Below are 41801 nucleotides of genomic sequence, written 5' to 3'. Positions count from 1 at the left end.
TATACATTTGTATACAGAAAGGGAGAGGTAAGATGAGAGACCAATATGGCAAAAGATATCGCCGGGATGAAAGACCTTTCGCCCATGAACACCACCGGGAAGAACATTATCATAGAGGCGGTGGCCACAAGCGGAAAGACCATCCGCGCGGCGCTAAAACATTCCGTCGGGGAAGAGCGATTGAATTTTTAGACAGACTAAATGTAAAACGTGCCACCTTAAAACAACAATTAGAAACACCCGAGCTGCAAACCATTAACCCGATTTTGGTTGGAGAACTAAAAGCAATTGAAACGATTATGAATGAGTTTACTCAGTTGTTTGAAATCCACGAAGATGAAATTAAGCGGCATAATGCTCCAGTAAACGGGAAGGAAGCATTCGAAAAAGACCCGGCTGAAGAGGAATAACGGGAATGGCGGATCTTTTACGTTCTAAAGGTGTAGCTAATCCAACATAAGAGTAGGTAAAAAAGAGAGTGGGGGATAAAACGATGTTCGTTCAATTAAGAAAAATGACGGTAACAGAAGACAATGCTGAGCAGGTGGTGAATCGGTTCAGTAAACCAGGGATTCTTGAACAGCAGGAAGGATTTGTGGACCTTAAGGTGCTGGTGAAACAGGTAAGACGCGGTGAAGAAGAAGTGATCGTCTTAGTGACCTGGGAATCAGAAGCCCACTGGAAACAATGGGAGAAAAGTGATGCACATATTGCCGGCCATAAAGCAAAGCTGAATCAGCCAAAACCGGAATATATCATTCATACAGAAGTTGGAAAATATGAAGTAAAAGCCGTTAAAAGGGCAGAAGCTTCTGTATAAGCTCAAAGCAAGTCATTGCATCATGACGGGAAAGGAGTAAAATTCCATGAATCAAGTAAACAGCTATATCGATTCTGTATTTTATACGGCGGACGCTCTTTTAGAAGAAGTCGTTTCGTCCATAAAAGAAAACGGAATGCCTTCTATATCAGTATCTCCTTCTTCTGGAAAACTGCTGACCATGCTTGTATCGATCTCGGGTGCTAAAAAAGTGCTGGAAATAGGCGCACTTGGCGGCTACAGCGGTATTTGCCTGGCGAGAGGATTTGGGAAAGAAGGAGCGCTAACGTCTCTTGAATTAGAAGAGAGATACGCAGAGTTAGCACACAGTAATGTAGTCAAAGCAGGCTTTGGTAACCAGGTTTCCTACATGACGGGAGCAGCTCTGCAAAGTCTTGAAGAACTGGCTGACGAAAACAAGCAATTTGATTTTTTCTTTATTGATGCAGATAAAGCAAATTATGAACATTACTTGGAATACTGTATTCGACTGGCAAAACCGGGTGCCTTAATCATCGCGGATAACGTACTTGCGAAAGGCAGTGTAGTGGAACTGGATGTAACCCCTAAACGTTATACGGAAGCCATGAAGAAATTTAATGAATTGGCAGCGAATCATCCGCAATTGGAATCCGTGCTTATGCCAATCGGTGACGGCATGACACTTTCGAGAGTCAAGAAATAAGGAAGTATGAGCCTGACGCTAATGAGCATTGATCATATACCCGTTTTATTTCATAAAAAATTCGCCTAAAAACACAAATACAGCGAGTATTTGTGTTTTTTTATATGTATCGTTGTGGCTCGATGAATGTAGATTATATAGATATTTGCTGTAAGAAGATTTTCAGAAAGAATAATATTTTTTTAAAAGTTTTTGCTTGTTTTTTGTTTTCACTAAACTTTCACTCTGGAAGAGTAAAGTAGCATTTGTACCAGGGAGGTACATACAAATCGAAACGAAACTATTCAGGAGGAATTTAATCATGAAAACAAAAAACAAATTATTTGGACTAGCAATGGCAGGTATTATTGGATTGGGCTCTTTAGGTACGGCTTCTGCTTATGCGGCTACAGATACAACAACGGGCACAGCAGCTGTTCAAGAAGAAAAAGCGCAAAATGTAAAAGCAACATTAGATGCGGCTTCTCAAGAAAAAGTGCAGGCGATCATAGATAAGTTGACAACCGGGTTACAGGATCTTGGTGTTACTTTGCCGGAAAAAGGGAACAAAGCAGACTTGTTTGCGGATCTAGATGCGGATACAAAAGCGAAAGCAGAAGCCATTATGGATAAAATGAAAGCCGGCACGATCACGTTTGAAGAAGCACAGAGTGGACTGAAAGAGCTTGGCGTGACGCTTCCAGACAGGGCGGACAAAGGCAATAGAGGCGGCAAGGGCGAACTGTTTGCGAATCTAGATGCGGATACAAAAGCGAAAGCAGAAGCGATTATGGAAAAAGCAAAAGCGGGTACGATTACCTTTGAAGAAGCACAGACTCAATTAAAAGAACTGGGAGTAACACTTCCAGACAAAGGCGATAAAGCTGGTATGTTCGCAGACCTAGATGCCGACACGAAAGCAAAAGCAGAAGCGATTATGGATAAAGTGAAAGCCGGCACACTTACATTTGAAGAAGCGCAAACTCAGCTGAAAGAGCTTGGCGTGACACTTCCAGAAAAAGACGGTGACAAAGCAGCAGACTTGTTAGCAAGCCTGGATGCCGATACAAAAGCGAAAGCACAGAAGCTGATTGACCAGGCAGAAGAACAGCTGGCGGAGTATGGCATTGATCATCTTCCTCTGCATGGGCTAAATAAACCAGCAAAAGCAGAATAATTCACTATTTTTGATTCACTTTACTGTCACCATACAGATACAAAAGACGCCGTAACGTCACGGCGTCTTTTATTATGAAAAAACGAGTGTGGGGAAACAATATCCTCTACATTTTTATTTTAGCCATAATTGTTCCTTTTACGTCTAATAACAAAGCTTTCATAAACATTCTTTTCTCCAAAATGTAGATTGTTTGAATAGGAATACAAAAACACGTTATGTATTATTAGCAGCCACTAACGATGGACTTGCAGTATAGAATAACTTTCAAGGTGAGAAACTGATTCTACGTTTAGTCAAAAAGAGAGGAAGAAAACAATGAATGAAATTTTTTGGCCTGAGGGCTACCTGCCAGGAATGACTGACAACTTTGTTTCTAATGAAATCATCATAGCTGATCTACCCGCTGCCCAGGTTTGGAAATACCTCCATGATACATCAAAATGGGAGTCATACTACAGCAATGTTGCGGATATCCGTTTTCACAATGCTACAGGACCTGAATTAAGTGAAGGTGCGCACTTTCGATTCACCACCCTTGGCTTTCCTATAGAGGCAGAGGTCGTAGAGTACGAGCCGCCTGCTGATGGCATGCCGGCACGACTAGCCTGGCGCGGCTGGGAGGAAGGCTCAGAAGAAGACGATGCTTTGCACATTTATCACGCATGGCTGCTAGAAGATCTGCCAGGAGGACGTGTACGCATTCTCACTCAGGAAACACAAAATGGGAAAGCAGCGAAAGAGATGGCCCTAACAAAGCCAGACCCCATGCTTAACGGCCACCAGGAATGGATTGACGGTTTAGCCGAAGCCGCTTCACAGCAGAAACGTTTTTAAAACTTTAACTAGGTTTCCGAAAAGAATTCTCCCACTTCAATTATGAAAAGGGCAAAGTCCGGTGATAAGTGGGAGATGAGTGTTCGGTTGGCGAAAGCCAAAACAATTTAAGTTATCTGAAAATTCAGTTAGAAACTAGACAGCAACAAGCATTCAGTTTTTCTGTTGCACTACCATCTTGTATTGGTAGTCAAATATCGCAAGCAAGTATTTGATGATGACGTATCCGATTATGCCAAAGATATTTTTGAGAGAATCGGACGGTCATACAACATTACGATTGAAGAATGGAATCACGACAAAGACCATGTACATGTCATGTTCAAAACACACCCTAAAAGTGAATTGTCGAAATTTCTAAATGCGTATAAAAGCGTCAGTTCCCGACTGATAAAACGAGACTTTTCCCTTGTCCGAAAAAAGCTTTGGAAGGAAATGTTCTGGGCAAGAAGTTTCTGCTTGATGACAACAGGCGGCGCTTCCATAGAAACAATCAAGCAGTATATTGAAAAGCAAGGCAGAAAGCAGGTGTAAGAGATGTTAAAAGCATATAAATACCGCCTCTATCCGAACAAGGAACAGCGTATATTCTTTGCGAAACTTATTATTTGCGGACCAATCAGGGTTAGATAGGGAAAAAGTGTTGGATATGATCTCCTTTTCAGCAATGAATACGGCTTTGTTCCAAGCAAAAAAAGAGATGTACCGTAAAGAGGAATTTCCTTCTGCTTTTATGTTAGAACTGATGGCGAAAGATTTGGGCTTAATAAAAGCAGAGGTAGACCGTCTGGAAACCACATTGCCGCTTACTGAAATAACAAACACGGCCTACCGTTCCGCAAAAGAAAATGGAAAAGCAAAGTTTGATATGGCAGCCGTTTATTTAGAGTTGAAAGATAAAAATAAGAAATAAAGCAGTATAGCATGAAGGCATTGCCCCGGTCGAAGTAATAGACCTGAATCAAGGTATATGGCGTGATCATGTAACACAGCTTGGCAAGCTGCCTGGACGTGAAAGCGAAGCAGGACACCTTTATTCAGAAATATGATCAAAAGGCACAGCAACGGCAATCCGTATTAACACTAAAGAATGCGTGTTTTTACAACGGCGGCTCGCCCACCTACGACCGATTTTGTTTGATGACCTTGGCTTAATGCCTGCTAGAGGAATTATTAAACCTGATCTGAATGGACCATGAAGTTATTTCTCAGGAAGTGCTGCCGGACTGCGAAGCAGATATAATGCTTGTCGTTATGGCTGCAGAAGATGACGCCCACCAATCATTTAAAGGCATTCAAAAAGTGCCATCTAGAAGGGACTAAAAGGAGCAGATTTTTGTGATTAGGGAACAGCCATGACTGGATCGCTCTGCGGCCAGGGTTAAAATGGCATTGGATAAAGCGAAATTTCTTTTATCAAAGAACAAAAAACGGAAACCTGCTGTTTAGCGGGTTTCCGTTTTTTGTTACCAGTCCTTCTACAGTAGTCTAATGTCTGGCTTGAGTATGCTTATTCAGGATCACATAAGATACAGGGGTGTAGAGGAGAAGTAGGGATTGTCCGCCTATAAAAAAACTATTGGCATCTTAAAATCAGTAGTAGATTGTTTGCTTTTTTACAATTTAACTATCTCATCATCTGTTATAAAAAATTCGTGGCACTGCATAAGAGCGTGCTTAAAGCTTCGGTTATTCTGTCTGTATTATACGCACATACTGATGTAATATCATTTAAAATAATTAATTTATCTACATTTTGTTCATATTTTTCGATTTCGCGAAACGCATCTTGAAGGTCTCTCTATTCCATATATACCCATGTTCGAACAGAATTCTGTCTCTCCAGGTGAGGCTGTAAAGGTTTCATAAAATGATCCAATACAACGGCAGGATTAAATGTTCCTTTCGAAAAATAAAAATCAAAATTATTGGCGCGATGAATACGGGACAGTTACTCTGCAGGCAAGATCGGTTTCAGCTTTTGCAGAAGAAGGGAAAGAAATTTTTAATTTTCTACCATTATGTTCGTTATGTATGATTGAATGCAGGCATACCATTCATTATGTTGTATTGAGAATTCTTCTTAATGAATATAGAAAACGCTATCATCATTAAAATACGCCAAAATTACCAGTTGAGCTGTATGCGAACCGAACTTAACAGTCGGCCGGATCTATATGAAAGCTACACATCAAACTAAGACATGAATATGCTGAGTAATAAGGTACTTGAAGTCTCGAATGTGGAAAGAGGGATAGAATGATTCAATTATCAGGAGCACGCTTTCAACAAAGCGATCGGTGGCCGTCTGGCAGCATAGAAAAAAAGATTATTCAGCGGATGATGGAAGGGGCAGCTGTGTACACCTTTCAATCCATGGATGAACTGTTGTTCGAGCTAGCACTGCGAAAACATATTATCTTAAGTGCAAAAGCCATGAATGAAAGTGATGCAGCGTTTGCTGTGTTCGCCGACTCCCGCTGTAATCCCCGGTATTGGGAATTGACCAGTGTCGGTGGATTTTCCTTGCGGCAAGGCGTAAGCCCATCAGATGCCATTGAAGATATTTACTTGAACAGCTCACGCTACGCATTTGAATGCGCCACAGCTATGGTCATTATTTATTACCATGCGGTTTTAAAGCTTATGGGTGAATCGGTCTTTAATCAATTTTTTCGAAACATCCTTTTATACAGTTGGCATGCTGATTCCGATCTCAGCATCAAACCGTATTACACGGATCATTTTCTGCCTGGAGATATTGTGTATTTCGACAATCCGGACTTTAACCCGCAAACTCCTCAATGGAGAGGAGAAAACGCTGTCGTTCTAGAAAATAAAACGTATTTTGGGCATGGATTGGGGATACAAACAGCTCAACAAATCATCCGTCATCTGAATCGGAGCAGAATACCGGAGGCAAATGAATCAGCTTATCTGGCTAATTTAGTTGTACGGCCATCTTTTAAACAATTAGCGCGGCTTTCAAGGCTGCGTCCGGCATATTCGGTTTATAAATATCATCCGGTCATTCGACAGGCGAAAAATTCTGTGTCGATTGATCAATATATATTCCGTGTATAAGGAAGATAGGAGTGTGCCTCACCCGTATTGTTGTGTGCAGTTACATTTGTTATAGTGTTGCAAAGCTTAAACTGTTTTAGCAAATCTGCAGGCCTGGTGCCTGCTTTTTTCATTGGAGAAGGGGCATAACTTCTTTGAAGGCCGTTTTAAACCTCTTATTAACAGAAGCAGACGGGCTGTCTGAACAAGATTCAAAAATGAGAATGTAAAAAATGTATAGAGCTGCTAGGAAAAGGAGCAGCTTTTTCACGCGCTAGAAAAATCGTAATATATTTCCAAGGGAGGGAAGGTAGCTAGAGTAAAATCAAGTACTGTACAGTAGTAAAAGAGGAGTAAAATGTAGTCTATAGGAGCTTTCAGTTCCATAGTGATACGGAGAACCAGGACGAAAAAAACAAGCAGTATGGCTAAAGATGTTTAAAAAAACCATTTGATATACGGCTGCCATTGCTCATGGTACTATGAATAGGTTATTTTTAATGTACAAGCAGTAAAATAATAAAAATACAGTAATTACTTACTTAAACGGGCAGATGTGGTTTGACAGCACGTTGAAAGGGTGGACAGATGAATAAAGAGTTAGACGATGGTTTTGTGGCTGCTTTGATGACGGCTCTTCAAAACGAAAGAGTGATGAATAAAATAAAAGAAATAGCAGCAGCTGATCTGCTTAGTCAAATGAGGGAACCCCGGGAGCTGCTGAAAGAAAAAGAAAAAGAAATTGCCAGGCTCCAACAAGAGATTGAGGCTCAAAAAGAAAAAATCAATGAATACCAAATTAAGATTCACTACCTCAGCCAGGAAGTGGACGTCTATTATAGTGAACTGCAAAAGAGAAGAGCAGACTACCGGGAAGCAGAAGAGCTGTATTCGGCTATACAAAAGTTGTCAGAAAACACCCGAAACACCTTGAAAGGAATTTTTAAAGGTAACACTGTACAGGAATTTATCGTTTGTGGTGTACAGTATGAAAACATTTTATCTCTGTGGGAGTTTATTAAAAACGAGGTAATACAAGGGAGGGAGCAGGAAAGAGAAACGCTGGCTGCGCTGTTTCAGTTCTTTTTTCATGAATACAGTAAAATATATGATACTCCTTTATATAAACTACAGGAAGTAAAAGTGAATGAGGTCTTTAGAGAAGACCTGTACATAAGAACCCTTGATAGCAATATATCCGGTAGCATTACTGAAATCCTACTGCCAGGATATATAAGCATTAATGGTAAAATTGTTAAAAAATCAATTGTGAGAGTATAACAGGCAAAAAAAGAGATAAATAGCAAAGGAGAAAAGCATATGACATCGATTACGATTCCAGAGCTTGGAGAAGATATTGAAAAAATTCTGCTGGTAGAGTGGTATAAACAGCCGGGAGACTACGTTACAGTAGGTGATGCCCTGGCTAAATTCAGCAGTGAGGACATTGAATTTGATCTTTTTTCTGAAACAGAAGGCACGCTTAAAGAACGACTTGTAGCGGAAAATACGTGGGTGAAGATTGGGGAGCTGATTTGTGATATGGAGTCTGGCGATGCATACCCAGCCGAATCCGTCGCAGAAGCGGAAAAACAAGAACCCGTTGAAGAAGAAGAACCTGCTGAAAGCGTAACGAAGGTGGATCCAAAACAGGTTGAAGATCGTTCTATTCATTTAATACAAGAAAATAACAAACAGGATTTGCTTTCACCTGATGTGCAAACGATTCCGGTCACATCTATTTCCATGACATACAATGAAGTAAAATCTTTAATTAGCCATTTATATCAGAAGGCAGAGGCCGACTTTTTTAAAGAAGACGCCGACTTTTTTCAAGAGATGAAAAGAATGCTCCGCTCCAAATGGGTTTATATGAACAATACAAACGTATTGTATGATCACAGCATTGCTGCTTTATTGCCTTATCGAAAACACTACAAATTAGCAGATGAAGATTTTGATTATAAGAAGCACCTGGACGTGTCAGGCTTTAAAGGGGATGCCATGACTAGGGAAGAAGCGGCTGCCAGCTTTAGCACAACCGATCATCCAGTCTTTAAAAAAATACTTGCGTTAGAAGATACATCAACCAGCAAAAACCCGCCTGTTTCAAGGATATTTGCCAATACACAGGCCCATTCTTCTAAACTAATCGCGTTTAAACTAACTGAATACGATCTGCAAGGTTTTGATGTTCTCAACCAAAAAATTGATTTACAGGGGAAAGGTTTCTTCGTCCCTATTTTCCGTTTAAATGGAGAGAACTCGCTTGAAACCAGCGACCATACGGCGATTCATTTGTGGCTGGAAAACGGATTGGTGCCAAGTGGGTTAAGTGTGGAACGCGAAAAAGAATACGAGTATCTGCTGGCATTGTATCAATTAAAGAATTTAGATCATGAAAATTTTCAAAACGAATTGCCGGCCATCGCGATCGACTCCGAATCGTTTTTCGAGAAACTTTTAAACTCTGAAAAAGTAAGGGCAGACATCGATACATACGATGAAAAGATGTTAACGGACCCTAACCGAGGTCACTGGGATTTATGGCCGGTTCTCAATGAAGAAAAACCGTTAACGATTAAGCTGAGAGATGAAATCATGGCCAGAAACCCTAAAATGGACATTCGAGAAGACGGCATAGTAGGCATTGATTTTGGCACGAAAAGCACAGTGGTTGTACACCAGGAAAAAAGTGATTTCACGCTTCCGATGCGGGTAGGCGTAGGCTACTTTAACACGGAGGTACAGGACTGGCATTATGAAAATCCCACGGTCATTGAATTTATTGATTTAAAACAGTTCATCGAGCTTTATCAAGAAAAAGAAGGAAGACCGGATACAAAGTGGCAGGATGTAACAGTTTCACACACAGCTTTTAATAGCTTGATGAATGGAAAAAGTGATCATTATTATTCGATCTTAAATAATTTAAAGGCATGGGCTGGAGAAAAGAAAAACCACCTTCGTATAAAAGATAAAAGGGGCTATGACATCGTTCTTCGTTCCTTTTTAGATTTAACAGAGCAGGAAATTAACCCAATTGAATTGTATGCCTACTATCTGGGTTTATATATAAACAATCAGCATAACGGTATTTACCTGGACTACACCTTATCCTTCCCGGTTACTTACGAAAAAGCGGTAAGAGAAAAAATCCTTCAGAGCTTTGAGCGCGGGCTCAAAAAGACGCTTCCTGTTTCAATTCAGCAGGATGCAGAACTGATGAGAAAATTCCGCGTCACAGGCGGTGCAAGTGAACCAGCTGCTTATGCTATTTGTGCCCTGCAGGAATATGGCTTTGAGCCGGAGGGAGAGGAAAAAACATATTATGGCGTATTTGATTTTGGTGGAGGAACGACAGATTTTGACTATGGCATTTGGCGTGAAGCAGGTCCGAAAGAAAGCCGGTATGACTATGTGATTGAACATTTTTCAGCAGGGGGAGACCGCTATTTAGGCGGAGAGAACCTGCTGGAGTTTCTGGCGTTCCAGGTGTTTAAAAACAACCAGAAAACCATGCGCGAATTAAATATTTCTTTTACGCTTCCAGCAGAAGGGATGAAATTTCCCGGCAGTGAGACACTGATTAATGAGTCACAAGAATCCTACTTAAACACAAAACAATTAGTGGAAAAATTAAGACCTCTCTGGGAAAAGCATGAACAGTATGAAGAACAGTTTGAAAAAGGAATGATCCGCGCAGACCTGTTTGACAAAACAGGTCAGGCCAAGCTCAATGTTGAACTGTTGATTGATCAAAATGAGCTGGAGCAACTGATTGAAGAAAGAATTGAAAAGGGTATTAAAAACTTCTTTGAGTCTTTACGGCGTGCTTTTGGCCGGTCAGAAACCAGCAGCATGAACAAAGTGAACATCCTGCTTGCAGGTAATTCGTGCAAATCTCCAGTTGTGATAAAGCTCTTTAATAAATGGATTGAAAAAGAAGGACAGCATATTCAAAACGGAGAAGAAGGATCCGGTCGCCTCTTTGAGATTTTTCCGCCCCTAGGGACAGAGGCAGCTTATGTAAAACAAGAAGAACGAAATAGAGCGGTTGATCGAAATGTATTAACAGCACCTACAGGCAAAACGGGCGTTGCTTTTGGATTGGTACAAAGCAGAAAAGGCGGAAGTATCAAAGTGATTAACCGTAATATGATCAATGATGAGTCGAAGTTTAAATACTTTTTGGGCAGAGGAAAAAAAGGAAAATTCAAAACCATCATTGATCAAGAAGAACCGTATAATACATGGCACTTATTCATTGATGCCTCGGAAGAAGATTTTGAAATTTATTACACAAGCCTGCCGGAAGCCAGCACCAACCAGCTTGATATTAAGCAGGTTCAGCGGAAAAAATTTCGCATCGACCATGTAGATGATGGAGCATTCGTGTACATTCGAACAATAAGCCCGACTATTCTTGAATATGTGGTCGCCCATGAAGAATCAATTGGAAATGACGTTTATCTAAGTGATATTACCAAAATGGAGTTAAGCTGATCGCTTCATCGGTATTGGACATAAGTCAGAAGAAAGAGTTCAGCGACGTTTTTATGACTTCACCGCACCGTCCAGCCAATATGTATATCCGGATCGGCTGAATGGGCAAATTTGGGGGATCATGGGGGTGCAAAGCGTTTTCTCGCTTTTTTAGAAAAAGAACTGATGCCGTATGTACAAGAGCATTATTCAGCCGACCATACAAAAAGTATTCTTTTTGGCCATTCACTGGGGGGGTATTTTGTTCCCTGGACACTTTGCATAAAGCCATCGGCATTTAGATATTACATCGCGTCCAGTCCGTCTATCTGGTGGAATAATCATGAGCTGTTTCGTTATGTGGCTGCTTTTTTAAAGCAGAATACAGGGGGAGCGATACCGAGCCTGTTTATGAGCGTCGGCGAAAAAGAAACGTTTATGGTGGATGACGCTTTAAAATTAAAAAACCAACTAGAATAAAAGAATGTTTCCTTTTATGTTGCGCCCGAGGAAAATCATGCTTCAGTCGTTCCTTCTGCTATGAGCCGTGCATTTCGATTTTTGCATATTGAAAAGTAACAAAGCAGGAGATCCAAAAGCTAAAAAATACGCGGTCGTAAAAAAGCGGTAAAGCCCAACATGCTTGATTGGAATTTTGAAAAAAAGCATCCAGCGTATGGATGCTTTTTTTAATGATTAAATTCTCTTTTGTATATTGACTGTAACGCTCGCTCCATCTGCAGATTGAGTTTCATAACGGCCGGTATAGTATGAAATCGATTTTGCCGACACAGATCTGGGCAAAAGGTTCGAAAATAGATTAAAACATTCATTAACAGCGTCCTTATTAACAAAGTTTACCGGTGCGGCTGTTGTAGATATCTTTTGCTCTGCGTCTTTCAATGAGTTACATTCTACATTTAAAAAGGAATAAACACACAAGGTAAGGAAGAGGGAAATTGCTTAACAAGTATGTATACAAAATATCTCTTTTTGCAGAAAAAGGATTATTTTGTATGCCGGTTGGCTACCCCATATGCAGCAATTGAATCCGGCTTGATTTTTGGCTCGAGCCCCGCAGACTGCATTCTAGAAACCATTTCTTTTATAAAAATTCTCGTTTTATTTTGCTGTTCTGATCCAATATCAATATGCCCTTCTATCGTGAAAGACGAACCTTTATAAATGTAAGGCAGGACCATATCAATCATCTGCATTTTATGTTCCTCAGTAAATAAGCTGGCGATTTCTTCTGTAAGCGATGTTTCCGTAGAGATTTTTTCATATAGATTTTCATATCTTCTTGGATAGCGGATTTTTCGCAAAAAAGCCCATGCTCCTTTTCCTTTTCGATGAATGATAATGACCGTGGCAAAAACAGTTTCGCTTCCATGAACCTGTGAATCAGAACCGATCATAAGCCGATATTTTCCGGTAGGGTCCTGGCTCATAAACCAGAGAATTTGATGAAATACATCTTCAAAGGTAAGTCCTTTTTGATTGATCGTCCTGAATCGTACATCTGGTTCATGGAAAGAAGGAAGAGAATGATTCATATCATAACAGCTCCTCTTTATATATAGTATATGCGAATGCAGTAGGGACCGGTTCATAATGGTTGTCCTGTTTTTAATGATTGAAGCTTGGGTTTTATAAAAGGCTTTTGTAATGCTTATGCAGGAAACGGGTAAAAAATTATTTTTAATAAAGAGAATCAAACCAAGAAGGCCCTTTTTTCTTAAAAGAAGAAAAAAGGGGAATGCAAGCAGTTTTTTACTTTGTGTGAAAGTATTCACTTAAATTTAATTTTTTTAAAAAACACAATGTACATAACCTTGCGTCTTCTTTGTTTAAAAATGATAATCATTATCAAATAGCAAAACATCATACATATTAGCAACAGAGAGGAAGTTATTTGCCATGTTGAAGTGGATGAAAACAGGTTCTGTAAAAGGAGCCGGCCTGCTTTTAGCCATTGCTTTTCTATTAGCCTTGGGGGGCTGCAGCAGTACCCAAAAAGCAGCAGATTCCGAAAACGTCCAAGGTGCTGGCCAAACAGAAAGCGGGAATACTAAAACGATCACCCATGAGATGGGGGAAACGGAAATCGAGGGTACACCTAAGAAAGTTGTAGCGCTTGAATTATCGTTTGTAGATTCATTGAATGCACTTGGCATAGAGGCCGCTGGGATCGCAGACGATGAAAAGAAAGAAATGATTGCAAAGCTTGTTGGGAAAGAGACAGACTATACATCTGTAGGAACACGTGAGCAGCCGAACCTGGAAGTGATCAGCTCTCTTCAGCCGGATTTGATTATTGCAGATGCAGAACGTCATAAAAATGTATATGAAGACTTGCAGAAAATTGCTCCAACGATTGTCCTGAAAAGCCGTGAATCCACATACCAGGAAAACCTGGGTGCCTTTAATACGATTGCCCAGGCGGTCGGAAAAGAAGAGGAAGCCAAAACAAGACTGGCTGAACATGAAAAAACGATTGAAGAAACAAAAGCAAAGCTGAAAGCAGATCCAAACGTGACGATTTTGCCTGCTGTTGTTCGTGATACATCATTCCAGGCACATACCTCTTCTTCTTATGACGGTGAACTTCTTGAACACCTTGGGTTCAAAAATGCGATCCAGCAGGAAGAACCTTATGCTGAAATGAATTTAGAGCAGCTTGTAGAAATTGATCCGGATATTTTACTTTTAGCGAATAATGATGGCAAGCTCATTACGGATGAATGGAAAAACAATCCGCTCTGGAAAAACTTAAAAGCAGTTAAAAACGGACAAGTGTATGACGTGGACCGTGACTTGTGGACAAGGTTCCGCGGAGTTGTCTCTGCTGAAGCGATTGGTGCGAATATGCTGGAAATGCTTGGTGAAAACAAATAAAACAAAAAAGGAAGTAAGGAAACGTCTCCTTGCTTCCTTTTCTGTTTAAATCTTGTCAGGAAGTGTTGGAAAAGAAATGAACAGAGCATCAAAACAAAAAGTAACGATTTATCTTACTGCTTTCATTGGAATCATTTTATTATTAATAGGCGTCGTTCTTAGCATTTCAGTAGGCGCTGCCGATATAAAAGCGCAGACTGTTCTTCATTCTTTTATCGATTGGGATGAATCAAAAGAACAGGTGATTATTCGGACGCTGCGCCTGCCGCGGGCGGTAATCGGCGTACTCGTGGGAGCCAGTCTCGCTGTTGCTGGAGCCCTTATGCAGGCGATTACGAAAAATGCACTGGCTTCTCCGCAAGTGTTTGGTGTAAATGCCGGAGCATCCTTGTTTGTTGTTTCGTCACTTGTTCTTTTTCCAGGTCTTTCTTCTGCTTCTCTCGTATATGCGGCGTTTTTAGGAGCAGCCCTGGGAGGCGTAATTGTATACTCTTTCGCTTCAGGCGGCGGAATGACACCGGTCAAACTCGCACTAGCCGGAATGGCCGTTCACTTTTTTCTGTCTTCTTTAACACAGGGAGTCGTTCTTTTTAGTGATCAGGGTAAGGATGCTCTCTATTGGATGGTCGGCGCGATAAACGGAAAAAGCTGGACGCATGTAGAATTGATGCTTCCATGGTCGCTTGGCGGATTGATTTTAGCTGCCGCGCTTTCCAGGTCGATCTCTGTTCTTGTGCTAGGAGAAAGCCTGGCACAGGGCCTAGGACAAAAAGTGACACAAATTCGAATTCTGGCCGGACTGCTGGTGATTGTGCTGGCAGGAGCGTCTGTTGCAGTGGCAGGGCCAGTCGGCTTTGTCGGCTTGATTGTCCCTCACATTGTTAAAAAACTTGTTGGCGGGGATTATCGAAGAATTATTCCGTTTTCGGCTTTGTTTGGCGCACTTCTTGTTGTATATGCGGATATTCTTTCCCGCTTTATTGCGTATCCGTTTGAATCACCAGTTGGAATTGTGACCGCCTTGATCGGAGCTCCGTTCTTTCTGTATTTAGCCAAGCAGGGAAGGGGCATTAAACAATGAGAATAACCGAACAAACAACATTGAATAAAAAAAGACGCCCTTTGGTACTGCTTTTTATTTTGACATTATTGCTGCTGCTTTTATCAGCTGTCAGTCTTGGAGTAGGGGCTGTTTATATTTCACCGCTGGATATTATAACGGATTTAATGGGAACCGGCGCTTCCAGTCATGCCTTTATTATTCAGGAGTACCGCCTGCCTCGGCTCTATATTGCCATGATCGCCGGAGCAGGTCTGGCGACGGCCGGTGCCGTTCTGCAGGGAATTTTGCGAAACCCGCTTGCGTCCCCGGACGTCATTGGTGTCACAAAAGGAGCAGGCCTGGCCGCAGTGATCGTGATTGTCCTGTTTCCAGATTCACCTGTTTTTTGGCTGCCCGTTTCGGCTTTTCTCGGAGCGGCGGCTGCCGCAGCTGCTTTAATGCTGTTTGCGCATAAAAATGGTGTGAAGCCAGCTACATTGGCGCTCATCGGGATTGCGCTCGGTGCCATTTTTCAGGCGGGTATTGAATATTTTATGATTAAATTTCCTGATGACGTAAACAGCACCCTTCTCTGGCTGGCAGGAAGCTTATGGGGAAGAGGGTGGGAGCAGGTTTGGATGCTGCTTCCAAGCGTGCCGTTTGCGATAGCACTCTGGCTGCTGTCTGCAAAACTGGATATACTAAACCTCGGCGATGACCTGGCAATAGGCCTGGGGCAAAAAACAAAGCAGCTGCGATATGTACTGCTCACCCTATCCGTTATCATTATCGGAATGTGTGTGGCAGCTATTGGATCAATCGGATTTATTGGATTGATCGCGCCTCACGTAGCAAGAAAACTCACCGGGTCCCGGCATAAATTTTTGCTGCCGGTTTCTGCTTTAATAGGAGCCCTGTTTTTGCTTGCAGCAGACAGTTTAGGAAGAGGCTTATTTCCTCCCATTGAAATACCGGCCGGCATTGTAACAGCTGTGATCGGCGCTCCTTATTTTCTTTATTTGCTGCGGCGTGAAGGGAAGAAGGCGTAAGAAAATCCTCGAAAGTAAAACGTCCAGAGCCCATTTACGCCTGGGTGATTGAGTGATAAAAAAGAAATATATGTAAAAAAGGGTCCTAAACAAACAGATATCTGTTTGTTTAGGGCTCTTTTTTTAGATATATATCTTTAAAAGAACCATACCTGCCTGAAACACATAGACCCCTCACTAGTTGTTGCATTTATCATAAATTACATTTTCCATAATATATCCATTAAATACAAATATTTGATTAATTTAATAAAACAGTTCCCAGTTCCTATAAAAACCAGGTTTACTCTGGAATAGGAAAGGTATGTAGAGACTAAACCTAAAAATAAAATAGCTCAACAACCTCCCAATATGTCAAAAGCAGAGAGGAGACAAAATATGAGTGTTCAAAAAAGTACAGATAGTTCAAGTCTGGCAGAAGTGATTGACCGAATTCTCGATAAAGGAATTGTTATTGATGCTTTTGTAAGAGTATCACTCGTAGGGATAGAAATTCTTACAGTCGAAGCTAGAGTCGTCATTGCCAGTGTAGATACATGGCTGAGATACGCAGAAGCGGTTGGATTATTAAGTGATGAAGCCCAAACGGAAAGTCTTGCATACCAAAACCAATCACAGACATCACGGTTAAGTTACTAAAGTACAAAAAAGCCATAAAAGAAATCTATCAAGAGAAGAGGTTAAGAGAATGAATACCCAGGAAGCCAATGAAAAACAAGAAGGAAATCAAAACCAGGCATCAGCCGAAAACAGTATGCAAAAAGCAGAGGTAAACCAGGAAGAAAACAACCAGACGAAGGATGAAAAGCAGTCGGCAGAAACAAAAGACAGCCCTAACTATTCGATCAATCTGGCTATACTGGGCGGCGTAGTAGGAGCCGGAATAGGGCTGCTCGCCAATCCGGATACCGGCAAAAAACTAATGAAAAACTTGGGCGAATCTGAATTTGTAAAGGTAGCGGAAAAGGAATTTAAGAAAACCGCACAGGAACTGCTGGCCGGCCAGGCACAAAACAGCATTAGACAATTAGCTGAAGGATACATCAGCAAAATTGACGGAAAGCTGCTATCTCCCCTAAAGGAAAGCGGGGAGAACAAAGGAACAGGCGGTTCAGAAAAGGAAACCCAGTCACCAGCGTATGAAAAAATCAAAGAAGAAAACAAAGAGCTCAATGAGCGGCTTCAAAAAATGGAAAAAATGTTGAATGATCTGGCCGGCACGCAGAAATAAGAAATTCTCTTAAAGGAAATCCGGAGGGGGTGATGAGATGGACAAGCGCTTGAAAAAAGCGGCTGGTAAAGTGGCAAAAAGCGCGATCAAACACGCTCCGGAGCCAGTGAAAGAGAAAGTGAAGGAAGTCATCGTCGACAAAGCAAAGGAGAGATTTAAAGAAAACATCCATGAAAAAGCAGGAGAGGCAGAAGAAAAAGTCCAGGAGGTCCTGCTGTCAGCCCGTGAAAAGCTGGGGAATGCAGTGGAGGCTGGACAAGAGTTTCAAAAAAAAATGTCTTCAGCCAATAAAAAAGACGATGACCGACGAGTAAAAGGCGTCAAGCATATTAAGGGAATCAGTGACATTAAAACGTCCAAAGATATTAAAAGTGCTACTAAAATCAAACGTGCGAAAAACATAAAATCTTCCAATGATATTAAAACAATCGGTTCTTAATATCATCACGAAAGGAGAAAGCAATTATGGCTGTTCAAAAAAGTACAGATAGTTCTAGTTTAGCAGAGGTTATTGACCGGATTTTAGATAAAGGGATTGTTATCGATGCTTTTGTAAGGGTGTCAGTAGTCGGAATTGAAATTTTAACGGTGGAAGCCCGGGTGGTCATTGCCAGTGTAGATACATGGCTGCGTTATGCAGAGGCGGTCGGATTGCTTGGAGATCATGTTGAAGAAAATGGACTGCTTGCTCAATCAAATGAAAGAAATGCACGGTTTAGCATTTAATAAAGAAAGCAGAGCCAGGGTATAAGAAGCCCTGGCCTGTTATTCTCTAGCAGGAGGACATAATGGAGATTAAAAAGATTATCGGAAATGTTACCGAGTTCTTTAATGAATTCGTAGCGCCCGTTCACAAAATTACTTCCGTAGAAAAAAATGATAATGGCTGGCAGCTGACTGTGGAAGTGATTGAAGAAAAAGAATACATGAAAAAGTATGCAAAAGACGAAATGATCGGTGTATACGAGGTTCTCTTAAATGAAGAGAAGGAAGTAACTTCTTATAAACGACGAGATATTCGGTATAGAAGTTCAATTAATTATGAAGCATAGGACGCGGGAGTAGGAGGAAAAAGAGTGACCGTCTTAAAAAATAAGATCAATAAAAATTCCAAAGAGATTGTCCATGATCCAGAGACAGAAGACTTGCTTTCCCGCTCACTGCAATACTTAAAAGCGGGCTATCCTATTCACTTAACAGGCCCTTCTGGCACTGGAAAAACCTCGCTGGCGCTCGCTCTGGCAAAAAAAAGAAAAAAGCCTGTCATGCTGATCCATGGTAACCATGAATTAAACAATAAAGACTTAATTGGTGATTTTACTGGCTATACGAGTAAAAAAGTAGTCGATAATTACGTTCGTTCTGTATACAAAAAAGACGAAAGTGTAACAGAAACATGGAGAGACGGGCGGCTGCTGGAAGCAGTAAAGAATGGCTACACTCTTGTTTATGATGAGTTTACCCGTTCAAAGCCAGCCACTAACAATATCTTTTTGTCTATTTTAGAAGAAGGAATCCTTCCTTTATACGGAACAAAATTAACAGAACCGTTTGTTCGAGTCCATCCTGATTTTGCCGTTATCTTCACCAGCAATCCCGAGGAATATGCAGGGGTCTATCAAACACAGGAAGCGCTGCTTGATCGTCTGATTACGATTTTTATTGATCATAAAGAACACGACCGGGAAGCAGCCATCATTTCGGAAAAGATAGATATCACTCAAGAGAAGGCCGAAGCCATTACCGCTCTTGTTGCTCAGTTACGTGAAGAATGCGAAGCGGACAACGGGCCGAGCCTACGCGCTTCATTAATGATTGCCAGAATATCGGTGAAAGAAGAAATTCCAGTAGACGGGTCAAACGCTGCTTTTCAGCGTTTATGTCTCGACGTATTAGCGCATCAAATGAGCCGGTGCATCAAATCGGATAACCCAATGAAAGCAGCAGAAGAATTAGTGATAAAAGCGTGTCACAATATGAAAGTTACTGAGGAATAAAGGAGTGTTTTACAATGAGCCAGGAAGAATCAATGGGGATTTATATTTTTTGTGGAATTCAAATAGAGGCGGATGAAAACTTCGGAGAAATAGAGATTGAAGAAGAAAAAAGAGAGCTGTTCACTATTCGGTTCAAAGATGCAGCGATGGTCGCTGCCGAGGTACCAATGAAAATTTATCATCCGAACAAAGATAATTTAATGATGCACCAGCAGGCGGTTTCTCTTGTAATGAAGAAAAATGACACCGTGATACCGGTTAGTTTCGGAAATGTTTTTCATTCAAAAAAAGATGTAGGTGTGCTGTTGGAGAATTTATATCCGCAATTTGAAAAACTTTTCCCGGAAATAAAGGGAAAGGTGGAGCTCGGTTTGAAGGTCATTGGCAAAAAAGAATGGCTGGAATCAAAAGTAAGCGAGGATGCCAGCATAGAAAAAATGGCACAGGCAGTAAAAGGGAAATCAGAAGCAGCCAGCTACTATGAACGAATTCAGCTGGGGGGAGCTGCCCAGAAACTTGTGACATCTTTGCAAAAAGAGACAGAGCAGGATATCTTCCTTCCTTTAAAGGAGCTGGCAGAAGCGTCAAAAGTAAATGATCCGATCGGGGAAAAAATGCTCCTAAATGCAGCATTTTTGGTAGATCGTGACAAAGAAGCAGCGTTTGACCAAAAAGTAAATGAGCTGCACGACCAGTGGGAGGATCGGGTCGAATTCAACTACAGCGGTCCGTGGCCGGCTTATAACTTCGTCAATATTAGATTAAAAGTTGAGGATGCCTAATGCTGCACAAGCTGATTTCTGCGCCGATCAACCTTGTCATCAAAATTGGAGAAAAGGTAAAAGAAGAAGCAGATAAAGAGCTGTACGACTTGCCTACCATCCAGCAAAAGCTCATTCAGCTGCAGATGATGTACGAGCTTGGAGAAATTCCAGAAGAAGCTTACAAAGCGAAAGAAGAAGACCTGATTATACGGTATGAAATGGCCAAACGAATGGAAATGGAGCAATGGGAGCAGATGACAAAGAAGAAATGAGGGCAGTAAGAACATGGATCGTCTAATTTATTTGTATGGATTGGCTCAAACAGAGGAAGCAGCCAGCCAGCCGCTTCCGTCTTTGAAAGGCTTTGATGATGCAGGAGATCTATATACGGTTCCAATAGGAAAGCTGACAGCGATTGTTTGCAGCCTGGATGCCGAAGAATACGCAGAAGATAAAATTAAAGATCGGGTTAATAATGACATGGAATGGCTTCAGGAAAAAGCCTTTCACCATCATGAAACGGTTATGAAGCTGGCAAAAATCTATACCTTAATTCCATTAAAGTTTTGTACATTGTACAAAAATGAAGACAGCTTAAAAGCAGCTGTTGGGTCAAACGAAGGCAAAATGCTCGATACATTTGCTTTTATCACTGGAAATGAAGAATGGAACGTCAAAATTTATTGTGAAGACGAGCAATTAAAAAAGGAAGTAAGCGCGAATATCCCAACTATAGAAGCAAAACGAGCGGAAATCAGCCAATTGCCAAGAGGAAAGCAATTTTTTGAAAAGAAAAAGCTAGACAAGGTCATTGCGTCTGAGCTTGAGAAAGAAAAAAACAAAGTAAGTGAACACATTCATTCCCGCTTAAGTGAGTTTGCTGTTCAAGGAAACGTCAAAAGAACGTGGAGCAGCGAAGTGACTGGAAGGCAAGAGGAAATGACATGGAACGGTGTATACCTCATTTCCAAATCGAAAGTCGAAGATTTTTTAAACCAAATTCAGCAATATGAAAAGGATATGAAGGAAAAGGGCTGGAAGTTCCAAGCATCTGGACCCTGGCCGGCCTATCACTTTTCAAGTTTTTCATAAAGAGGGAAGAGAACGATGTCACTAAAAGAATCGATTGAGAACAAGGACATTGCCCTAATTGATATTCTGGATGTCATTTTGGACAAGGGAGTGGCAATAAAAGCAGATTTAGTCATCTCCATTGCGGGAGTTGACCTGGTTTATCTGGATTTAAGAGTACTCATTGCTTCGGTAGAGTCGCTTGTTCAGGCTCAACAGGGAAACGACAAAACTATCTCTTCTGTACAATTTGATAAACAAAGGGAGGATCTTACACATGCAACCGGCCAGCCAGACAAATGGAAAAATTAACCTGGATCCTGACAATGCGGAGCATGGGTTAGCGCAATTAGTGCTAACGGTCATTGAGCTGTTAAGACAAATTGTAGAAAGGCATGCAATTAGAAGGGTAGAAGGCGGCACGCTGACGGATGAGCAAATCGAAAATTTAGGCGAAGCGCTCATGAATCTGGAAGAAAAAATGGAAGAATTAAAAGAAATTTTTGGGCTGGATGCAGATGATTTAAATATCGATCTTGGTCCTTTAGGAAGCTTGCTTTAATTAAAAACGCCAAGGAGGATTTTACATGGCAGTCGAACATTCCATGCAATCCAGTACAATCGTGGATGTATTGGAAAAAATATTGGATAAAGGTGTTGTAATCGCAGGAGATATTACGGTCGGTATTGCGGATGTTGAGCTATTAACCATCAAAATACGTCTGATTGTTGCTTCTGTTGATAAAGCAAAGGAAATCGGCATGGACTGGTGGGAAACAGATCCGTATTTAACATCCAAAGCAGCCGATCATCATACAAAAGCACTTGAAGAGGAAAATAAGAAACTTCATGAAAGGCTCGAATCGCTGGAACAGAAGATATCTACAAATCGTATTGATACAAAAGAATTCAACTACTAAGCAGGAGGTTCTATCATGGAAAAAGCGAAAAAGATGGGAAAGCAGACGCAGGAAACAAAAAAAGAAAACGGCACAAGCAGCAGTTCCCTTAGACGTTCTCTTGCAGGAGGATTAATTGGGGCTGCCGTTGGTTATATGGCTACGCCCGAGAATGGAAAGAAACTGCTGGAAAACGCAAGCCGGGATAAGTTAAAGAGCACAGGCTCCGGCCTGGGTCAGGCAATGAAGGAAAAATCAAAAAAAGCAGTAGCTTCTATTAAACATTCGACTGGAAAGATGCTGGACAAAAAAGAGGACGTTACAGTAGAGGGGTATGCGAATGATGAAGAAGAAAAGAACAGTGGAAATGAGACAACCCTCACACTAGGAGCAGATCATAAGTCCACTGGCAAAAACGAGCAAGCATCCAATCAAGAAAGCAAAGATTTCAATGATCGTTTAGACCGGCTGGAAGAAATGCTGACAACATTTATCGAAACAAAAAACGGCCAGGAAGGGAGAAAAACGAAAAGTAAAGGTGATGCGAATGAGGCTGCTGAATCAACTGCAGCATCAAATGAAGGAAAGAACGAGAAAGAAAATTCACCAAAACAGGAGAGCAGTAAAAATGAGCAGCCCAAATCGAAAGAGCCAGATCACGATGGAGGCTCATCATCATATTTGCAGGAGCCTTTAAGTAACGAAGAGGATAAGGAAGAACCAAAGGCTCAGCGGGACGATCAAGAAAATAAACAGGAACCGAAGTCAGAGCAAGCAGGCGAAGAAAATGAAAAAGAATTGCAAGAGCAACGAGGAAACAAAGAGAATGATGATACAGCACAGCCCGAATTAAAAGATAAAGAGACTGGCGAAGAACAACCAACTCAATCAAACAATAATGAAAAGAACGATGAAAAGGTACAGTTAAAATCGGAAGAATCTGAGAAAAACAGTAAAGAGGAACCAGCAGAGTCAGAGGAAAAATCAACGAACAAAGAATATGAGGCATTAAAGGAAGAAAATGAAAAGCTGCAGGGCCGTCTGGGTAAAATAGAAGAAATGCTTACAAAAATGCTCCAAGAAAAAGATAAGAATCAAGAAGCAGATTCTAACCAAAGCGACGACGAATTTCAAACGCAAGAGCAGGATAAAAAGGAAAATGACAAAAGTTCCGAGGATGCTGAAAAAAAAAGTCAAGTAACTAACGAAGAAAAGCCAAATTCGAATGAGAATCAGAAAGAAAAAGAGGAGCTTGGTGAAAAAAATAAAAATCAAGCGGGAAAAGAAGAAGTAAAAGCAGAAGTAAAAGATTCATCTAAGGACCAGGATCAGAAAAAGAAAAACAAAACAGAAGATCAAGAGAAAAATCAAAAAGATAAAGAAAAAAACGATGGCTATAATGATGAAAAAAAGAGTGATAGAGAAAACAGCAACGAGAATAGTGATAAGGAAAAAGCTGCTCAATCAAAAAAGCAAAATAGCAAGGAAGCAGCATCATCATCCAGCGATTCAGACAACGAAGAGAAAGCAACTTATTATAATGTTCTTTCCAATGAGAAAGTAGAGGAAAAAGTGGAAGACACGTACCTTCTTTTAAATGAGATGAGAAAGGAGATGTAATATGAGCAGCGGTTCTAGTGCAGCCAAAGATAGTATTCTTGAGTTTTTTGTCGAAGCGGCAAACAAGGACGACTTCTCCTTAGATATTACGCTAAATGTAAAAGGGGCTGTGATTACAGGTACACTCGTATCTGCACAGGAATATTTCCACATGCTGAGTGAAACCTTTGAAGGCGGAAACGAAACGGCACAAATGGTCAGTGACCAGCTTCAAAAAGCCGGAGAAGCGTCACGTACGAACGATACAGAAGCACATTTTCTTCATATGAAAGATACAAAGGTCTACTGCGGCGACAGCAAGCCTACTCCTTCAAAAGGAAAAATTCTCTGGCGGGGAAAACTAAGTGAAATAGACGGCTTCTTTTTAGGAAAAATATTCGACAGCAGTGACAAAGAAAGATAAGGAAAGAAAGAGTGAGCAATTGCCAGCAGAACTGGCAATTGCTCTTATTTTATAAAGAAGGATTGGGAAAACAATGACGGGCCATGTTTCCGGATCGTCCACAACGGATAAAGTGCTGAGAAGGCAAAATGCATTTTTTATTCAGCAAGAAACCATTCAAGAGGCCTTATAGATCGGTTAAAGAAGAATGGAAAGGGCGGGTAAAATGGAGAAAGCATGGTGGAAGGAAAGTGTCGTTTATCAAATTTATCCAAGAAGCTTTAAAGACTCTAACGGAGACGGGATTGGTGATTTGCAGGGAATTATCGCCAAACTCGATTATTTAAAAAAGTTAGGAGTAGACATTGTCTGGCTTTCACCTGTTTACAAGTCACCCAATGATGATAACGGTTACGACATTAGCGACTACCGGGATATTATGGATGAGTTTGGCACAATGGCAGACTGGGATGAACTGCTGGCCGGTCTTCATGAAAGAGGCATGAAGCTGATGATGGACCTCGTTGTCAATCATTCATCGGATGAGCACGCCTGGTTTATCGAGTCGCGGAAATCGAAAGAAAACGACTACCGCGATTATTACATTTGGCGACCCGGTAAAAACCGGAAGGAGCCAAACAACTGGGTTTCTTTTTTCAGCGGTTCAGCCTGGCAGTATGATAAAGCAACCGATGAATACTATCTTCATTTGTTCAGCAAAAAGCAGCCTGATTTAAATTGGGAAAACGAAACCGTCCGCCGTGAAGTGTATGACATGATGACCTGGTGGCTGGACCGGGGTATTGACGGATTTCGGATGGATGTGATTAATATGATTTCCAAAGTAGAGGGACTGCCGGACGGGCATCAGCAGGAAGAAGGCGAATATGCATGGGGCGGCGACTACTTTTTAAATGGGCCGCGTGTTCATGAGTACTTACAGGAAATGAACCGGGAAGTCCTGTCAAAATACGATATAATGACCGTCGGTGAATGTCCGGGTACATCCGTTGAAGATGCACAGCGGTATGCCAACAGTGAAGGAACAGAATTGAATATGATTTTCACCTTCGAGCATATGGATTTAGATGCCGGGCCAGGCGGAAAGTGGGATATGCGGCCATGGCAGCTGCAGGAGTTAAAAAAAGTCATGTCTAAATGGCAGTACGGCTTAGAGGGAAAAGGCTGGAACAGCTTGTATTTAAATAACCATGACCAGGCCCGAATGGTTTCCCGCTTTGGAGATGATAGAGAGTACCGGGTAAAATCAGCGAAAATGCTCGGGACGTTCCTGCATATGCTCAAAGGAACTCCGTATATTTATCAAGGCGAAGAAATCGGGATGACAAACGTACAGTTTGATATTACCGAATATAACGATTTGGAAATTTTAAATATGTACGAGGAGCGTGTAACCAAAGGAGGAGGGAATCATGCAAAAGTGATGGAAGCCATCCACGCCAAAAGCCGCGACAATGCCCGGACACCGATGCAGTGGGATGCCGGTGAAAATGCCGGGTTTACCACTGGCATTCCATGGCTTAAAGTCAATCCGAACTGTTCCGACATTAATGTAGAACAAGCCCTGAATGATCCCAATTCTGTTTTTTATTATTATCAGAAGCTGATCAAGCTCCGCAAGCAGTATGAGGTGATTGTATATGGAACGTACGAGCTGATTTTAAAGGAACATCTACAAGTATATGCGTATACACGTAGATTTGTAGATCAGATACTGCTTGTTATCAACAATTTTTCTGCAGAAACAGCCCAATGTCAATTGCCTGAAGGCATAAAATATAAATCAGTTGAACTGCTCATCAGCAATGAACCCGTTAAGGAAGGATTTACGCCTTCTATTACATTGACTCCTTATGAATCCAGAGTTTATCTATTGAAACAGTAATAAAGAATTAGAAAACGCCCTTGCCTCCTTGTCTTGTATGAGTGAGGCAGGGTATTTATACATGTTTCATTTTTCGTTCCACGTATGAATTGTAAAGACCGGGGGAGGCATCTCGGTCATATTCTCTGTAATCAGCCCAATGAGTTCCCTTCTCGCGATCAGCTTTACGCCGCTTCTTTTGGCAAGCTCAAACGCGTTTTTAGAAAACGTATTATTAGTTACGACCCATGCTTCATCTGCTTGATAATACATTTTGGCGGAAAAAACCTCCTGTATAGAAGAAATGCCTACTGCTTTGCTGTATCTTTTGGCTTGTACCACAATGAAGGCTTCATCCTTCTCCATCAGCAAATCCGCTCCGTAATCTCCGGAAGCAGGTGTTACTTCAACTTCATAGCCCATTGCCCTAAACAATGCACCTAAATAGTTTTCAAATTCTCTTCCATTCATCACATCAATTTCTTTAATACCAGATTGTACAACGTTGTTTTTTTCAGCTTTTTGCTTTCGCCACTGGATATAAAAGTACATAGCAGCAGAAAACAACATAACAAGTAAAGCCATTCCTGCAGCTAGCAAGTGATCTGCTGCGTAGTGAAGGATAAGCAGAAGAATAAGAAAGCTAAAAAGAAGCTGGTTGGATAGTAGGTGTGGGCTTTTTTTCGACTTGTTTTTCGCCATATGATCGTCCCTTTCTTTGAAAGTTAACCTTCGCTACATTATTCATTTTTATTCAGTTTTATGATTCTTTTCTTCCTATATAAAAGCGGGAAATTTAGGAGTGGAAAGCCCTTTGGTCATCAGAAGGTACTGAAAAAGGTCCATCACTTTCTTTGAATGATTATGATAGAATGGGAGAAAATATTGAAACAATCCCATATCTCTAGTATGAAAGAAGCCTGGTATAAATAAGACTTGGCTGGAAGGCGATGATCTATGGTTAATCTTATTCCTCTTATGATTGAACGGGTGGGGATTATTCTCATTTCCGTTTTTCTTTTTTCTCAAATGAAGCATTTCCGCGAATTGATTCACAACAATCAAGGCATCCGGGAAAAGCTGATGCTTATTCTCATTTTTGGTTTTCTTGGTGTAATCAGCAATTACACAGGCATTGAAATTCATACGAATGCGATGACTGAAAACAGCTGGCTGATCGGGTTGGAGCCTGATAGTGCCATTGCAAATACAAGAATACTGGGCATTGCCATTGGTTCTCTGCTTGGTGGTCCCATTGTTGGCCTTGGAATCGGCTTGATTGCAGGCCTGCACCGCTTTTTTCTTGGCGGATTTACAGCTGCGGCGTGTGCGCTTTCTGCTGTCCTGGCTGGTGGCGCGGCCGGATGGCTTGGTACGCGGCATAAGCGAAAAGCGCCTATTTCCACGCCTTTTGCCATTACAGTCGGTATCTTAATGGAAATGATTCAAATGGGTATGATTCTGGTAATGGTGAAGCCGTTTGAGCCTGCCTGGGAATTGGTAAGGTTAATTGGTCTCCCAATGATTACCATTAACGGGCTCGGCATGCTTCTTTTTATGCTGCTGATCCAAAACATTTTACGCGAGCAGGAACGTGCAAAAGCCCTTCAGACGAGCAGGGCGTTTTACATTGCCGATCAAACGCTGCCGTTTTTTCGACAAGGGCTGAATGCCGAATCCTGCCGGGCTGTAGCGGAAACAATGCTTTCACTCACAAAAGCAGATGCGATTGCGGTCACAAATACGAAAAGCGTTTTGGCCCATGCCGGAGCGGGGGAAGACCATCATAAACCGACAGCAGGATTTTCAACCGGGCTGACGAAAAAAGTCCTGCAGAAAGGCAGGGTGCTTACGGCGAAAAGCCGGGAAGAAATCATTTGTACAAATTCAACCTGTCCGCTTCGGGCCGCCGTTGTGCTTCCGTTAAAAGTGTATGGACAGACGGTCGGCACCTTAAAGCTTTACTTCACCAATCCAAGTGATTTAACCGAGGTAGAGCGGGAGCTGGCGGAAGGGCTGGCCAATTTATTTTCCACGCAGCTGGAGCTTGCGCAGGCAGAACAGCAAAGCAGGCTGTTAAAAAATGCAGAAGTAAAAGCGCTCCAGGCGCAGGTTCATCCGCACTTTTTGTTTAATGCCATTAATACTATTTCGGTTTTATGTCGCACCGATCCGGAAAGAGCCAGAAAGCTGCTGCTGGAGCTGAGCCAGTTTTTTAGAAGCAATCTGCAGGGAGCCCGGCAGATGGTCATTCCTCTTGAAAAAGAAATTGAACATGTGAAGGCGTACCTGTCGCTTGAGCAAGCGCGGTTCCCTGACCGATACGAGGTCTTTTTTGATATTGAACTGGGTCTTGAAAAAAGCCTGGTGCCGCCGTTTATTCTTCAGCCACTCGTTGAAAATAGCATCCGCCATGCTTTCTCTGGTTCCAAGACAAAAGGAGAAGTAAGAATCCAGGCTTTTACGGATCAAACGCATATGCAGATTCAAGTAACGGATAACGGAAAGGGTATTCCAGAGGAGAAGCTCGACAGGCTGGGGAAAGAGACTGTTTCGTCCAAGCATGGTACGGGAACCGCACTGGTGAATATTCGCAGCCGTTTAGAAGGAATGTATACACAGGCTTCATTTACAATTACGAGCGAAGAAAAAAGGGGAACAGCGATATCGATTCGCCTGCCATCAGAAAGAAAAGGAGGTCCAGCTTATTATGATGAAAGTGTTTATAGTAGATGATGAGCCCCTGGCAAGAGATGAGTTGAAATATCTCTTGCTCAGAACCCGCGAAGTAGAAGTGGTGGGGGAAGCGAGCAACATAGCCGACTCGCTTCCGCAAATTAAACAAACAAAACCAGATCTTGTTTTTTTGGATATTGAGCTTTCTGAAGAAAGCGGCCTGGAGCTGGCGGCTGAGATTCGCTATCTTGAGCATAAGCCGGCGATTGTATTTGCAACAGCTTATGATGAGTTTGCCCTGCAGGCCTTTGAACTGAATGCTGTTGACTATGTGCTGAAGCCATTTGACGAAAATCGGATCAACCAGACGATCGAAAAAATAAAAACAATCCGCATGATCGGCGGTCAGCGTTCAGACGCCCCTGCAGAAATGCCAAAGCCTTCTGCCGAGTTGCAAACGGGAAAACTGGCAGTGGCCGCCGATGAACGCATTGTGCTGATTGACCGGGAAGCGATTCTTTATACAGCTTCTTCAGAAGGAAAAACCTTGATTAAGACGATGTCTTCTGAATACAAAACACAGGAATCTCTAGCCGCGATTGAGAAAAAGCTTAGCTCCTCTGCTTTTGTACGGGTACACCGAAGCTTTTTAGTGAACATCAACCACATTGATCAAATCGAGCCATGGTTTAATTCAACCTACAATTTGATCATGAAAGACGGATCAAAGGTGCCGGTCAGCCGTACATATGTAAAAGAGCTAAAGCAGTTAATAGGGTTTTAACGCTTTCTTGCAACTCAGCCGGTTATTTTTGCATTTCACAGCGCAAATGCTGCTTGTCGTATTGAAAACGCTAACAATTAATTTTCATTTGGTATAGTGAAAGGGCAAAAACATACAGGGGAGGCCCTTAAAATGAATGCGATTACAATGGTGATAGGTTCAATTTGTATTTTAATGATTGCATACCGTTTGTACGGGACATTTATGGCTGTAAAAGTGTTAAAGCTTGATGATTCGAAAAAAACACCTGCCCATGAGCTTGAGGATGGCAAAGATTATGTGCCGACGAATCGGTGGGTTACGTTTGGGCATCATTTTGCAGCCATCGCTGCAGCAGGCCCGCTGGTCGGTCCTATTCTGGCTGCCCAGTTTGGTTATCTGCCGGGTCTTCTTTGGCTTTTGATTGGAGCGGTTATTGGCGGCGCTGTTCACGATGCAGTTGTTTTATTTGCTTCTATGCGTCAAAAAGGCGAGTCGCTTGCTGAGGTTGCAAAGAAAGAACTAGGTCCGGTAGCCGGCTTTTGCACAGGTCTTGCCATGTTATTTATTATTACGATTACGATGGCTGGCTTATCCATGGTGGTGCTTCATGCACTTGAGCACAATCCGTGGGGGACGTTTGCGGTGGGCATTACGATTCCGATTGCGATGGGTGTTGGTCTTTACCATAAAAAAACAGGCAATTTAAAAGGTGCCTCAATTGTGGGCTTCCTTCTTATTATGGCCGCTGTTTTCTGTGGCCCATACATTCAAGGAACCATGTTAGGAGATTGGCTGACGCTGGATGTAAAAACGCTGTCGCTTATTTTGCCGATCTATGCTTTTTTTGCTGCAGCACTGCCGGTCTGGCTGCTTCTAGCACCACGTGATTACTTGAGCAGCTTTATGAAGATCGGTGTTTTCGTCGCTTTGATTGCCGGTGTGTTTATTGTAAATCCGACCATTGAAATGCCGGCTCTTACGCAGTTTATTGATGGAGGCGGACCTGTGTTAAGCGGTCCTGTCTGGCCGTTTATCTCTATTACAATTGCCTGCGGGGCGATTTCCGGGTTCCACGCTTTTGTCGGATCAGGTACAACACCGAAGATGCTGGACCGTTGGAGCGACATTAAACCGGTTGGGTTTGGGGCAATGCTGGTCGAATGTGTTGTTGGGATTATGGCACTTGTGGCTGCTACTGCTTTGCACCCGGGTGATTATTTTGCGATTAACTCCACACCTGAAGTTTTTCGGACGCTTGGAATGGAAACGGTTAACTTGGCCCAGCTGAGCCAGGATATCGGCCTGGACCTGGAAGGCCGGACTGGCGGCGCTGTAACGCTTGCGGTCGGCATGACCTATATTTTCACAAATGTCCCATGGTTTCATAATCTGGCTTCTTTCTTTTTCCAGTTTGTTATTATGTTTGAAGCTTTGTTTATTTTAACAGCGATTGATTCAGGAACACGGGTAGCGCGGTATTTAATCCAGGATTTTGGCGGTGCTTTTTATAAACCGCTGAAGCGAGTGGACTGGATACCGGGTAATATTTTTGCCAGTGCACTTGCCTGCCTGCTCTGGGGCTATCTGCTTTTCTCTGGTGATATCGGATCGGTTTGGGCACTGTTTGGTGTATCAAACCAGCTAATGGCGTCGATTGGCTTAATTATTGGCGCAACGATTATTTTAAAGGTAGCAGACAAGCGCCGTTATATGCTGACATGCTTAATTCCCCTTTCGTATCTATACGTTACGGTGAACTACGCCGGCTACTGGATGGTGAAAAATGTTTATTTGAATGCGGATGCAGCAGGATACAGCATTTTAAATGGCATGCTTTCAATTATCATGTTGATCCTGGGTGTTGTGATTATGATAGCGGCGATAAAAAATTGGCTGCATAACTGGAATAACCCAGCTGTAAAAATGCGCAGAGAAACAGCTTAACGACAAAAAGACCTAACGTTTTCGGTTAGGTCTTTTTTATATGCAGAATGTCTTACAAAAACCCTTTTTCTTATAGGGTGAGGGCTGAGAGGATAAAAGTACAATTATTCATCGGGCGGCAAGTACAAAGCAGGGTACTGTAAACAGTACTAATGTAAGTACGATCTGTTGATCTCGAAACTGTCTGGATTAAAAGGTTATTTTAAAGAATGTTAATTCATGATTACGTTACCATTTCGATTTGAACATTTTTGACCTAACATTACATCCCGTTTTCACTTTGGTTAAAAACGGCAAAAACACGTGTGTAAAAGAAAAAAAGGTGGTATAACGTTTCTTGTAAGACTTAGTAAACCTTACAAGGAGGAGAAGTATGAAAATCAAACATCCACTTTTAAAAGCAACAGCTCCAGCATTGGCCCTTGGCCTTGCTTTCGGTGCACAGGCAGACGCTGAGGCAGCAAATGTTAAAACAGCCGTGCAGGCGTCCGTAGGGACAGAAAAAGCTGCAAGCGAAAAAAGCGGGGGTTCGATTTTACACCGTTTGAATCCTATTGAGAAAAAAATTTCTTCTATTGAAGACGAACTTGCTGTTGTCGTGTCAGGACTTGAAAACAAGGAAGCACTGACATCGGAAGAATATGAAGAGTATTTAGGTCATCTGAATTCACTTCTTAACCGGACAAATGCAGCGACCAACCAATTACATGCAGTAGCGAAAAAGTCAGGAGAAGACGCACCTGAAGTAACAGAAGCAGAAAACCAGATTGCTGATGTGGTTGCGCAGATATTAGATACTCAAAATCTAGTAAGCACGATTGAGATTGCGCCAGAGCTCCCGGCAGTAGAATTGCCTGAAGAAGAAACAATCGAAGAACCTTCTGCGCCTGTAGAAGAGGGAACAGATGAGGTAGAGGCTCCCGAGGAAGCCACAACCCCAGAGATAGAAGAAAACCTGTATGAGGAAATTGATCCAGCAGAAGAAGCAGATGAAAGCACAAGCAGCGTCGCTGCACCATAAAGATCGTAGAATGCTTGGTGGTATGACTAAAATAGCTTTTTTCAAATGATAGACCCGGCAATCAATCAATAAAACATGAGAAGCCCCTGCTGTCAGGGGTTTTTTCTCGTTCTGTTACTTGTAGAGTCTGACTTCTCAATAAATTAACTTTGTTTTTTATTGTTGGTTTTCCACTACAACACGGTCCATATAAAACGCGGCTTAATATAACTCTTTAATCATCTTGTAGTTTACTAACTTAACACCATTTCGCTCTACGCACTGCGACTGAACTAATTGATAGCCGTGGTGCTCAAAAAATGGTTTTGCCGTGATACTCGCATTCGTGTTTAATGCAGCAAGTCCCAGTTTTCTTGCTTCGCATTCAAGCGTGCTTATTAAAGAGGAAGCAATTCCTTGTCTTTGAAAATCTTTATGAACGTATAATCTATCCAGGTATCCTTTTTGTGTTATATCAGAGAAGCCGACGATTCTGTCATCAATGAGGGCCACATATGTGATATGGGTGCTCATAGAATCCTTCCAGGACGCTAGCCGAAAACCTTCATCGTTTTTAGACGCCCATGCCTCAAGCTGCTCTTGAGTATAATCTTTTCTGTTTACAGAATGAATAGTTTCATAAAACAATCCGACAATCTGTTTAATATCCGAAACACGAAATCTTCTAATTTCCACTTTATTTCCTCCCTGTCATGTGTCTAAACAAAATGAGTAATCAACAAAATAAAAGATAAGATAAGATTGCTGAATTGAGGGAAAATAGAGTATTTTTGGATAAATTATACAAAACATGGTCTTATATAACTAGCAGGCGGTGAGTGGATGGAACCAATAACCAATTCAATAGCTATAACTTTCTCTTTGCGTTAGAATAACCATAAAAAGTTTTGGCTTTTAAGCTGGCAGGAGGAAGAGCCATTGAAACAATGGGAAGATCTTTATCACTATTTGATAAGTCACACGAACCGATTAACAGAAGGTTGGTATGCAACGCTTAAAAAAGGCGAATCTGCTGGAATATACGCTTCTACTGCTGCTGAAAATGTGCAGCTTTTAAAAAAGCAGTATAATAAACTGCACAGGTATTTTTTTCAAATATTTTCGGAAGAAAAAACGACTTCTGCAAAAATATTTAAGGAATGGGTAGTAGAGCTGGCCAGTGATCCAGGCTATTTAGCCACTCCAATCCATGAAGTGCTAAAAGAATTATATAGAACGCGCGACGAATACATGAAGCTTGTAAGAGAATTTGCATCTCTCCACAGGGGGGAATATTCTCAAGAAGATATTGATCAATGGAATTACATGATTATCGATACAATGGATAAAGTGACAACTTTGTTTACAGAGGAACACAATCGAATTTTAGCCAAAAACTATCAAGCTCACCGAGAGATGATTTATGAATTAAGTGCACCTGTTATTATGATCAATGAAAAAACAGGGCTGCTTCCGCTAATTGGGGAAATAGATCATTCACGAGCTAAATTCATTATTGAAAAGACACTGAAGCAGTGTGCACAAAAAAATATAGATTGTCTTTTCATTGATTTATCTGGAGTAGTAGCAATCGATGGAGAAGTAGCTCAACGGCTTTTTCAATTGCATGAAGCTTTAGGGTTAATTGGTGTAAAAACAACTTTATCAGGGGTTCGTCCTGAGGTTGCACAAACAGCAGTGCAATTAGGGCTTTCTTTCAATAAAATTCCAGTTACATCGACATTATCAAGAGCTTTGAATTATAATCCCGAAAATCTTTAAGTAAGCAAAAGGATCGTTATGCTATAGCGATCTTTTTTTTATTGGAGAAATTATTAAAAAAAGTGGTCTACAGAATAATAGAAAGGATAATGGCATTGGCGACCGCAGCCATTATGTATGATCTTTAAAATATCGACAGACTCGGCAGGAAACTCCATTTTTTTTCCGAGATATAGGCAGAAATAGGATTAAAACACATTTAAATTCAGGTTATACCACATATTATATTGGGAGCAAATTCATAAGCCGTTGGAGGTAAAAATGAAGAATGAACTACAGTTTCTCGGAAAAAGGATCTTAAAAAGGAAGTTCAAATTGCTGAGCAGGTACATGAGCAAAGACTAAGTAAAGAAAAAGTACAAAATGTACCGGTAACAGACCGTCAAATGATTGGAATACGGGCAAATTTCATAGGTTTGTTTGTAGAATTCTGCTTCAGCCTCCGACATCAATATTCACAGACGCTTCCTTTATAAATTGGGGAAAAGAAACCGGAAAAAAGTATTTGGCTGGGCATTCCTTTAGATGAAGCCCTAAAAGATACAAGCCATTACAGGACTTATATTTAGGGAGTTCTTGGAGAGGAAATGCAAAAAAATGATATGTCTCTTGCCATTGCACTTAAAGTAGGTGCTCTTTTAGATCCGTTCTTAGACCAGGCTGTTTATGCATTTAGTTCTGCTGATGTGGAATGCCATAAAAGAAAGCATTGAAAATGCCAAACGTGCTTTTCTGGAATTATCCGTCCCGGTTGTACCATTTGCAAAAGGAGTGGCAGTATTGCCGCTCATCGAAAACATTGACACAGAAAGAGCGGGTCTTTTAATGGAGGAAGTGCTGCAAAAAGCTTCTGAAAAAAATTTGTCTCATCTTCTTTTTGATTTGTCTGGTGTCCTGGTCGTTGATACGATGGTGGCAGAACAAATTTTAAAAATTGAAAAAGCATTGGGCCTGCTTGATGTAGAAACCATTTTAATTGGCATTAGACCGGAAGTAGCTCAAACGATGATCAATCTGGAGATCGATATTGGCCAGTTGAAAATTAAATCAAATTTGAAACAAGCATTAAAAGATATTCTATAGTCTTTTATATTATTGTCATTCTACTTGTAAAGAAGCTGCATAACAGCTTCTTTTTTATGTGTCATAAATGCTGCTCCCCTCGACAGGTATAAGATAAAGAAAAAATTGGCAACCTATAAAAAACGGTCGGAATTGTGCGAGACAATGTTTTTACGAGTACGAAGCTAATGGCCGTATTACTAAAATCAGAATGGGAGGTTTTCCTGTGGAGCATAATAAGAAGCTGAATGAAAAGTTACCGGAGAATACGCAGTCTTATTGGAGAGATTCAGTCAATTTACCTGAGTTCCCTCATTTGGATGAAAATCTTTCTGCAGATGTTGTGATTGTAGGAGGAGGAATTACAGGACTTACTTCTGCTTATCTTCTGGTCAAAGAAGGATTAAAGGTTGTTGTTTTAGAAGCGGGAAAATTAGTAAACGGCACAACCGGTCATACAACCGCCAAAGTGACAGCTCAGCATGGATTGATTTATGACGAATTGATGCACAATTTTGGGGAAAACAAAGCCAAATTATATTATGAAGCCAATGAGGAAGCTCTTCGCTTTATAAAAGAAACCGTAAAACAGAATTCAATTGAGTGTGATTTTAGCATACAAGATGCATATCTGTACGCTGGCACCAGTCAATATGCAGGCAAACTTGAAAAAGAGGCCGAGGCTTATGAGCGCCTCGGCATCAATGGCGGACTGATTGACCGTATTCCTTTCGATATTGATATCCAAAAAGCGCTTGTTATGAAAGATCAGGCGCAATTTCACCCAGTAAAATACCTGGCTCATCTTATTCAGGATATTACCAACAAAGGTGGTCTCATTTTTGAAAACACAACATGCGTAAATATTGAGACAGGAGAGCACCCAACGGTTCTTACCCAGAGAGGATCACGTGTTCAAGGGAGCTATATTCTTTCCTGTTCGCATTTCCCTTTTTATGAAGGGGCCGGGCTTTATTCAACGAGAATGCATGCAGACCGTTCGTATGTCCTGGCGGCTAAAACAAAAAAAACATTCCCAGGCGGCATGTATTGTAATGTTGATGAGCCTGCCCGCTCCCTCCGTTCGGTAATGATTAACGGAGAAGAAATGGTATTAATTATAGGCGAAAACCATAAAACGGGACAGGGGAAAGATACCATTGAACACTATAATGCACTTGAAAAGTTTGGAGAAGATGTTCTGGGTTTAGAAAAAGTTCTTTACCGCTGGTCCGCTCAAGATTTAGTGACGCTGGATAAAATACCCTATATTGGTAAAATCACTTCTGATGTACCGAATGTCTTGATTGCGACTGGTTTCAGAAAATGGGGAATGACCAACAGCACGGCCGCTGCACTTTTGTTTCGGGATATTGTTCAGAAAAAATCAAACCATTATGAGGACCTGTATTCTCCGTCACGCTTTAATGCGCATCCAAGCTTAAAAAACTTCCTGCTTGATAACGCGGATGTGGTAGGGCATTTAATCAAAGGAAAACTGGATAAACCTACAAAAAATGTGGAAGACCTGGCTAAAGACGAAGGAGCAGCTATTACGATTAATGGCCATCGGAAAGGTGCTTATCGGGATGCAGAAGGAGAACTTCACATTGTCGATACAACCTGCACGCATATCGGTTGTGAAGTAGAATGGAACAGTGGAGACCGCACGTGGGACTGTCCGTGTCATGGCTCACGGTTTTCTTATACAGGAGAAGTAGTGGAAGGTCCAGCTGAAAAACCATTACAGCGGCATGATCACCGGATGCTGGACAATCTGACTTCAGAGGATTCAGGCTATTAAAAGGAAACGGAAAGCCCCCACTTTAAGCTGAGTGGGGGTGAGTTAATTTAGTATCCTTTTTAAAAGGAGGAAGAATGCAGCGGTTTTTCTTTTATAAAGAGGCAGCGGGAATTTTAGCCCTTTGTTTTACTTTTATTTGTTAGGCTTTTCTCAAATGTGTCGATAATGTAGAGAAATCTTTCTGCTTCCCGGAAAACATGGTCTGCCAGCAAAGGGTGAATGTTACTCTTGATTCTGCATTCTTCAATCAAGTCTCTTGCTGTTTTTTTGAAATTCCGCAGTGAAACCACAGAAACTCGGTTTTCATCTAAAAACTGATCCAAAAGAGGCGTTGTTTCGGATTGTGGGCGCATAGAATCTAAATCCTGTGCTTGAAACACCAGCTGATCAAAATCATGACTGAATTCGCGAGCTTGTTCTACTAATTTTCTCTCGGAAGGATCTAAAAGATGGCCAATGAATTTTGCATGATCGGCCATAATTTTGAGGAAGAAAACATTTTCTTTAATAATGGCCTCAGGCAAAGGTTTTAATTTTCCTTCATTTAGTTCCTTTAAACGATTGGCAAAGTAGGCGGCTTCGCGACTTGTATGGTCTACTAGGAGAGCGTAGTTATTAGATCTTATTTTACAGCTTAAAATCAATCCCAATACCTTGCGTTTGTAAGCCCAGATAGAGGCAGCTGCTTGATAAACTTGATTGTTAAAATGTTTAATTTGCTGAGGGTCCGTTTGAGCAGAGTAGGTACTTAGCTTTTGTTCAATTTGTTCAAATACACTAATAAATTGTTGTGCTTCTTCAATTAATTGCTTGTCATCATGATTAAAGCCCAGACTTAAAAATAAAGCATGCTCTTTCATAATCCGAGACCAGAATCGAATTTCATCCAAAGATCTGCTCACAAAGGAATTGGTCAAAATACTTTCCCCCTTAAATATGCGTCTTAGAAAGGGTATTCAACACCTGTTTTAGATATGTAAGAAGATGGATTTAAATTAAAAGTGCTTCGAATTAGTGGAAAAGAAAAAATAAAAGGTAAGTTCTAAAAAGCTGTTTTTTTGACAGTCTTTTTTCTTTTTCATCCAATTCACTATTATCTTCAATTCAGTTTCTTTCTTTCTGGTATACCTCTTTTAAAATCTCTGTTTTAGTGTCTGTTTCCCCTTCTTTCGAAGTCTCCTTTAAACTTCTATGTTGTACACAAGTACAGTTTTACACAAAAAAACATTATCAGTATTCGTGGGCAGCTGAGGGAAAAAGCCGGGAGCTATTATGGGAAGATAAGAAACAAAATAAACAATGACCATAGTGAAAAAGTGTCAATGTGTATTTTAATATCTTTATTATGATAGGGAACAAAAAAGAAAACGAGGTCAGAGAGACAGCATTTCCCCTGTTGATTTATTGTAAGTTATTTTCCTTAAAGATACCTGATATTTTACTCTCTTCTTAATTAACCAGCCATACTTTTGCACCCTTCTGCATACTTCTTACAGTGCTCAGGTGATTGCTATGCTTTTCACACCATCTTTTTTTAACAAGTAAGACATTCTTCCATATACTCCCTAAATTGTTCGTGCATTTTGGGATTACTCCTTTTTGTGGTACAATCATAGCATACCCCAGTTACGTATATAAAATATTTACTTTAGAAGAAATTTTTAAAGAAAGGAAGGTGATCTTTATATGAACAACGCTGAAGAAATAAAGGCGACACACAGATCAACAAAAGAAAAAGATCAGTTAATAACCCGATTAAAGCGGATAGAAGGTCAAGTACGCGGTATTCAAAATATGATTGAAAAAGATCGGTATTGTGTGGATATTCTTACCCAAATCTCTGCAATCAACGCAGCCATGAATAAAGTAGGCCTTCATTTATTGGAAAAGCATACACAGCATTGCGTATCCGATGCGATAAAGGATGGAGATGGGGAAGAAGCGATTCAGGAATTAATGGAAGTGTTTAAACGGTTTTCTAAGTCTCAATAGTTAATACCAGCAGTGGACAGCTGGTATTATATTTTGTCGTTGATATACCTATTCGGGGTATGGTAAATTTATTTTGTAATAATAAGCTTCAGCAGCTCAAGCAGTATTAAATTCAGTTTCTGGAGTTTTGTTAGAGAGTCACATTAGTACTTGCGTGATTGAACGGTTCAGACAAAATGGTCCTGAGATTGTAAAAGAATTTTTAACCGTCATTTATAAAATCACAAATTATAATTAAATATTGCTTATTTACTATCCTACTGAGGTAAGATAATAAATATAAAACAATAAGAAGGTCATTTAAGGAGGAATTATTATGCAACAAGTTACACTTAAGGTACAAGGAATGTCTTGTGGGCATTGCGTTAATTCAATAGAAGGAAATGTAAGCAAACTAAATGGCGTCCAATCAGTAAAGGTTTATCTTGCTGAAGGAAAAGTTGATACTTCGTTTGATTCAAATATAGTGAGCTTGAAAGAAATTACAGATGTAATTGAAGATCAGGGGTACGATATAGAAGAGTAACCTAACCGGGGTCAAAGTGATCACTAAGGAAAATTTAAAAAGGTCGTGCTGAATTTCAGCACGATTTCTTTTGAAAAACTGTATACCCTACCTTGGTATAAGAAGTTAGGAGTGAGAAAACATGAATCAAAAGGAAGCAACCCTTCAAATATCAGGAATGACCTGTGCGGCCTGTGCAACAAGAATTGAAAAAGGATTGAAAAAGGTGGAGGGTGTAGAAGAAGCAAATGTGAATTTTGCTCTTGAGAAAACAAACATTAAATACGACCCGGATAAAACAGACATAACGAAGTTTAAAGAAAAAGTTCAATCTTTAGGGTATGACGTTTTAACGGATAAAGTGGAATTTGATATTACCGGAATGACCTGTGCGGCCTGTGCCAATAAAATTGAAAAACGGCTAAACAAATTAGATGGCGTTGACAAAGCTGCCGTGAATTTTGCGCTGGAGTCAGTTCTAGTCGAGTACAATCCTGACCAAGTCTCCGTTCCAGATATGAAAGAAACTATTAAAAAGCTCGGCTATTCCCTTGAACAAAAGCAGGAAAAAGCAGGGGAACAAGTCGATCATCGCCAGAAAGAAATTGAGCGGCAAACAGGTAAGTTTATTTTCTCGGCCATTTTGTCTTTTCCATTATTATGGGCCATGGTCAGCCACTTTGAATTTACGTCTTTTATCTGGCTGCCTGATATGTTTATGAATCCTTGGGTACAATTTGCCCTTGCAACACCTGTTCAATTTATTGTTGGAGGACAGTTTTATGTCGGCGCTTTTAAAGCATTAAGAAACAAAAGCGCAAATATGGATGTACTTGTGGCATTGGGCACATCGGCTGCTTATTTCTACAGCTTGTATTTAAGCGTTGCGTCCACCGGATCAAATGCTCATACAGTTGAGCTCTACTATGAAACAAGTGCTGTCCTTATTACGTTAATTATTTTGGGCAAACTGTTCGAGGCAAGGGCAAAAGGCCGTTCCTCTGAGGCGATCAAAAAACTGATGGGCTTGCAGGCGAAAAATGCAACAGTCGTTCGTGATAGCCAGGAGGTAATAATCCCAATCGAAGAAGTTTTACAAGGAGATATTGTTTTTGTAAAACCAGGTGAAAAGGTACCGGTTGATGGGGAAATCGCAGAAGGCCGGTCTGCGCTTGATGAATCGATGCTGACCGGGGAAAGCATTCCAGTTGATAAAACGGTTGGAGACCATGTGATTGGGTCAACCATTAATAAAAATGGTTTCTTGAAAATCAAAGCGACTAAAGTGGGAAAAGATACAGCCTTGGCCCAGATTATTAAAGTAGTGGAGGAAGCGCAGGGTTCCAAAGCGCCGATCCAGCGTCTGGCAGACGTGATTTCAAGTGTTTTTGTACCAATTGTCGTGGGTATAGCAATTATTACCTTCTTCGTATGGTATTTTGCTGTAAGCCCTGGAGAGTTTGCGGAGGCACTTGAAAAGTTCATTGCCGTACTGGTCATTGCCTGTCCTTGTGCACTTGGCCTGGCTACACCGACTTCCATTATGGCCGGTTCAGGCCGTGCCGCTGAATTTGGGATTTTATTTAAAGGTGGAGAACACCTTGAAACAACACACCGCCTGGATGCGATTATCCTGGATAAAACGGGGACCGTTACAAATGGGAAGCCATCTTTAACGGATGTTATTTTAGCAGAGGGCATGGATGAAAATGAATTTCTTGCGCTTGTTGGTACAGCGGAAAAAAACTCTGAACACCCCCTTGCGGAAGCAATTGTTGAAGGAATCAAGGCAAAAGGTATTGAATTGGGATCATCCGATACATTTGAAGCGATTCCTGGCTTTGGTATCGAGTCAACGGTGAAAGGCAGACAATTATTCATCGGTACCCGCAGATTGATGGCGAAGCATAACATCAATGTACAGAATGAACTAACAAAAATGGAGAACCTGGAGAAGCAGGGGAAAACAGCAATGTTAACAGCAATTGATGGGCGCTATGCAGGTATTGTAGCCGTTGCAGATACCATTAAGGAAACGTCAAAAGAAGCGATTGCACGCCTTCAGAATATGGACCTGGAGGTAGTGATGATTACAGGAGACAACACCCAGACGGCCCAGGCGATTGCAAAGCAGGTTGGAATCAAGCAGGTCATCGCAGAAGTATTGCCGGAAGGAAAAGCGGAAGAAGTGAAAAAGCTCCAGCTGGCCGGCAAAAAAGTGGCCATGGTTGGCGATGGGATCAACGACGCCCCGGCCCTGGCTGTAGCTGATATCGGGATGGCGATTGGTACAGGTACCGACGTAGCCATGGAAGCTGCGGACATTACCCTCATACGAGGTGAACTGACAAGTATTGCCGATGCGATTTTCATGAGTAAAAAGACA

The 41801-nt window shown here is 41.3% G+C and carries 45 protein-coding genes and 2 pseudogenes; 43 read left to right on the top strand and 4 right to left on the bottom strand.

The window, feature by feature from the left end:
* The first annotated feature begins 32 nt into the window (after positions 1 to 32).
* The 13 genes and pseudogenes from VP97_RS19745 (at position 33) to VP97_RS19695 (ending at position 11526) form a co-directional block, all read left to right on the top strand.
* Positions 33 to 410, top strand: coding sequence for a hypothetical protein (locus tag VP97_RS19745; RefSeq protein WP_050183877.1), 378 nt, complete (start codon positions 33 to 35; stop codon positions 408 to 410).
* 83 nt (positions 411 to 493) lie between these two features.
* Positions 494 to 820 carry an antibiotic biosynthesis monooxygenase family protein gene (locus VP97_RS19740; protein ID WP_050183876.1) on the top strand — a complete coding sequence of 109 codons (327 nt, stop codon included), beginning with the start codon at positions 494 to 496 and terminating at the stop codon, positions 818 to 820.
* 46 nt (positions 821 to 866) lie between these two features.
* Positions 867 to 1505, top strand: coding sequence for an O-methyltransferase (locus VP97_RS19735; protein ID WP_050183875.1), 639 nt, complete (start codon positions 867 to 869; stop codon positions 1503 to 1505).
* A gap of 301 nt (positions 1506 to 1806) precedes the next feature.
* Positions 1807 to 2661, top strand: a complete 855-nt coding sequence (locus VP97_RS19730) for a hypothetical protein (RefSeq protein WP_050183874.1) — start codon at positions 1807 to 1809, stop codon at positions 2659 to 2661.
* A 318-nt stretch (positions 2662 to 2979) separates the two neighbouring features.
* On the top strand, positions 2980 to 3498 hold the full coding sequence (locus tag VP97_RS19725) for an SRPBCC domain-containing protein (RefSeq protein WP_050183873.1): 519 nt from the start codon (positions 2980 to 2982) through the stop codon (positions 3496 to 3498).
* 132 nt (positions 3499 to 3630) lie between these two features.
* Positions 3631 to 4032, top strand: a pseudogene (tnpA, locus tag VP97_RS19720) (IS200/IS605 family transposase); the annotation flags it as partial.
* Positions 4033 to 4035: 3 nt separating this feature from the next.
* Complete coding sequence (locus VP97_RS24980; protein WP_425388502.1) at positions 4036 to 4131, top strand: helix-turn-helix domain-containing protein; 96 nt, start codon at positions 4036 to 4038, stop codon at positions 4129 to 4131.
* Complete coding sequence (locus tag VP97_RS19715) at positions 4091 to 4411, top strand: NAD-binding protein (protein ID WP_172656817.1); 321 nt, start codon at positions 4091 to 4093, stop codon at positions 4409 to 4411. Before VP97_RS24980 ends, VP97_RS19715 begins: the two co-directional genes overlap by 41 nt.
* A 275-nt stretch (positions 4412 to 4686) precedes the next feature.
* Positions 4687 to 4821, top strand: a complete 135-nt coding sequence (locus VP97_RS24805; protein ID WP_281175124.1) for a hypothetical protein — start codon at positions 4687 to 4689, stop codon at positions 4819 to 4821.
* Between the two features lie 936 nt (positions 4822 to 5757).
* Positions 5758 to 6582, top strand: a complete 825-nt coding sequence (locus tag VP97_RS19710; protein WP_050183870.1) for a protein-glutamine gamma-glutamyltransferase — start codon at positions 5758 to 5760, stop codon at positions 6580 to 6582.
* 567 nt (positions 6583 to 7149) lie between these two features.
* Positions 7150 to 7842, top strand: a complete 693-nt coding sequence (locus tag VP97_RS19705; protein ID WP_050183869.1) for a hypothetical protein — start codon at positions 7150 to 7152, stop codon at positions 7840 to 7842.
* Between the two features lie 39 nt (positions 7843 to 7881).
* Complete coding sequence (locus VP97_RS19700) at positions 7882 to 11067, top strand: biotin/lipoyl-containing protein (RefSeq protein WP_050183868.1); 3186 nt, start codon at positions 7882 to 7884, stop codon at positions 11065 to 11067.
* Between the two features lie 111 nt (positions 11068 to 11178).
* Positions 11179 to 11526, top strand: coding sequence for an alpha/beta hydrolase (locus VP97_RS19695; protein WP_050183867.1), 348 nt, complete (start codon positions 11179 to 11181; stop codon positions 11524 to 11526).
* A 527-nt stretch (positions 11527 to 12053) separates the two neighbouring features.
* Here VP97_RS19695 and VP97_RS19690 read toward each other — a convergent pair.
* On the bottom strand, positions 12054 to 12602 hold the full coding sequence (locus tag VP97_RS19690) for a ribonuclease H-like YkuK family protein (protein ID WP_050183866.1): 549 nt from the start codon (positions 12600 to 12602) through the stop codon (positions 12054 to 12056).
* Positions 12603 to 12966: 364 nt separating this feature from the next.
* Here VP97_RS19690 and VP97_RS19685 point away from each other — a divergent pair, with 364 nt between their 5' ends.
* From VP97_RS19685 to VP97_RS19600, 18 genes are all read left to right on the top strand, one after another.
* A complete protein-coding gene (locus VP97_RS19685) occupies positions 12967 to 13944 on the top strand; it encodes an ABC transporter substrate-binding protein (protein ID WP_281175123.1) in 978 nt (325 codons plus the stop codon).
* A 76-nt stretch (positions 13945 to 14020) separates the two neighbouring features.
* The gene (locus VP97_RS19680) at positions 14021 to 15025 is read left to right on the top strand and encodes a FecCD family ABC transporter permease (protein WP_050183865.1); all 1005 of its coding nucleotides are present in this window, start codon (positions 14021 to 14023) and stop codon (positions 15023 to 15025) included.
* Positions 15022 to 16035 (top strand): FecCD family ABC transporter permease, encoded by a 1014-nt coding sequence (locus VP97_RS19675; RefSeq protein ID WP_050183864.1) that lies wholly within the window; start codon positions 15022 to 15024, stop codon positions 16033 to 16035. Before VP97_RS19680 ends, VP97_RS19675 begins: the two co-directional genes overlap by 4 nt.
* Before the next feature lie 378 nt (positions 16036 to 16413).
* On the top strand, positions 16414 to 16674 hold the full coding sequence (gene gvpJ / locus VP97_RS19670; protein ID WP_050183863.1) for a gas vesicle protein GvpJ: 261 nt from the start codon (positions 16414 to 16416) through the stop codon (positions 16672 to 16674).
* Positions 16675 to 16723: 49 nt separating this feature from the next.
* A complete protein-coding gene (gvpT, locus tag VP97_RS19665) occupies positions 16724 to 17266 on the top strand; it encodes a YtxH domain-containing protein (RefSeq protein ID WP_050183862.1) in 543 nt (180 codons plus the stop codon).
* Positions 17267 to 17303: 37 nt separating this feature from the next.
* Entirely contained in the window at positions 17304 to 17705 is a 402-nt protein-coding gene (locus tag VP97_RS19660; protein WP_050183861.1) for a hypothetical protein, read from the top strand.
* Positions 17706 to 17731: 26 nt separating this feature from the next.
* Positions 17732 to 17992, top strand: a complete 261-nt coding sequence (gene gvpJ / locus VP97_RS19655) for a gas vesicle protein GvpJ (RefSeq protein ID WP_050183860.1) — start codon at positions 17732 to 17734, stop codon at positions 17990 to 17992.
* A gap of 62 nt (positions 17993 to 18054) precedes the next feature.
* Entirely contained in the window at positions 18055 to 18318 is a 264-nt protein-coding gene (gene gvpO, locus VP97_RS19650; RefSeq protein ID WP_050183859.1) for a gas vesicle protein GvpO, read from the top strand.
* Between the two features lie 24 nt (positions 18319 to 18342).
* Entirely contained in the window at positions 18343 to 19263 is a 921-nt protein-coding gene (gene gvpN, locus VP97_RS19645; protein WP_050183858.1) for a gas vesicle protein GvpN, read from the top strand.
* Between the two features lie 14 nt (positions 19264 to 19277).
* Entirely contained in the window at positions 19278 to 20045 is a 768-nt protein-coding gene (locus tag VP97_RS19640) for a GvpL/GvpF family gas vesicle protein (RefSeq protein WP_050183857.1), read from the top strand.
* Positions 20045 to 20299 (top strand): gas vesicle protein GvpG, encoded by a 255-nt coding sequence (locus VP97_RS19635; protein ID WP_050183856.1) that lies wholly within the window; start codon positions 20045 to 20047, stop codon positions 20297 to 20299. Before VP97_RS19640 ends, VP97_RS19635 begins: the two co-directional genes overlap by 1 nt.
* Before the next feature lie 13 nt (positions 20300 to 20312).
* A complete protein-coding gene (locus tag VP97_RS19630) occupies positions 20313 to 21119 on the top strand; it encodes a GvpL/GvpF family gas vesicle protein (protein ID WP_050183855.1) in 807 nt (268 codons plus the stop codon).
* Between the two features lie 15 nt (positions 21120 to 21134).
* Positions 21135 to 21410, top strand: coding sequence for a gas vesicle protein (locus VP97_RS19625; protein WP_050183854.1), 276 nt, complete (start codon positions 21135 to 21137; stop codon positions 21408 to 21410).
* The gene (locus tag VP97_RS19620) at positions 21376 to 21660 is read left to right on the top strand and encodes a gas vesicle protein K (protein WP_050183853.1); all 285 of its coding nucleotides are present in this window, start codon (positions 21376 to 21378) and stop codon (positions 21658 to 21660) included. The genes VP97_RS19625 and VP97_RS19620 overlap by 35 nt, the downstream gene beginning before the upstream one ends.
* Positions 21661 to 21685: 25 nt before the next feature.
* Entirely contained in the window at positions 21686 to 22018 is a 333-nt protein-coding gene (locus VP97_RS19615; protein ID WP_050183852.1) for a gas vesicle protein, read from the top strand.
* Positions 22019 to 22033: 15 nt separating this feature from the next.
* Positions 22034 to 23617 carry a YtxH domain-containing protein gene (gene gvpT, locus VP97_RS19610; protein WP_050183851.1) on the top strand — a complete coding sequence of 528 codons (1584 nt, stop codon included), beginning with the start codon at positions 22034 to 22036 and terminating at the stop codon, positions 23615 to 23617.
* A gap of 1 nt (position 23618) precedes the next feature.
* Entirely contained in the window at positions 23619 to 24020 is a 402-nt protein-coding gene (gene gvpU, locus VP97_RS19605) for a gas vesicle accessory protein GvpU (RefSeq protein ID WP_050183850.1), read from the top strand.
* A gap of 205 nt (positions 24021 to 24225) precedes the next feature.
* Positions 24226 to 25905, top strand: a complete 1680-nt coding sequence (locus VP97_RS19600) for a glycoside hydrolase family 13 protein (protein ID WP_156153567.1) — start codon at positions 24226 to 24228, stop codon at positions 25903 to 25905.
* Between the two features lie 66 nt (positions 25906 to 25971).
* Here VP97_RS19600 and VP97_RS19595 read toward each other — a convergent pair whose 3' ends face one another.
* A complete protein-coding gene (locus tag VP97_RS19595; RefSeq protein WP_082220459.1) occupies positions 25972 to 26586 on the bottom strand; it encodes a restriction endonuclease in 615 nt (204 codons plus the stop codon).
* Positions 26587 to 26841: 255 nt separating this feature from the next.
* Between VP97_RS19595 and VP97_RS19590 the strand changes: the two genes are divergently transcribed.
* From VP97_RS19590 to VP97_RS19575, 4 genes are all read left to right on the top strand, one after another.
* Entirely contained in the window at positions 26842 to 28620 is a 1779-nt protein-coding gene (locus tag VP97_RS19590) for a sensor histidine kinase (RefSeq protein ID WP_050183848.1), read from the top strand.
* A complete protein-coding gene (locus VP97_RS19585; protein WP_050183847.1) occupies positions 28595 to 29344 on the top strand; it encodes a LytR/AlgR family response regulator transcription factor in 750 nt (249 codons plus the stop codon). Before VP97_RS19590 ends, VP97_RS19585 begins: the two co-directional genes overlap by 26 nt.
* A gap of 132 nt (positions 29345 to 29476) precedes the next feature.
* Positions 29477 to 31270 (top strand): carbon starvation protein CstA, encoded by a 1794-nt coding sequence (gene cstA, locus VP97_RS19580; RefSeq protein WP_050183846.1) that lies wholly within the window; start codon positions 29477 to 29479, stop codon positions 31268 to 31270.
* 373 nt (positions 31271 to 31643) lie between these two features.
* On the top strand, positions 31644 to 32291 hold the full coding sequence (locus tag VP97_RS19575) for a hypothetical protein (protein WP_050183845.1): 648 nt from the start codon (positions 31644 to 31646) through the stop codon (positions 32289 to 32291).
* A gap of 201 nt (positions 32292 to 32492) precedes the next feature.
* Here VP97_RS19575 and VP97_RS19570 read toward each other — a convergent pair whose 3' ends face one another.
* Positions 32493 to 32966 carry a GNAT family N-acetyltransferase gene (locus VP97_RS19570; protein ID WP_050183844.1) on the bottom strand — a complete coding sequence of 158 codons (474 nt, stop codon included), beginning with the start codon at positions 32964 to 32966 and terminating at the stop codon, positions 32493 to 32495.
* A gap of 243 nt (positions 32967 to 33209) precedes the next feature.
* On the opposite strand from VP97_RS19570, the gene VP97_RS19565 reads away from it, so the two are divergent.
* From VP97_RS19565 to VP97_RS19555, 4 genes are all read left to right on the top strand, one after another.
* Positions 33210 to 34052: an STAS domain-containing protein gene (locus VP97_RS19565; protein WP_050183843.1), complete on the top strand. Its 843-nt coding sequence runs from the start codon at positions 33210 to 33212 to the stop codon at positions 34050 to 34052.
* A gap of 587 nt (positions 34053 to 34639) precedes the next feature.
* Positions 34640 to 34765, top strand: a complete 126-nt coding sequence (locus VP97_RS24800) for a hypothetical protein (protein ID WP_281175122.1) — start codon at positions 34640 to 34642, stop codon at positions 34763 to 34765.
* The gene (locus tag VP97_RS19560) at positions 34719 to 35135 is read left to right on the top strand and encodes an STAS domain-containing protein (protein WP_050183842.1); all 417 of its coding nucleotides are present in this window, start codon (positions 34719 to 34721) and stop codon (positions 35133 to 35135) included. Before VP97_RS24800 ends, VP97_RS19560 begins: the two co-directional genes overlap by 47 nt.
* Positions 35136 to 35325: 190 nt before the next feature.
* Positions 35326 to 36918, top strand: a complete 1593-nt coding sequence (locus tag VP97_RS19555) for an FAD-dependent oxidoreductase (RefSeq protein WP_156153566.1) — start codon at positions 35326 to 35328, stop codon at positions 36916 to 36918.
* A gap of 113 nt (positions 36919 to 37031) precedes the next feature.
* On the opposite strand, the gene VP97_RS19550 is transcribed toward VP97_RS19555, so the two are convergent.
* On the bottom strand, positions 37032 to 37835 hold the full coding sequence (locus VP97_RS19550; protein ID WP_050183840.1) for a DUF2935 domain-containing protein: 804 nt from the start codon (positions 37833 to 37835) through the stop codon (positions 37032 to 37034).
* 769 nt (positions 37836 to 38604) lie between these two features.
* Between VP97_RS19550 and VP97_RS19545 the strand changes: the two genes are divergently transcribed.
* The 4 genes and pseudogenes from VP97_RS19545 to VP97_RS19535 all read left to right on the top strand — a co-directional run.
* Positions 38605 to 38910 carry a metal-sensing transcriptional repressor gene (locus tag VP97_RS19545; RefSeq protein WP_050183839.1) on the top strand — a complete coding sequence of 102 codons (306 nt, stop codon included), beginning with the start codon at positions 38605 to 38607 and terminating at the stop codon, positions 38908 to 38910.
* Between the two features lie 100 nt (positions 38911 to 39010).
* Positions 39011 to 39148: pseudogene (locus VP97_RS24050) on the top strand (metal-sensitive transcriptional regulator); the annotation flags it as partial.
* A 78-nt stretch (positions 39149 to 39226) separates the two neighbouring features.
* Complete coding sequence (gene copZ / locus VP97_RS19540; RefSeq protein ID WP_050183838.1) at positions 39227 to 39436, top strand: copper chaperone CopZ; 210 nt, start codon at positions 39227 to 39229, stop codon at positions 39434 to 39436.
* A gap of 121 nt (positions 39437 to 39557) precedes the next feature.
* A partial coding sequence (locus tag VP97_RS19535) for a heavy metal translocating P-type ATPase (RefSeq protein WP_050183837.1) occupies positions 39558 to 41801 on the top strand: 2244 nt, incomplete at its 3' end.

Source organism: Domibacillus robiginosus (assembly GCF_000966195.1).
Taxonomy (GTDB): Bacteria; Bacillota; Bacilli; order Bacillales; family Domibacillaceae; genus Domibacillus; species Domibacillus robiginosus.
Note: the sequence above shows the minus strand (reverse complement) of the source record. Positions and strands in the feature narration are given on the sequence as shown.

Bases quoted from the DNA above. Each gene is read 5' to 3' on its own strand.
- VP97_RS19615 (WP_050183852.1), top strand. From the start codon at position 21,686: ATGGCAGTCGAACATTCCATGCAATCCAGTACAATCGTGGATGTATTG.
- VP97_RS19585 (WP_050183847.1), top strand. From the start codon at position 28,595: ATGATGAAAGTGTTTATAGTAGATGATGAGCCCCTGGCAAGAGATGAG.
- VP97_RS19620 (WP_050183853.1), top strand. From the start codon at position 21,376: ATGCAACCGGCCAGCCAGACAAATGGAAAAATTAACCTGGATCCTGAC.
- VP97_RS19575 (WP_050183845.1), top strand. From the start codon at position 31,644: ATGAAAATCAAACATCCACTTTTAAAAGCAACAGCTCCAGCATTGGCC.
- VP97_RS24800 (WP_281175122.1), top strand. From the start codon at position 34,640: ATGCAAAAAAATGATATGTCTCTTGCCATTGCACTTAAAGTAGGTGCT.
- VP97_RS19640 (WP_050183857.1), top strand. From the start codon at position 19,278: ATGAGCCAGGAAGAATCAATGGGGATTTATATTTTTTGTGGAATTCAA.
- VP97_RS19630 (WP_050183855.1), top strand. From the start codon at position 20,313: ATGGATCGTCTAATTTATTTGTATGGATTGGCTCAAACAGAGGAAGCA.
- gvpJ (WP_050183863.1), top strand. From the start codon at position 16,414: ATGAGTGTTCAAAAAAGTACAGATAGTTCAAGTCTGGCAGAAGTGATT.
- VP97_RS19560 (WP_050183842.1), top strand. From the start codon at position 34,719: ATGCATTTAGTTCTGCTGATGTGGAATGCCATAAAAGAAAGCATTGAA.
- gvpU (WP_050183850.1), top strand. From the start codon at position 23,619: ATGAGCAGCGGTTCTAGTGCAGCCAAAGATAGTATTCTTGAGTTTTTT.
- VP97_RS19710 (WP_050183870.1), top strand. From the start codon at position 5,758: ATGATTCAATTATCAGGAGCACGCTTTCAACAAAGCGATCGGTGGCCG.
- VP97_RS19735 (WP_050183875.1), top strand. From the start codon at position 867: ATGAATCAAGTAAACAGCTATATCGATTCTGTATTTTATACGGCGGAC.
- VP97_RS19555 (WP_156153566.1), top strand. From the start codon at position 35,326: ATGGGAGGTTTTCCTGTGGAGCATAATAAGAAGCTGAATGAAAAGTTA.
- copZ (WP_050183838.1), top strand. From the start codon at position 39,227: ATGCAACAAGTTACACTTAAGGTACAAGGAATGTCTTGTGGGCATTGC.
- VP97_RS19740 (WP_050183876.1), top strand. From the start codon at position 494: ATGTTCGTTCAATTAAGAAAAATGACGGTAACAGAAGACAATGCTGAG.
- gvpO (WP_050183859.1), top strand. From the start codon at position 18,055: ATGGAGATTAAAAAGATTATCGGAAATGTTACCGAGTTCTTTAATGAA.
- VP97_RS24805 (WP_281175124.1), top strand. From the start codon at position 4,687: ATGGACCATGAAGTTATTTCTCAGGAAGTGCTGCCGGACTGCGAAGCA.
- VP97_RS19595 (WP_082220459.1), bottom strand. From the start codon at position 26,586: ATGGCGAAAAACAAGTCGAAAAAAAGCCCACACCTACTATCCAACCAG.
- VP97_RS19625 (WP_050183854.1), top strand. From the start codon at position 21,135: ATGTCACTAAAAGAATCGATTGAGAACAAGGACATTGCCCTAATTGAT.
- VP97_RS19690 (WP_050183866.1), bottom strand. From the start codon at position 12,602: ATGAATCATTCTCTTCCTTCTTTCCATGAACCAGATGTACGATTCAGG.
- VP97_RS19725 (WP_050183873.1), top strand. From the start codon at position 2,980: ATGAATGAAATTTTTTGGCCTGAGGGCTACCTGCCAGGAATGACTGAC.
- VP97_RS19635 (WP_050183856.1), top strand. From the start codon at position 20,045: ATGCTGCACAAGCTGATTTCTGCGCCGATCAACCTTGTCATCAAAATT.
- VP97_RS19545 (WP_050183839.1), top strand. From the start codon at position 38,605: ATGAACAACGCTGAAGAAATAAAGGCGACACACAGATCAACAAAAGAA.
- gvpJ (WP_050183860.1), top strand. From the start codon at position 17,732: ATGGCTGTTCAAAAAAGTACAGATAGTTCTAGTTTAGCAGAGGTTATT.
- VP97_RS19675 (WP_050183864.1), top strand. From the start codon at position 15,022: ATGAGAATAACCGAACAAACAACATTGAATAAAAAAAGACGCCCTTTG.
- VP97_RS24980 (WP_425388502.1), top strand. From the start codon at position 4,036: ATGTTAAAAGCATATAAATACCGCCTCTATCCGAACAAGGAACAGCGT.
- cstA (WP_050183846.1), top strand. From the start codon at position 29,477: ATGAATGCGATTACAATGGTGATAGGTTCAATTTGTATTTTAATGATT.
- VP97_RS19685 (WP_281175123.1), top strand. From the start codon at position 12,967: ATGTTGAAGTGGATGAAAACAGGTTCTGTAAAAGGAGCCGGCCTGCTT.
- gvpT (WP_050183851.1), top strand. From the start codon at position 22,034: ATGGAAAAAGCGAAAAAGATGGGAAAGCAGACGCAGGAAACAAAAAAA.
- VP97_RS19660 (WP_050183861.1), top strand. From the start codon at position 17,304: ATGGACAAGCGCTTGAAAAAAGCGGCTGGTAAAGTGGCAAAAAGCGCG.
- VP97_RS19730 (WP_050183874.1), top strand. From the start codon at position 1,807: ATGAAAACAAAAAACAAATTATTTGGACTAGCAATGGCAGGTATTATT.
- VP97_RS19680 (WP_050183865.1), top strand. From the start codon at position 14,021: ATGAACAGAGCATCAAAACAAAAAGTAACGATTTATCTTACTGCTTTC.
- VP97_RS19600 (WP_156153567.1), top strand. From the start codon at position 24,226: ATGGAGAAAGCATGGTGGAAGGAAAGTGTCGTTTATCAAATTTATCCA.
- VP97_RS19590 (WP_050183848.1), top strand. From the start codon at position 26,842: ATGGTTAATCTTATTCCTCTTATGATTGAACGGGTGGGGATTATTCTC.
- VP97_RS19705 (WP_050183869.1), top strand. From the start codon at position 7,150: ATGAATAAAGAGTTAGACGATGGTTTTGTGGCTGCTTTGATGACGGCT.
- VP97_RS19745 (WP_050183877.1), top strand. From the start codon at position 33: ATGAGAGACCAATATGGCAAAAGATATCGCCGGGATGAAAGACCTTTC.
- VP97_RS19700 (WP_050183868.1), top strand. From the start codon at position 7,882: ATGACATCGATTACGATTCCAGAGCTTGGAGAAGATATTGAAAAAATT.
- gvpT (WP_050183862.1), top strand. From the start codon at position 16,724: ATGAATACCCAGGAAGCCAATGAAAAACAAGAAGGAAATCAAAACCAG.